This window comes from Shewanella chilikensis (genome assembly GCF_037953065.1).
GTDB lineage: Bacteria > Pseudomonadota > Gammaproteobacteria > Enterobacterales > Shewanellaceae > Shewanella > Shewanella chilikensis.
Genome location: NZ_CP149966.1, coordinates 1,430,450 through 1,488,120 on the forward strand (window position 1 = coordinate 1,430,450; position 57,671 = coordinate 1,488,120).

Below are 57,671 nucleotides of genomic sequence, written 5' to 3' on the forward strand. Positions count from 1 at the left end.
TAACGGTTCGAACAGGCCGCTGGCAATCAACTCTGCCACCGCGGTTTGCCGCAGGCCTATCTGTTGATGATCCCTGAGTGGCTGATGGATCCAGCGCTGTAACATCCTGCTGCCCATGGGGGTAGCGGTTGCGTCCAGCACAGAAGCCAGAGTATTGTCCCGGCCACCGGCAAGATTCACTGTCAGTTCCAGATTCCGCCGGGTGGCGGCATCCAACACTATGCTGTCGCTCTGATTAAAGCGGGTAATGGCATTGATATGGGGCAGGGCGGTGCGCTGGGTATCTTTGACATACTGCATCAGGCAGCCGGCGGCCTGCAGTGACAGCCTGGCGTCTGTTATGCCAAAACCACGCAGATCTTTGGTGCCGAATTGATCCAGCAACAATCGCATGCTGGTATCCAAGTCAAACTCCCACTCGGGACGACGGCGTTTGCCCTTGATGCCGGCAATCAGGCTTTGTTGGGAAAAGTCTTCGCTGTAGAGCAGCTCGGCCGGTTTGGTGCGTTGCAGCTCTGCCTCCAATGATTCAAGGGTGGCCAGCTCGGCAATCACAAAACGGCCGGAGGCAACATCCAAGGTGGCGTAGCCAAAACCGTTCTTGCCTTCGTAGACGGCGGCCAGCAAGTTATCCTGACGTTCTTGCAGCAGCGCTTCATCGGTGAGGGTTCCGGGAGTCACTATGCGCACCACTTTGCGCTCGACCGGCCCTTTGGACGTGGCCGGGTCACCAATCTGCTCACAGATGGCAACCGACTCACCGAGCTGCACCAGCTTGGCGAGATAACCTTCCACCGCATGATAGGGAATACCCGCCATAGGAATAGGATCGCCGCCACTCTTGCCCCTGGCCGTCAGTGAAATACCCAAGAGCTCGGAGGCCTTTTTGGCATCATCGTAAAACAGCTCGTAAAAGTCCCCCATGCGATAAAACAGCAGCATTTCGGCATGCTGCGCCTTCATCGATAGATACTGGCGCATCATAGGGGTGTGTTTTTCCAAATCCGGGTTATCCATAGGCGTAATCACTGCATTCATGGGAGCTTTCAGATATTTCCTTGACTGTGTTTCCAAGAGCGGTTGCCCTTTTTCAATGGCGCCAATAGTATCAGTTATTCATCACTGAGCCAGTCGTGGGCGGGGAAATTTTACGCCTTCGGTTACAAGTGATTGATCAGCAAGCGGCCTTTAAATAAATTATCGCCAGCACTTGATACTGTATGATTGTACAGTATACTAGGTGGCAGATTGGTATTTAGCCCAAAGCTCTGGATAAAGGGGCGGCAACATAGATTTCAGGCGAAGCATTGCGTCGCAATTAAGAGGGAACAGGAATGAAAATAGATCCAAACAAAGAGAAGGCGTTGAACGCAGTTCTGGGACAGATAGAGAAGCAGTTCGGTAAAGGTTCTATCATGAAACTGGGTGAAGACAGAACCATGGATGTCGAAACCATCTCTACCGGTTCGCTTTCTCTGGATGTGGCTTTGGGGGCCGGTGGTCTGCCAATGGGTCGTATCGTTGAGATCTATGGTCCTGAATCTTCTGGTAAAACAACTCTGACACTGGAAGTGATTGCCGCGGCGCAGCGTGAAGGCAAAGTCTGTGCCTTTATCGATGCCGAACACGCGCTGGATCCTATCTATGCCAAGAAACTGGGTGTGGATATCGATAATCTCCTGTGTTCTCAGCCAGATACGGGTGAGCAGGCGCTGGAGATCTGTGATGCGCTGACTCGCAGTGGCGCCGTCGATGTCATCATTGTTGACTCAGTGGCGGCGCTGACGCCCAAGGCTGAAATCGAAGGTGAAATCGGTGATTCCCACATGGGTCTGGCGGCTCGTATGATGAGCCAGGCAATGCGTAAGCTTGCCGGTAACCTCAAGCAGTCCAACACTTTGCTTATCTTCATCAACCAGATCCGGATGAAGATTGGGGTCATGTTCGGTAACCCTGAAACCACCACTGGTGGTAACGCCCTTAAGTTCTACGCCTCAGTTCGTCTCGATATCCGCCGTACAGGCGCTATCAAAGAGGGTGATGAGGTTGTTGGTAACGAAACCCGGGTTAAAGTGGTTAAGAATAAGATTGCCGCCCCCTTCAAACAAGCCGATTTCCAAATTCTCTATGGTCAGGGTATCAACCGTACCGGTGAGCTGGTTGATTTAGGCGTAGCCCACAAACTGGTGGAAAAATCCGGTGCCTGGTACAGCTACAAGGGTGACAAGATAGGTCAAGGCCGCGCTAATGCAGGTAAGTACCTCAAGGAACACCCTGAAGTGGCAGCCGAAATCGAAGCGGCACTGCGTGCCAAACTGCTCAGTAAAGCAGAAGCGGCTCCTGCCAGCGCCGAGACAGGTGAAGGCAATATCGACTTGGAAACCGGAGAAGTCTTCTGAGCCAGTCGGTAATGGATGTTGCGGTCGCGCTGTTGGCGCGCCGCGACTATGGCCGCGAGCAACTCAAGAGCCGCTTACTGGGCAAGGGCTTTGAGTCGAGCGAAGTTGAACAGACTTTGGATAGTCTGGAAGCCAAAGGTTTTATCGATGATCAGCGTTTCGCTGCAGCCTTGCTGCGCAGCCATATTGCCAAGGCCCACGGACCGGGAAAAGTACGTCAGGCACTGATGCAAAAGGGCTTGAATAAACAATGTATCGAACAAGTCTTGGATGCCAGTGATTGTGACTGGTTTGCCTTGGCCCGCACGCGCGCGCTGAAGAAATTCGGCGATAGTCCCGCAGATGATATGAAAGAAAAAGCTCGCCGAATTCGTCACTTGATGGGGCAGGGCTTTAGTTATGATCAAGTGGCATACGCCCTTGAATATGACCCTTATGACTGATTTTTCTCTATCACTAAAGCTCCTTTCATAACCAAGTTTAATACTGCCTAATCTCTGTGACTGACTTCATTTTACAAGCCCAAGCTTCACTCTTATTAAGTTGTTAGTTCTTGTGCTTGTCGCCTATGGTTATATATCCCGCTAAAGCCGCTATATCTTGGTTTACTGGCGCAGGTTTTTATATCCGCTGAGTAATTCAACATCTATGGCAAATAGCATTTGCCTGCCCAGGTAATCCGGTTTCGGCTTATGCCGCTAATGCTCTCTGTACCTCGGCTGTATCAGGCATCATACCCTGCGCAATCTAATTGGTATTCTGGCGCTGCATGCTTATAATGCTTGGCAAAAGAGCGCTCGAGTGGCCGGGCCAAGCACGCCTTTAGACCACTTTTTATACATTATTCAGGCTTAAGTAACTCAGGACGATTTATGTACCAAACCACAGCAGCACTTAGAAGTGCTTTCCTGGAGTTTTTCCGCAAGAATGGCCATCAGGTAGTCGACAGCAGTTCTCTGGTGCCAGGCAATGACCCCACTTTGCTATTTACCAACGCCGGGATGAACCAGTTTAAAGACGTATTCCTCGGTATGGACAAGCGTAGCTACAGTCGCGCTACCACTTCGCAGCGTTGTGTTCGCGCCGGTGGTAAACATAACGACCTGGATAACGTGGGTTATACGGCCCGTCACCACACCTTCTTTGAGATGCTGGGTAACTTCAGCTTTGGTGATTACTTCAAAGAAGATGCCATTCGCTTCGCGTGGACCTTCTTGACTGAAGAGCTCAAGCTGCCCAAGGAGCGCCTGTGCGTTACCGTTTATCAATCCGACGATGAAGCCTTTGATATCTGGAACAAGCAGATAGGTGTTCCCGCCGAGGACATTATCCGTATCGGCGACAACAAAGGTGCACCTTATGCTTCAGACAACTTCTGGCAGATGGGTGATACAGGCCCTTGTGGTCCTTGTACTGAAATTTTCTATGACCATGGTGATCATATCCCAGGCGGCCGCCCAGGTACGCCGGAAGAGGATGGCGACAGATTTATTGAGATCTGGAACATAGTCTTCATGCAGTACAACCGTCAGGCCGATGGCGTGATGGAACCTCTGCCTAAGCCATCTGTTGATACAGGTATGGGGATAGAGCGTATTGCCGCCATTCTGCAAGGCGTGCATTCCAACTATGAAATTGACGTGTTCCGCACTCTGATTGCCAAGACGGCCGAGATCATCGGCGTGACAGATCTGGAAAATAAATCCCTTCGGGTTATTGCCGATCACATTCGCTCTTGCGCCTTCCTGATTGCTGATGGCGTAATGCCATCCAATGAAGGTCGGGGCTATGTGCTGCGGCGTATCATCCGCCGCGCCGTGCGTCATGGTAACAAGCTGGGCGCCACAGATACCTTCTTCTACAAGTTGGTGCCCGCCTTAATTGATGTGATGGGTGATGCGGCCAAGGGCCTGAAGGCGACCCAAAACATAGTGGAAAAGGCGCTGAAAGCCGAAGAAGAACAGTTTGCCCGTACACTTGAGCGTGGTCTGGGTATTTTGGATGCGGCTCTGTCTGAGCTCAAGGGCGACACTCTGGATGGTGAAACCGTATTTAAGCTCTACGATACCTATGGTTTCCCTATGGATTTGACCGCCGATGTTTGCCGCGAACGTAATATCAAGGTCGATGAAGATGGTTTTGATGCGGCGATGGCCGAGCAGCGTAGCCGGGCTCAGGCCGCCGGTCAGTTTGGTGCCGATTACAACGCCGGGCTGAAAATTGATGCCGACAGTGAGTTCTGTGGTTACAGTGAACTCAGCGGTAAGGGCAAGGTTATTGGCATCTATGTCGATGGTCTGGCGGTCGATACGCTGGATGCCGGTCAGCAAGCGGTTATTGTGCTGGACAAGACTCCATTTTATGGCGAGTCAGGCGGCCAGGTAGGCGATAAGGGCCAATTGACAGCCGAAGGTTTGCTGTTTGAGGTGAGTGACACCCAAAAGTATGCTCAGGCCACAGGTCATATCGGCCAACTGAGCCAAGGCAAACTGACTCTGGGTCAGGAGTTGCTTGCGCAAGTTGATAAGAAACTACGCCATCGCACCCAACTGAACCACTCAGTGACTCACCTGCTGCACGCCGCACTGCGTCAAGTATTGGGTGAGCATGTGACCCAGAAAGGTTCATTGGTGGAGCCTGAGCGTCTGCGTTTCGACTTCTCTCACTTTGAAGCGGTTAAGCCTGAAGAGCTCAAAGCGGTTGAAGATATGGTCAATACCCAGATCCGTCGTAACCACGAGCTGAAAACGGCTGAGATGGACATAGAGCAGGCTAAAGCCAAGGGCGCCATGGCCCTGTTTGGTGAGAAATACGACGCCCAGGTTCGGGTTGTAACCATGGGTGACTTCTCGATTGAGCTTTGTGGTGGTACCCATGTGGGCCGCACTGGTGACATAGGTTTGTTCAAGATCACATCAGAAGGCGGTATTGCCGCCGGCATTCGCCGTATTGAAGCGGTAACCGGCGCTGCAGCCATGGCCTTCGTGGCCGAGCAACAGCAAGAGTTGAGTGATGCCGCGAGCTTGCTGAAGGCAGACAGTCACTCTGTGGTCGCCAAACTCAAGGCGCAGTTGGAGCGTAGCCGCCAATTGGAAAAAGAGATTGCTCAGCTCAAAGATAAACTGGCCGCCGCTGCCAGTGCCGATATGGTTTCCGATGCTCAGGAAATCGCCGGAGTCAAGGTGTTGGTGAAACAGGTCGAAGGTATTGACCCTGGTTCTCTGCGTGGTCTGCAAGATGAGCTCAAGCAGAAGCTACAATCTGGCGTAGTGGTGCTGGGTCTGGCTCATGGCGACAAAGTAAACCTTATCGCCGGGGTGACTAAGGACTTGACCGCCAAGGTGAAGGCCGGTGAATTGGTGGCCATGGTGGCCGCGCAGGTTGGTGGCAAGGGCGGTGGCCGTCCCGATATGGCCCAAGCCGGTGGTAGTGAAGTTGCCAACTTGCCTCAGGCATTGGCATCGGTAACGCCCTGGCTGACTGAACGTCTGGCATAATTTCGCCACCAACGAGGTCTATGTGACACAAGAAGTACGTTCAGGCAGTAACGAGCGACTGTATGTCAAAAAGTTCGGTGGCACCTCGGTGGGCTCGATTGAGCGCATCGAGGTGATTGCCGAGCAGGTTGCCAAGGCGCAACTGAGCGGCGAGCATCAGGTGTTGGTGCTCTCCGCCATGGCCGGTGAAACCAACCGCCTGTTTGCGCTGGCGGGGCAGATTGACCCTGAAGCCTCGGCGCGGGAGATGGATATGCTGGTCTCCACCGGCGAGCAGGTGAGTATTGCCCTGATGGCGATGGCACTGGCAAAACGTGGCGTCAAAGCCAAGTCGCTCAACGCCGCTCAGGTGCAAATCCATACCAATAGTCAGTTTGGCCGTGCCAGTATCGAACGAGTGGATGTTCAGTACCTGCAGGAGTTGCTGGCCCAGGGAATTATCCCGATAGTGGCTGGCTTCCAGGGGCGGGATCAATTCGGGGAGGTGACCACTCTTGGCCGTGGTGGCTCGGATACCACGGCGGTGGCTTTGGCTGCGGCGCTTAAGGCGCAGGAATGTCAAATTTTTACCGATGTGGCCGGTGTTTATACCACAGATCCCAATATCGAGCCGAGCGCCCAGAAGCTCGATGCCATCAGCTTCGAAGAGATGCTGGAGATGGCTCGCTTGGGCGCCAAGGTGCTGCACCCGGATTCAGTCTCTTATGCCGAGCGCTTTCGGGTTCCCTTGCGGGTGCTTTCCAGCTTTGAGCCCGGCAGTGGCACATTGATCCGTTTCGATGCCTGTGAAGACAAGCGTAATCAAGTGGCCGGTATCGCTTGCAGTAAAGGGCAGGCGATGCTGAGTCTGAGCCGCTCTGACGATTCACCAGACCCTTTTGCGGCAGTATTTTCACTGCTGGCTGAAAACGGTGTTGAAGTGGATCTGGTGACCAAGGCGGGGATGGATGACGGCGTCAGTTTTACTATGGATGCCGACAGGCTTTCTTGGGCGCTAAAGGTCCTTGATGAGGCGGCTCTTGGCCTGTCGTTGGGGCCATTGATGTTTGAAAAATCCCTGGCCAAGGTCTCTGTGATAGGTGCCGGCGTGCATCGCAGAGCCGAGGCAACCGCCAAGGTGTTTGATATCTTGGGGAATGAAGGAATTCATGTTAAGTTGATGGCAACATCAGAGATAAAGCTGTCTTTGGTTATTGATGAAGCGGATTTATACAGGGCAGTTCGAGTTCTACATCACGCTTTTGAACTAAATAAGGTGTAATTAAACAACGGATTTAGTATTGAATACTATTAATTTGTACTAAGCTCACCTTATAATAATGGTTACGACGGATGAGCGCCGTGTGTAGAAAATATGGAAACTAGAGGAGCAATCGAATGCTGATTTTGACTCGTCGTGTTGGCGAAACACTGATGATTGGTGACGAGGTCACAGTGACAGTGCTGGGTGTGAAGGGGAATCAGGTACGTATAGGTGTGAATGCACCCAAAGAAGTTTCTGTGCACCGTGAGGAGATTTATCAGCGTATTCAGTCTGAGAAAACCGGAACCCCTTCTGAAGGTGGTAACTTCTGAGACAACACAAAGTGAACCTCCGTCAGGAATAGAAGAGTCAGTTTTTAAACTGGCTTTTTTATTTTCTGGCGCCGGAAAACCCTTGATAGCACAGGATTTGCGCGTTATTTAGGTCAGGTGATTAAAAACAGGACAAACGGAAAAGGTTTAGGAAAAAGGGTTTGACTTATTTTCTTCAAACAGTAATATGTGCGCCAAGAAAACGGAGAGGTGGCCGAGTGGCCGAAGGCGCTCCCCTGCTAAGGGAGTATGGGCTTTATCTCCCATCGAGGGTTCGAATCCCTCCTTCTCCGCCATTTCTTAACGTAAAATATGCGCATGTAGCTCAGCTGGATAGAGTACCTGGCTACGAACCAGGCGGTCGGAGGTTCGACTCCTTCCATGCGCACCATTTTCCGTTTTAGCAGTAAAGAATACAATTCGCGCATGTAGCTCAGCTGGATAGAGTACCTGGCTACGAACCAGGCGGTCGGAGGTTCGACTCCTTCCATGCGCGCCACTTCTGCTTTAGTTTTCCAAGATGATCAAGCGCATGTAGCTCAGCTGGATAGAGTACCTGGCTACGAACCAGGCGGTCGGAGGTTCGACTCCTTCCATGCGCACCATCTGGAACTCTAAAGACTGTTAAGAAAAATTGATTATCTGAAAGCGCATGTAGCTCAGCTGGATAGAGTACCTGGCTACGAACCAGGCGGTCGGAGGTTCGACTCCTTCCATGCGCACCAGATATCAAGTAAAGTACGCAATGAATTAAGCGCATGTAGCTCAGCTGGATAGAGTACCTGGCTACGAACCAGGCGGTCGGAGGTTCGACTCCTTCCATGCGCACCAATTTACGCGGAGAGGTGGCCGAGTGGCCGAAGGCGCTCCCCTGCTAAGGGAGTATGGGCTTTATCTCCCATCGAGGGTTCGAATCCCTCCTTCTCCGCCATTCTTTACTATACTCTGAGAGCCAAGCTTTCTGAGTTCCGGATTAAGCGCATGTAGCTCAGCTGGATAGAGTACCTGGCTACGAACCAGGCGGTCGGAGGTTCGACTCCTTCCATGCGCGCCAAATAGCAAAGAAGTAAGACGCCCCGCAATCGCGGGGCGTTTTGCTATCTGACTCTTACCCGCTTGTAATTACTTTCCTGTGGCGTCTTATCCGAAAACTTGTCCGCGGAAATACAGATTCGCTTGAGTCTTGTGATAAAGCCCGCCTCTATAGTTCAACATCTGCCTTGCTTATTGTATCGCTGTCGCTTCAGGCTGTGGCTGTGAGCCGGGGTCTATTGATTTTTAAGGGGAGCCATCACGGACAACTTAATCGCTGGAAGCGAACTTATCGGATCAAACTGACGGCTTTCCATTTATATTCATGATACCTCTATGCTGAAACTCTTTCGCCTTACAGACATTCTCTATATCAGTTTTACTTCATGTTGACCGGGTTGTTGTCTTTTCCTAAAAAAATCAAGATGAATATTTATGAATCATCATCCTCATTGAGATTTTATTGATTTATTTTGGTATGACCAATTTACATGGGTGGGGGTTATTTGTTATAGATTGGTTATTGCTTTTGACCTAAGTCACATAGTCTGGCAGAGGCAGGCCTGCTAGGCTAAAACATCTAATGACTGAAAATCACATTTTTTAGCATATTTATTATTGGTGTACGCTCCCGAGATTGTGAGCGTTATCGCCCTAAGCAAGTCATAGACAGGAAAATGCCTGCCAATCTGTTAACAAAATGAGGAAGAGATGATGTCGCTTTCTGAGCAACTCTTGGAAGCAGTGGGGATTATGCTGCTCGGTATGGGGCTGGTTTATCTGTTTTTGGGGCTGCTGATCTTGGGGCTCAGAATATCGGCCCGCTATTTGGCACCCAGACCCAATTTGGAACAGAGTCAGCCACAAACTCAGGGCATGGGAGGCGCGCAACCCACAGTTGTGCCCCAGACCGGTGCGCCTACGCCGCAACAGTTGGCAGCTATTAGCTGTGCCATTCACCAATATCGCAAACAGGCTTAACTGCCGTAATCTGATGGATAAGAAAGATGAGTAAAGCTTTAGCATTAACCGACGTTGTCCTGCGGGATGCTCACCAATCATTATTGGCAACCAGAATGCGTATCGACGATATGTTGCCAATCGCCGCCAAGTTGGACAGTGTTGGCTTTTGGTCCCTGGAGTCTTGGGGCGGTGCTACCTTCGATGCCTGTATCCGTTATTTGGGGGAGGATCCCTGGGAGCGGATCCGGGCGCTGAAACAAGCCATGCCCAACACCCCGCAGCAGATGTTATTGAGAGGGCAGAACTTGCTGGGTTATCGCCATTATAGTGACGACCTGGTGACTCGGTTTGTGGAGCGCGCCCATGAGAGCGGGGTCGATGTATTCCGGGTGTTCGATGCCATGAATGATGTGCGCAACTTGCAAGCCGCGCTGAAAGCCGTGATTGATGTCGGTGCCCATGCCCAGGGCACAATTTCTTACACCACAAGCCCAGTACATACACTGCAAACCTGGCTGACCATGGCCAAACAGCTGGAAGATATGGGCTGCCATTCACTCTGTATCAAGGATATGGCCGGTTTGCTCAAGCCGATGGAGGCATTTGAGCTAATAAGCCGCTTGAAGTCGGAAACCGATCTCTTGATCACCATGCAGTGCCATGCCACCACAGGGTTATCGACTGCCACTTATCAAAAGGCGATTGAGGCCGGGGTCGATGTGCTGGATACGGCCATCTCTTCCATGAGTCAAACCTATGGTCACAGTGCCACAGAAACTCTGGTAGCCATGGTTGAAGATACCGATAGGGCGACAGGCTATGACTTAGCGCTGCTGGAGGAGATTGCTGCCTATTTCCGTGAAGTCAGAAAAAAATATGCCCGTTTCGAAGGGGCACTAAAGGGCATAGATTCACGCATTCTGCGGGCTCAGGTGCCGGGGGGCATGCTGACCAATATGGAAAACCAGCTCAGAGAGCAGGGCGCCGAGGATAAGCTGGATCTGGTGCTCGAGGAGATCCCAAGAGTGCGGGAAGATCTGGGTTTTATTCCACTTGTGACCCCCACCTCCCAGATTGTCGGTACTCAGGCAGTAATCAATGTGCTGATGGGCGAGCGCTATAAGTCGCTCACCAAGGAGACGGAAGGCGTGCTCAAGGGCGAATATGGCGCCACCCCGGCCAAGGTAAACAGTGAATTGCAACAGCGGGTGTTGCAGGGGGCCGAGCCTGTCAGTTGCCGCCCGGCCGATCTGCTCGCGCCTGAGCTTGAACATCTGCGGGCCGAACTGGCCGAAAAAGCGTTGGCACAAGGCCTGAGCCTCAGCGAAGAGCGCGACGATGATGTGCTGACTTATGCACTGTTCCCGCAAATTGGCCTGCAGTTTATTAAGAACCGTGGCAATCCTGCGGCATTTGAACCCAAGCCAGAGTTGGAAGCTCCTCAGCCACAAGCAACTCAAACCAAGGCAGGTGGTCGTCAGCCGGAGGTTTATACCGTGGATGTACAGGGGCAGCGCTTTGTGGTGCAGGTCAGTGAAGGCGGTGATATCAATCAGATAGCGCCTTTGCCGGTGGCAGAGCCCCAGGCCTCCCCTGTGCAGGCTCCTGCTGTCTCTGGCCCGGAACTGGAGATGAGCGCGCCGCTTTCCGGCAATATCTTTAAGGTACAGGTGGTCGCCGGAGACAGCGTTCGCGCCGGTGATGTCGTTATCATCCTCGAGGCGATGAAGATGGAAACTGAGATCCGGGCTCAGGCCGATGGTGTGGTCAGTCGTATTCTGGTCAAGGAAGGCGATGCCGTCAGCGTTGGTACCAAGTTGTTGGCGCTGGCCTAAGGAGCGATTATGGATGGTTTACTCGCTTTTTGGTCCGCGACGGGAATAGCGCATTTTACCTGGCCACAGGCCTTGATGATGTTGGTTGGCGCCTTGCTGTTGTATCTGGCAATAGTACGCAAGTTTGAGCCATTGTTACTGCTGCCCATCGGCTTCGGCGCCATTTTGGCCAATATCCCCAACGCAGGTTTTACCGAGGAAAATGGGCTGCTCTACTATGTTTATCACGTGGGCATAGATACCGGCATTTTTCCGCTGCTGATCTTTATGGGGGTCGGAGCTATGACAGATTTCGGTGCCCTGATAGCCAACCCCAAGACGCTATTGCTGGGCGCGGCCGCTCAGTTCGGGATCTTCGCCACCCTGATTGGTGCGATAGCCCTGAACCTGGTACCCGGGTTTGAGTTCAGTATGCAGGATGCCGGTGCCATTGCCATTATAGGCGGCGCCGATGGTCCTACGGCCATTTTCCTCGCCTCCAAACTGGCACCTGATTTGCTGGGAGCCATTGCGGTGGCAGCGTACTCCTACATGGCCTTGGTGCCGCTTATTCAGCCTCCCATCATGCGGGCCTTGACCACGGAAGCCGAGCGGCAGATCAAGATGGAACAGCTGCGGGAAGTCAGCAAGAAGGAGAAGATTATCTTCCCCCTTATGGTGCTGGGAATGACTATATTGTTTTTGCCGACAGCGACTCCCCTGGTGGGCATGTTCTGTCTCGGAAACCTGATGCGCGAATCCGGAGTGGTGGATAGACTTTCCAACACGGCGCAAAACGAACTTATCAATATCGTCACTATTTTCCTCGGATTGGCGGTGGGTTCCAAGCTCTCGGCCGAGCAGTTTCTTCGGGTCGAAACGCTGGGGATCTTGCTGCTCGGGGCGGTGGCTTTCAGCATTGGCACCGCTGCCGGGGTCTTGATGGCCAAGCTTATGTGTAAACTCAGTGGCGGCAAGGTCAACCCCTTGATTGGTGCCGCCGGGGTCTCGGCTGTTCCCATGGCCGCCAGGGTGGTGAATAAGGTTGGGCTAGAGGCCAATCAGCAAAACTTCCTGTTGATGCACGCTATGGGCCCCAATGTGGCCGGTGTGCTGGGCAGTGCGGTCGCTGCCGGTATTCTGCTGGCGGTATTGGGCAACTGAGTGCTTTAAGCGCTGAATAGCTGAGTGCCATGACGTTAAAAAATAACCGGCGTAGCCAGTGGCCGCGCCGGTTATCGGTTTTAAGGCTTGCTAGCGGGCAATCTGCAACGCGCGGGTTTTGGTGCTCTCTGGGTTAGCTCAAGCAATCATTTCAAAGGCTCATTTCAAGGGCTTATCAAAAGCTCAGGCCGTCAGCCAGATGGCCAGTGACAACAGGGCTATCAAGGTGCCACTGACGCCAATTATCCAAATAAAACCGCGTTTCCCCTGCGCCAGAGGGACTCTATTGAAGTGTAAAAATGCTATCCAGAATAGGGACAGGATAATAGGCAGAAACAAAAGACGGGCCATGATTGCTCACTATTCAAAGAGATATGGCTTAATCATAGACTGGGATGCTTACGGAGTACCAGTCAGATGCTTTAATATTGCTCGCTGCAATGCCTTTATCCGCCAGCACCTGAATTAACATCTGCCTCAGTTTCTTGGCTTGGGCAATGGATTGCTGCACTTGTGGTTGGACATCTTCGAATTTGTCTTTAAAAGGGTCAATGGGCGGCGTAGGCAGTTCCATCACGACAGACTTGCCGGAGCGTTTGATCATGAGTCCTGTGCTTGCATATGCACCGAAGGCTTGTGTGAGCATATCAAGCTGCTCGGCTGCTCCCAGAAACATGATTTTGACCAGGCTTCCTGCCAATTGATGAACGATGCGGATTTGCTTATTGGGCAGTAGCGGGTAGAAATGCAGCCAGGAATGTCCGGCGGCGCGGTTTTTGGGGGGTTCCGGGTTCAACTCCGGGTGATGTCTTTTCGCAAACTCAAGATAACTCCTGGCAAATTCTGTGACTTCGGGGCTAATGCTGGGCAGGTATCCGCGTCTTTGCTTGCTGATGCTCTCGGCCATAAGCCGTGCCCGGTACCATGCCCCTTGGGCGACAAAGTACGCCATGAGTTCCTCATAGGCGATGGTTTTATCATAGGGCTCATTGTTGGATGCCAGGTATTTTTGCGGAGCCAACAGACAGGTGCGAAAATCGACCCAATAGCCCTGTTCTATCCCATGCTCGCCACGGTAGCGATACCTTAACCCTTGTTGCTGTTGTGGCGTTGCATCTATCTTGTTTTCGATAAGAATGGCTTGATGGGAGCCGTCATTGGACTTGAAAATCACCACGAGATCCGACTCGCCGTATTGGTTGTGAATGACAGAATGCCAGGCGCCGACAAACTCTACGATGTGGTGGAATTCATATACCCGGGAAACCAACCAATTGCAGAAGGCCATTGAAGTGTGGCACTCCTCCAGCAACATCAAATCAATATCCCGCTCCTGAACAGATTGAATAAAGTTCAGCTCCTGCATTTATGACTCCTTTCCTTGTCTATCTTAGGGCTGGTTTTAACCCCTGGTTTTGTGGCTTTCTATCGCGATTGTATGATTTAAACTCTTGAGACTCAGCTGGGCAAGGGCGCCATTTTCTTATATCTTTCAGCACTAAAAAATCAGTATTTATCCATTTATCTTTAAAGTCCGCCTGGCCGGGCCTTTGATTCAAGCAGTATGCAGGAAGGTATCATATGTGGGAACTCTGGCTGATGTTCAGCGGCGCTTTTTTGGCGGCGACATTGCTGCCTGGAGGCTCGGAAGTCTTGTTGCTGGCTTTGCTGGACAAACAGCCGGAGATGGCATGGTCGCTGCTGCTTAGCGCCACTATAGGCAACACCTTGGGGGCCTTGAGCAGCTATCTACTTGGGCTCTTGGGGCGCAAGGCGGTCACGCCCGAGCAACTCGACAGCGGTCGCCACAAGCAGGCGCTGGCGTTGCTGAAGCGCTACGGCTATTGGGCCTTGTTACTTTCCTGGGTGCCGCTTATTGGCGATATTCTGTGCCTTTTAGCAGGTTGGATGAAACTTCCTCTTACAAAATCCACTCTGATGATTTTGACAGGCAAGGGCCTGCGCTATTTGATAATTGTGTTGTTGGCTTTAGAGTGGCTGCAATGAGTTTTTTGAGTTTGGTTTCCGGTTGAAGGAGTAACATTTTGAAGAAATGGTTATTGGCGGCGGCGATTTCGGCCGCATTGGCGGGTTGCTCAGTGCAAACCGACACAGGATTGGCTGAGGTTTCCTCGGTACAACTGCCGGCAGGAGTGACTCTCATCGAGTCGGTCACCCCCAAGGCCGGTGAAGTCGGTATCCCTTACAGCAAGTATCGCTTGGCCAACGGCCTGACCGTGATACTGCATCAGGACAATTCTGATCCTCTGGTGCATGTGGATGTGACCTATCATGTGGGCTCGGCCAGAGAGCAGGCGGGGCGCAGTGGTTTTGCCCATCTGTTTGAACATATGATGTTCCAGGGCTCTGAAAATGTGGCCGATGAACAGCATTTCAAGATAGTCACCGAAGCCGGCGGCACCTTGAATGGCACCACCAACACTGACCGCACCAACTATTTCGAAACTGTTCCCAGTAATCAGTTGGAAAAAATGCTTTGGCTGGAGTCGGACCGTATGGGCTATCTGCTTCCGGCCCTGACCGACAAGAAATTTGAAGTGCAGCGGGAAACCGTGAAAAACGAACGGGCCCAGCGTATCGATAACCGTCCTTACGGGCGGATGAATGAACGTTTCAATCAGGCGTTTTATCCCGCCGGTCATCCTTATTCCTGGCCTGTTATCGGTTGGCCCGAGGATCTCGACCGCGCCACACCTGATGATGTAAGACACTTCTTCCAGCGCTGGTACGGCCCCAACAATGCCACCCTGACCATAGGCGGTGATATAGATACCGCGCAGACATTAGCCTGGGTCAGCAAGTACTTTGGCGATATTCCCAAAGGGCCTGAGGTGGCGACCGATGCCAAGCCTTTGGTAACGCTGGACAAGACTCGCTATATCTCGATGGAAGATAAGGTCCATCTGCCACTCATCCGTATGGCTTTCCCAACCGTTTATGCCCGTCACCAGGATGAGGCCGCACTGGATCTGCTGGCCAATATTCTCGGCGGCGGCAAGACCTCGCTGGTTTACAAGAATCTGGTGAAAGATGGTTATGCGGTGCAGGCCGGGGTCAGTCATCCTTGCCAGGAGCTGGCCTGTCAGATGTCCATCTACGCTTTGGCCAATCCGGCCAAGGGCGGAGCACTGGCGCCGATAGAGGCCAAGATCCGCGAATCGATCGCCGAATTTGAACAGCGGGGCGTCACAGATGAAGATCTGCAGAAGGTCAAGGTGCAGTTCCGCGCCGACAGTATCTTCTCGCTGCAGAGTGTCTCGGGCAAGGTGTCCAATCTGGCCTATAACCAGACATTCGCCGGTGATCCCAATCAGATAGCCAAAGATTTGGCCCGCTATGATGCTGTGACCAAAGAAGATGTGATGCGGGTATTCAAGCGCTACATCAAGGATAAGCCCAGTGTGGTGATGAGCGTTGTGCCCATGGGCGCCAAGGCGCTGGTGGCCAAGGCCGATAACTTTACCCCGCCTGAGCCCAGGGTTGCCGCCGAAGCGGTTGCCGGGTTACAGCAGGCAGTAATCGCCAACAGCAGGTTCGATCGCAGTAAGATCCCCGCTGCCGGCAAGGCGCCCTCCATGCAGGTGCCCAAGCTTTGGTCGGCCCAGCTGAACAACGGTATCAGTGTCATGGGCACCGAAAGCCATGAAACGCCTACTACCGAGCTGGTCATCTATCTCAACGGCGGTCACAGACTGGTGCCGGTGGAAAAGGCCGGGCTCGCCGGTTTGACTGCGGCCATGCTCAATGAGTCCAGCGCCAAACGCAGCAGTGAAGAACTGGCCCAGGCGTTGGAGCTGCTGGGATCTTCCGTGGTGTTTGACAGTAGCGGCTATCAAAGCAGCATCCGGATCTCAGCCTTGACCGAAAACCTGGATAAGACCCTGGCAATAGTCGAAGAAAGGCTGTTTGAGCCAGGCTTCAAGGAAGCCGATTTCGAGCGGGTAAAACAGCAACAGTTGCAGAGTCTGCAACATCTGGCATCGGATCCAAACTATCTGGCCGAAGAGGGGTTCAGCAAGTTGCTGTATGGCAGCCAGACCAGTCTCGGTGTCAATGATAACGGCACGCTTGAGAGTGTCAGCCAGCTGACGCTCGATGATATCAAGGCTTTCTATAAGGAGCAGTATCGTGCCGGCAACGCCCAACTGGTGGCGGTAACCGATCTGCCACGCGATCAGCTAATCGGCAAGCTCATAGGATTAGAGTCTTGGGGCGGCCAGGCAGTGTCTCTGCCGGCCTTGAGTGAGCTGCCCGAGAGCAAACCCGGAGTGGTATTCCTTATCGATAAGCCGGGAGCGGCCCAGTCGGTTATCAGCATAGGCAAGCGCGCCCTGCCTTACGATGCCACGGGCGACTTCTTCAAGGCTTACCTAATGAACTATCCCTTGGGCGGCGCTTTCAACAGCCGTATCAATCTTAATCTCAGGGAAGATAAGGGCTACACCTATGGTGCCCGCAGCTTCTTCAGCGGGGGTATTGAGCAGGGCTACTTCAAGGCGGGCGCCAGCGTTCGCAGTGATGTCACCGACAAGGCGCTGGCCGAGTTTATCAAGGAGCTTAAGGCTTATCATGATAAGGGGATGACGACACAAGAGCTTAGCTTTATGCGGGCTTCTATTTCTCAGGGGAAGGCACTGGATTATGAAACGCCTTACCAAAAGGCCGGTTTTATCCGCATGATCCAGAAGTACGGCCTGAGCGATGATTTTACCGCCCGTCAGGATGAGATTATCAAGGATGCCACGCTAGACAGTCTCAATGAACTGGCCAAAGAATGGTTGGACCCTGCAAGCATGCGGATATTGGTGGTCGGGGATAAAAATCTTATCGAACCCGGGATTAAGGCAATGGGTTATTCAGTGATCAATCTGCCCTTGTAAAACGGCCACTTTGACCCCATATTGTTCTTAACCGCAGCGGGTTACGACTCGCTTGCCACTATGCAAGGCGGTGATGCTTGAAAGAGCATCACCGCCTGTGTCTTTTAAATTACACTTGCCTGAAAGGCCGCTTAGGCTTTATTTTTGGGCAACCGTCACACAGAGCAGTCCTGTGCCTTTTGGTGCTGATACCAAAAGATGAAAGCGGAGCAGGTATGCCCGGGTCTATTGGCCAGATAAAGGCTTAGGCCGCCAAGCAGAGAACAAGAATTTGAAGTCATTTACCGAATCTGTCGCAATGCTCAAAGGAGCCGAAGGTCGCGCCGCAATTAAGGATATGCGCCGTGGGATTGAGCGAGAAGCCTTGAGAATTGATGCCAGCGGGCACCTGGCTATGGATGGTCACCCCAAAACCTTGGGCTCGGCCCTGACTCACTCGAGGATCACAACCGATTACAGTGAGGCGTTGCTTGAGTTCATTACGCCTGTTACCCACAGCATAGATGAGCTGCTGACCGGTCTCACAGAAACCCATGCTTTTACCCTTAATCAGCTTAAGGGACAACAGCTTTGGCCTGTGAGCATGCCTTGTTATGTGGGTGACGAGAAAGATATTCCCATTGCTCAATATGGCAGTTCCAATGCGGGGCGGATGAAGACGCTTTATCGTAAGGGCTTGACCTACAGATACGGCGCCTTGATGCAGATCATTTCAGGGGTGCACTTTAACTTCTCGGTTTCTGATGAGCTTTGGGATCTGCTCTATGCCCAGAGCGATAAGTCGGTTTCCCGTTGTGATTTTATCTCGGAACGTTACTTCGGCCTTATCCGCAACTACCGCCGTTTGGTGTGGGTGTTGCCTTATCTGTTTGGTGCTTCGCCGGCGTTGTGCCACTCTTTCATCAAAGAGCAGCAGACAGAGCTGGATTTTGAAAAGATGGGCCGCGGCACCCTGTATCTGCCCTGGGCCACCTCACTGAGAATGAGTGACCTGGGTTACACCAACAAGGAGCAGGAGCGGCTCAGTATCAGCTATAACTCGCTGGCCGATTATCTCAAGGGGATCCGTGCCGCCATCAAGATGCCTTCGGACAACTTTGCCAACATAGGGGTGAAGGTTGATGGCGAATATCGCCAGCTCAACGCCAATGTGTTGCAGATAGAAAATGAGTTCTATGCCCCCATTCGCGCCAAGCGGGTGACCCGTAGCGGTGAAAAACCCTCCGAGGCGCTGGCGAGAGCCGGGGTGGAATATATCGAAGTGCGGGCACTGGATGTAAACCCCTTCAGTGCCATAGGTATTGAAGCCTCTCAGGTACGATTCCTGGATCTGTTCCTGCTCTACTGTCTGCTGAGTCCTTCGGCGACCACTGATGCCGCCGGTGAGCAGGAGATAGCCGCCAACCTCAAGGCCGTGGTGCTGGAAGGGCGTAAGCCCGGCTTGATGCTGAGTCAAAATGGTGTGCCAGTGGCGCGTGAGCAGTGGATGCTGGCACTGTTTGCCGAGCTGCAGCAGTTGGCCAAGCTGCTCGATGGTAAGGATGACGACCAATATCAGCAGGCGCTGGCCAAGTGGCATCAAGCCGTTATCGACCCGAATGAGACGCTGTCTGGGCAGGTGATGAAGACCCTGGCGGAAAAGGGGCTGGATCACGGCGCTTGGGTAATGGCATTGGCGAAAGAATATCAGCAGCAACTGCTGGATTATCCGCTGAGTGCCGCGGCGCTGGCTTCCTTTGAAGCTGAAGCACAGGCCTCAATCGAGAGTCAGTTGCAGCTGGAAGCCGCAGATCGTTTGAATTTTGATGATTTTCTGGTTCAGTACTTTGCCGATGAACCAGCCAAGGAAGCAGTCAGTCAGTGAAGTCTTTGTTGTTAATCTCGGCCGCAGCAGTGTTGCTGTCGGCCTGTGCCAGTGCTCCTGAGCCCGGGCGCGAATGTGGTACGGTTTCAGGTTATCTGGAGCCGGATCGGGAGCAGCAGTTTTATCGCCTGGTGGTCACCCATCTTGATGGCCAACCTGTGATCTCTAAACCCAACTATCAGTTACCACCGGGTGAACACAGTTTTACCGTCTCTGAGCTGATAGATTCACCTGAGCTCAAGGTACGGCTGTCGGCCCGCACACCCAAGGAACTTAAGTTGCAGGTGGAAGCCGGGCAACGTTATCACCTGGCGGCCAAGTTCAATACCGACAGGCGCTATACCGGCAAAGATACCGGCTACTGGGAGCCAGTGGTTTGGCAGCAGGAAGTTCATGAATGTGAACTGCCTAAGACGCAATAAAGCTCACTTTTTCAGAGGCTCAGGTTGCATTTGATGTTTGACTCGGGCGACACTGGGCCCAAGTTCAACCAAAGGCCTGGCCTTTGAAAGCCGTGAGATTCTCGTGAAGCAACAGTTGCTATCCAAATTTGCCCCGGCGCTTATTTTTGCTGCCTCCCTGTTTTTGGGCGGCTGCGCCACTTCGCCTCCCAAAGATCCCGATAATATCTGCGCCATCTTCAAAGAGCACAGATCTTGGTACAACGCCGCCAAGGATGCCCGCGAAAAGTGGGGTGTTCCCGTGCATGTGCCCTTGGCCATGATGTATCAGGAGAGCTCCTTCAAGCATAATGCGGCGCCACCTATGGAATATTTCTTGTGGATTATTCCCATAGGGCGCGCCAGTGATGCTTATGGTTATGCCCAGGCCAAGACCATGACCTGGGACGATTATGTACGTGAGACCGGCAACAGCTGGGCCAGTCGCAGCGATTTTGATGATGCAATGGATTTTATGGGCTGGTTTATCTACAAGAGCCATAAGATCAATGGCGTGTCCAAGTGGGATGCCCGCAACCAGTATCTCAATTATCACGAAGGCTGGGGCGGCTACAAACGTGGCAGTTATCGCAGCAAGGCCTGGTTGGTGCGGGTGGCAGATAAGGTAGACAATCGCTCCCGCCGTTATGCGGCGCAATATAATCAATGCAAGGAAGATTTGGACGCATCTTGGCTTTGGCGCCTGTTTTTCGGTTAACGCCCTGAGAATAAGAGACGATAATCATAGCAACGGAATTGACCGCTTATCTGGATTACTGCAAGCGAAGTGAAGTTGCTGCAATGTATGCTATAACACAAGAGAACCCAGCTTAGCTGGGTTCTCTATTTGGACAGGTTATAGCATCAAGTGTTTTCCATGTCATTTCTCAGCCTTTACTCTTGCCGAGACTTCCTTCTTTTTCAGACCTTGAAGACACTTATCTGTTTTTTCAGTGCGGCGGCCAACTCTGTCAGTTCTTTGGCTGAGGTGACTGTTTCTGTGGCACGGATATCGCCTTCACGGGCCAGATCGGTTATCTGATGCAGGTTGCGGGTCACTTCCTCGGCTACAGCACTTTGTTGTTCGGTAGCGCTGGCAATACTGCTGACAGATACGGCTAGATCGGCAATTCGCTGGGCAATGGCAGTTAACTGATTGTTGGCTTCCTCTCCCTGCTCGGCGGAGCGATTACCCAACTGATGGCTTTGATCCATACGCATAGCCGTATCTTTAACCTTGGCTTGCAGCGAAGTGATGGTCTGACCGATTTCCGAAATCGACGCCTGGGTGCGGCTTGCAAGGGTACGCACCTCATCGGCCACCACTGCGAAACCGCGTCCTTGTTCACCGGCACGGGCGGCTTCGATGGCGGCGTTCAGTGCCAGCAGGTTGGTTTGCTCGGCGATACCATTGATAACCTCTGTAATGGTGTTGATGGCTTCACTCTCTTTGGCTACACCTTCGACAGCGATATGACTTTCACTCAGTTGTATGCTGAGAGTTTCCAGTCCCTGTACTACCTGAGTCAGTTGCTGGTGACCGGCGCGGGAGGCTTCATCCACCTGTTGGCTCTGGTTGGCGCTTTCTCCGGCGTGATTGGCGACATCGCGTATCGAGGTGGACATCTCCTCGATGGCGGTAGCTATTTGATCGGTTTGAGCCATAAGCGCTTGGGCTTCATCGCCGTTGAGACGGGCGACTTCCTGGGCTTGTTCTGCCTGGTATTCCAACGTCTGTACCGAGCCTTGCAGTGCCTGAAGCAGTTGCTTGAGCCCCATGGTCATTTCGGTGACACTGTTGCTTATCCGCACTACTTCGTTTTCGCTGCGGCTGTCGAGTTTTGGCAGTGCTTGGCTGAAATCGCCTTTGCCCAGGTTTTCCATATGACGTTGCAGAGTTTGCAACGGCTTGACGGTGCGTACCAGTACAACAGAGAGCAAAATAGTGATAACCAAAATGCCAACCACGGCGACCATGGCATTGATCAGCAGCAGAGTCTGGCTCTCTTCATTCAGCTCAGCAGCCTTAACCTGACCAATAAGCTCCCAGTTCCAGCCGGGGATAGTGGCACTGTAGGCAATCATCTCCACGCCTTTGCCATTGAGGTAGCTCTTGACTCCTTCACTGTTCATTAGTTCATCAAGCGGCATGCCGTCCAGCTCGGCTTCTGTGATGGTTTGCCCCTGAGGCAAACTTGGATGAGCCACTACCACTTTGTCGGCGCGGCGCAGCAGCAGATAGGTGCCACTTTCCTCCAGGCGCAACTGTTTGACCGATTGCTGCAGCTGAACCAGGGAATCGCTAATGTCGAAACCTATGTAGAGAATACCTATCACCGAGCCCTGAACGTCCTTGACCGGACGGTAAACTGTCATATAGTCGCGGCCGAACAGCTTGGCATAGCCCTCATAGTCCTGGCCCTGAATAAGTTTTTGATAGCCTGGATGTTTTGTGCCTAGGTAAGTCCCCAGAGCGCGGCTGCCATCGGCCTTTTTCAGTGAGGTTGCTATACGAAGGAAGTCATCGCCGTCACGAACGAACACTGTGGCATTACCGCCGGTGAGGTTGGCATATCGGTCAACTTTACTGCGGGATGAGTTGAGCTGTTCCTTTTCATGCATTAATGCCGGGGTATCCATTCCGAGAACTCTAACTGTCTTGTTTTCCGGTTTATGGAATTGGCCCGGATACATGGCCCTGAATACATCGGCATTGCGATGAGCCAGGGATAGCAAGCTCTCGTATTGCAATGCCAGCAGATCATCGACCCCATGGACCTGTTGCTCCATGGCGGTTATCGCTTTCTCTTTCAGGGTAGATGAGGCTGTCAGGTAGGAGATGCTACTCAGGACGCCAAACACCAAAATTGTCAGCACAAAAGCCAGTGTGCCGATCTGTTTGGCGATAGGCCAGTTGCGGTAATTCATTATCGTTATTCCTGTTTGACCGGTTTGTTGAACTTTATCTCATTCAGGTTAAACAAGTTTTGACCTGAATCTAACTATGGACCCGACCTTTTATTTTAGAAGATGCTTTACTATAGCGGTACTGCGGGGGATAACTTTATGTTTTTTATATCATATTTAAAAAAATGTGCTTTATGACGCTTGCAGTTTTGTTCGCGCTCTTGATTAAACCATAAAGTGGGTAAATCAGATGATGGGAAATAATTTTTTATAAGTGTCTGATTATTATTGGTAAACTTGAAAAATTACGCATATTCCTCATGGGGAAACATATATTCTTGTCTGCAGAGGCTTGGGTGAGGCTCGAACAGAGTGCTGCAAAGCAGTTTGAGGAGCAAGCGGGTTGATACTAGGGCGACTCGCGCAACACCAATACCGACGATAATCCGGCCTGCGCTTGTCTTTTGGGGTCAATATTCATTTTTCAGGGGCAAGTTGCGGGAACACTCGGGCTGCGGCTTCAACCACAGGGAATAGACCACAGGCACCCAAACCAAAGACAAGAGGGTGGTCAGCGCCGTGCCTCCGGCAATGGCGATGGCAAAGGGCGGCCAAAAACCACCGCCGGCCAGGATCAGCGGCAGAAAGCCGCCTACGGTTGTGATGGTGGTCGAAGCGATATGACGGCTGCAGCGCATGACCCCGGCAAGAATAACGTTTGTGTTGTCCAGGCGCGCCAGAGGCTCGGACTCGAGCTCCGCCAGGATCACTATTGCGGCATTGATGGCAAGCCCCATCAAGCCCAGCAAACCTATTATCACGGTAAAGCCAAAGGGATAACCCAGAGCCCAGACAGCCAGCAGCCCGAGCCCCGCCGATTGCAGGGCGCTGAGCAGAATGATCCCCGTCAGCCTGAAGGAGTTGAAGGAGAGCACCAATACGCTCAGCAGCAAGGTGATTACCAAGACGATATTGGAGAGTAGATTACCCACGGCTTCATCGCGTTTGGCACTCTCACCGCCTATCTCTATTCGGTAGGAGGCGGGCAGTTTAAGCTCGGCCAGTTTGGGTTTGACTCGCTCCAGCACTTTTTGCGGCAGCACGCCGGAGGCGATATAGGCTTCGAGTATATTAACCCGTTGGCCATTATAGTGAGGAATGGCGCCGCGACTGGCATTGACATGGCTTTGACTCACGGCCGAAAGCGGAATCGACTCACCATTGGGCGACAGCAGACTTATTTGTGACAGCCTCGATTGCTGCTCGCCGACACCGGCGCCGAGCTTGACTCTCACCGGCAGCGATTCGGTTTGCTCCAGCAAACTGCCGCCGGTGATGCCTGTGGTGGACATCTGGATCTGCGAGGCAATCTCACTCAGACTCAGGCCGGCCATCAGGCTGGCATCTTCATCGAGCAGCAGCCACACCTTAGGTGCCCCCGGGCTCAGGGTCGCCCGGGTATGGATCACATCCTGGGTCTCGGCCAGCAATCGCCGCACCTCATCCCCAAGCTCGGCCAACCTATCGAGGTTGGGACCATAAAGCCGCAACTCCACCGGGGCGTTGAAAGGAGGGCCCTGCTCCAGTTTACGCACCAGGATCTGCGCATCCGGATAGTCCTTATCCAGTTGCTGTTGCAACTCGGGGATTAAGCGATTGGCGGTGCGAAAGTCGCGGGTTCTTATCATCGCCTGGGCGTATTGGCTGGCGCCTTGCTGCTTTTGAGTCAGGTTGTAGTAGAAGGAGGGCACGTTCCCGCCTATGACCCAATTGACACTTTCTATGCCGTCAGTACTGCGCAGCTCTTTATCGAGCTGTTTGACTCTTTGTTCTGTCCTCGCCAGGCTGGCATGGGGCGAAAGGTAGAGTTCCAGCTGGAACATGTTTCTGTCCGATGGCGGGAAAAACTGCTCTGTCATCTGCCCGGAGGCCACAAAGCCTGCCAGCGGCAAGATACCGATCAGCAGCGCGGCAGTTTTCGGGTAGTTGAGCGCCAGTTGCAGAGTCTGGCGATAGGTTCTGGCAAGCCTTGGCAGATTCACTCCGTGGTGATACCAGCGGTTGTCGTCCTTGGCGCGGCTGAAACGCCCGGCGAGACCGGCTATCAGGGTGTGGGAGATGAGGTAGGAGCCGAGCAGGGCAAAGATCACTGAAATGGCGATACCGCTGACAAACTCTCCGGCGGCGCCCGGCATCAGCACTATCGGTGCGAATGCTAGCATGGTGGTGACAGTAGAGCCGGCAAGCGGCAGCCAAAGGTGCCTGATGGTGGTATTGACCGCCTGCAGCTTACTCATGCCCTCGCGGCGGCGCTGGGCAATGGCATCGACAATCACAATAGCGTTATCCACCATGATCCCCAGCGCCACTACCAGACCTGTGACTGACATCTGATGAATAGGCAGGCCGGTAAACTTCATGCAGGCCAGAGTAAATAGTGCCGTTAGTGGCAAAGATAAGGCGACGATAAGTGCATTGCGCATGCCGACAGTCACCAGCAGCACCAATAGAATCAGTACAAACCCCTGCAGCAGGTTGACGAGCAACTCCTGCAGACGCTCATTGGTATACCCCTCTTGCTCAAACAGCCATTGCATGCGGATATTGGCAGGGAAGTCTTGTTTCAGCTCGGTAGCAACCCGGCGCACTTGTTCACTCCAGATATCTACTCGAGTGTTGTTGAGCATGCGGGCGGCCACCATAATACCTGGCTCACCGTCAAGCAGCGCCAGATTATCCGGCGGATCCTTGGGCTGGCGATTGATTGTTGCGATATCGCCAAGGCGGATCAGTTGCCCGAAACGGTCGGTCTTAAGCGGCACTTGACGGATACGCTCCAGCGAGTCCAGCTCGCCGGAAACCTCCACCAATGCCCGGAAGCTCTGGTTGTTGATTTCACCGGCCGACACCTTGGTATCGGCCTGATTGAGAATGTTGGCGACGGCTCCCGGTGTCAGTTCGAGCCGATTGATACGCTCGCCATCCAGCGTGACCAGAATTTCCTCCGTCGGCGCGCCATAGAGTTTGACAAAGTCTGTGCCGCTCAAGAGTCGCAGTTTGCTTTGCAACTCTTTGGCGTAACGGCTGAGAATGTCAGGTCGCGCTTCACCGCCGCCGTGCCATCCCAGGCCTATGATGGCGGTATAGGCGTAACCCAGCTGATCGTCGAGCACCGGCGGATTGACACTCTGTGGCAAGCGGCCGACGCTATCGGCCAGCAGATCTCTGGCTCTCGACCAGACTGGTTCGGTTGCTGTTACGGTATCTTTGAGCTCGAGTTGAATCACCGAGACCCCGGGTCTTGAGGTGGACTGGACAAGCTTGAGCTCTTCCAGTCGTCTCAACTCATTTTCCAGTACTTCAGTTACCAGAGCCTCGACCCGTTCGGCGGAAGCCCCAGGATAGTTGGTGATCACAGAGGCAAAGCGGTTGGTGATATGAGGGTCTTCGGTGCGTGGCAGGCTGGAAATGGCACCGAGCCCGGCAACCAGCAACAGGGCTATCAATAGGCTGGCGAGACGACCATTCTCGACGAAAGCCTTGATGAGAGGGTTCATTGCCCACCTCTAACCGCCAATGCGGCGCCTGGCACGACTCTTTGCCCGGCAACCAGTTTATGCAGGCCCGTGGTAACAAACTGCTCTCCAGGGCTGATGGCGCCGCTGATAAAGGCGTTGTCGCCCTCGGTATAGACAATTTCCACATCGCGGCGCTGCAGTTTAAACTCATCGGCATCTTGCTTGAGCACATACAGATTCCACAGACCGCGAATACCGTCGGTGAGCGCCGACACCGGGACCCAGTAGCCTTCACGGGGAACTTCACGGCGGTATTGCAAATAAGCCAGTTCGCCATTGATTGGTGTCGTTTCCGATGTGGGGGTGATGCTGAACCTGAGCTGCACTGTGCGGGTGACGGGATTTATTTGGCCGCTGATCCCTTTTAATTTGGCTTGGTAATAGTTTTCGGCGACTCTGAGCTTGAGAATGACACCGGGTTGCAACTGCTCGGCAATATTCAGCGGCACCCCTATCAGAGCCTGCAGATTGTCGCTCTGCACCAGGGTAAATATCGGGCTGCCCAGGGCGATGACCTCGCCGAGGTTGTGCTCTCTTGCGGCTACCACCCCGGCAAAGGGGGCGATGAGAAGCGATTTCTGCCGCTTAAGTTCATTGGCCTTCAGTGAGGCTTCCAGCCTGGCGTGCCCGGCTTCCAGGCTGGCCAGCTTGCCTTTGAGCTCGTCGAGTTGCTGCTCGGAAAGATATTGTTTGGCACTGAGCTCCAGTGAGCGTTTTAATGTTGCTCGGGCCAGCGAGATATCGGCTTGATTCTGATCCAGCGCTGCCAGTAACTCGGTTTGCTCGGCTTCCAGTAAGCTGCTATCCAACTGTGCCAACAATTGTCCGGGTTTGACCCTGTCACCAGTATCTACCAGAAGTTTTTGCAGTTTGCCCGGGAGCTCGAAACCTATGCCCGTGGTATTACCGGCTCTGATACTGCCACTGAATTGCTGTAACTTGGTATAACTAGGCTTAAGCACAAGATTGGCACTGTTGACCACTGCGGGCTTGATTTCACTTTGCTCAACGGGCTGTGGATGGCAGGCGGATAGGCATAACATCAAGGTAAGGGCTGCCAACAGCGCGCTGCGGCCCGAACCTTGGGGCTGGGTGAATTTGATTTTCGGCCCTGAAGCGTTTGGTTTTTTAACTTCCTTGATGCGCTGTTGCAATGACTTCTCCCTATGCCGATCGCCGCTTGTTAGCAATAAGTTAAACTGGACTTGCTAGTCTAATTTGGCTGAACTGGACTGTCTAGTCTATTTTGTGCTCTAATGCCTTTCAAGACGTTGCCGAACAAGGTGTAAGTCATAAGGTTATGAATAATCAGCAATTAACGCGTAGCGAACAGAAGAGGGCTCAGATACTGGAGGCCGCTATCGAACTCTTCTGCGCCCAGGGATTTCCTCATACCAGCATGGATGAAGTGGCTAAGACTGCCGGGGTATCGAAACAAACGGTTTACGCTCATTTTGGCTGTAAGGATGAGCTGTTTGTGGCGGCTATCGAGTCCAAATGTGTGGTGCGTCAGGTTGCCGAAGAACTATTGGCCGACGCTGCCCGGCCCGAGCAGGCGCTGGCGGTGTTTGCCGAGTACTTCGGCGAGCTGATCGTCAGTGAGGATGCCATTACGGTTTATCGCGCCTGTGTTTCCCAGGTCGATACCCATCCGGAACCTGCACAGCTCTATTTTGATGCCGGTCCTGAGTATATGTTGGGGTTGCTGGTGGACTTCTTTACTCAGGTTGAGCGTCATGGCGGGTACCACTTCGGCAACAAGCGTCAGGCCGCGGTGAGGCTGAGCCTAATGTTGTTTGGTGAGCTGCGGCTCAGAAAAGAGTTGGGGCTGAACACAGGGCAACTCGAGGCGCAGCACAGGGATTATTGCGTTGAGACGGCCGGATTGTTTCTTAAAGCGCATAGGTTGGGGTAGCGTACGGTTATAATTGAGTTTTTATTTGAACGGCAAAAGGACATGAGATGAACAAAACGGCTACAGTTATCTTGCTGAGCACTTTGAGTGCCAGTGCAGGGTTGCTTGCCGCAGAGGCTTCGACATCCCGCTATAGCCTGAGTTTGGCCACTTTTGAAAATGCTGACTCGGATATTGATGGTGGCGGGGAACTGGGGCGTCGCAGTTATCTTCTGGGAGCGCGGGCTGACTGGCAACTGGATAAACGTTGGGGGCTGGGTGTCAGCCTGGGGTATGACAAACTGGACTGGGATTTTTCCGATTTACCTGGCAATAGTGTTGCCGATAGAGTTTTTGCTGCCAGCCAGTTTGACTCGGCCCAGCGTTATTCGGCTTCCATCAGCCTGAGATATAATCTGAATAGACACTGGAGCTTGATGCTAACGCCTCAGTTACAGTATGCCTACAGTGATGAAGTCTCCTCTTCGGATGCCGAAAGTTATGGTGTGATAGCCGGTGCCATTCACAGGTTCAACTCGGGTAATATGTTGGGCTTTGGTATTGCATATCTTAATGATATCAGTGAGGTGCGTACGGTTCCTTATCTGCTTATCGATTGGCAACTCAGTGATAGATGGCGGGTGGGTAACCCGTTTCAGGCGGGTTTTACCGGTCCGGCAGGGATAGAGTTCAGTTATCGGATCTCACCGGATATGGAGTTGGGGCTGGGAGCATCCCATCGCACCGAGCGGATCTTGGTTGGGGAAAATGAGCAAACGCTGGAACTGACCGAAGTCAGCAGTTTTGCCCGTTTGGGCTGGCAGTTGGGACAAGGATTCAATCTCAACGCCTATGTGGGTTACTTCATCAACCCGGAACTTGAGTTGAGTGAACCTGAGATCAAGCGCGAGTTGGATAACTATCTGGCAGGCGCTGTTCATCTTAGCTATCGTTTTTGATTGACTTGCCCGCCGTGGCGGGCAACTTCTCCCTTTCGATTGAGCGATTCTCTGGCTGAGGAATTCAGTCGGCCAGCATCGCTTTTTTCAGGCTGCTCTGCGCCGGTTCATCGCCGAGCCAGATATTCAGCAGCGCGCGGCGAAAGTTCTCTCCGGTGATGGTGTCTTGCAACTCACCGTTCTTGTAGGCACTGACACCGTTTTCCTGGCTGGTATACAGGAGGAAGCTGTCGCCTTGTTTGATTTCTTCCTGAAACAGGCTCATAAATCGGTCGATATCGGCCTGTATGGCTTCGGTTTTGCCGCCTGTAGCGTCATCGAAACCTTCAGTTATCGCCGAGCGCATCTTATCTGCGGTGATAAGACCCGAGACTATTTTCAAGCTGACCGCCGCTTGAGGCTGCGCCAATACCTCGGCTGCTGTGGTCGCTTGTGTTGGCAGATAGAGACTGCCGATGTAGAGATCCATAAAGAACTTGCTGCGTACCCCGGCTCCATTGAGTTTAAGCGGCGTTGCCGCCTGAATGCTGAGGGTCTCTGGAATATTTTCACCGGCAATTTCACGGGCATCCACAGTGGCAGACAGCGATAAGCCCAACAATAGAGCGGTTAAGGTTATTTTTTTCATCTTGTTCTCTTGATATTGGTCGTTCTGAGTGGCTGAACCGGCAAGGTTTTTCTTGTTCACTGAATGTTTGCCAAAAACCTTCCTTAGCCCCGTAGACCCATTTTGAAGTTGCCATCTTGACTAAACCAAACGGCTTGCTTGTGTTTGGGGCTTATCAGTAAGGGACCATCGTCGAAAAACAGAAAGCATTTCCAGTTACGGGCAAAGATTTCCCAGCGAGTTTGGATCACCTGATACTTTTCATAACAGAAATATACAGGGGCATCCGCGGGCCAATCGATGAAGTCGGCCAAAGGTTCCGGTAGGCTGTTGTCTTCGCTGTCCCAATGGCTTTGCCAGTGTTCGGTCTGGTGCCAGGTGGAGCTGCGGCTGGCCCAATCGCCCTTGGTAAAGTCTTCAGCGCAGCTGCTTTTGTTGCTTATCCAGCGATTCCACACTTCCATGGCGCTCTTTTGATCCAGCGGCAATATAGCCGTCTTATCCAGGTCACTGACCGGCAGATCCTTATGGTTGAAGATCCATTTACGGCGATACTGATCGAGTGGAATATAGCTGTGATTCAAGTTTTATTCTCCGGAACTGCGCTTATTTGCCGGGGCATTATAACGGTGGCGAAAGGGGAAAAGAAAGGCCGCATGAAACGGCCTGGGGAAGGCGCACCACTTGCAAAGGGCTTGGGCCATTTGCTGCGAATCATGCCTTGCACCCTATCCTGTAAGCCGACGCAGAGCACATATGGGGCTTGATTGTATCTTCGCTAATTCTGGGTTTGCAGTTCGGTTAATCCCTGCTTGGCGCTGAGATTATTCGGGTCGAGCTCCAGGACTCTGGAAAATGCGGTGATGGCGGCTTCATTTTGTTGCACCGCGCGCATAAATAACGCCAGTTTCAACCATACCTGCAAGTCTTGCGGATATTTGCCGAGGTAATCCAGATAGGTTTCAAGCGCCTGCTGTCCTTTACCACCGAGGCGTAAGACATGGGCATACTGCGGCAGAAAACTGTCGTTCAAGCGGCTCAACTCAGCTAGGGTGGTTTCGGCCAACGGCAGCATATTGAGCTGTAGCGCCAGTATGGAAATCATTCTGAGCTCGGTTTCGGTTGTTTGTTCCTGATTGTCATAGCTTTCTGTCGTTTAGGATGGTTACTTTTGTTGGGTTTATTTGTGATTTGAGTCAAAAGGTTGATTTGATGTGATTGTTATCATTGCGCGCCGTGAGGCTCGGCACCGAACCACACCTCTTTATTTGGGCTGACTGTTTCGGCTCAAGTGCATTCCAAAGGAAATGACATGCGACTTAAATTCAGATTTATCAAGTTGTTATTATGCTCTGTGCTGGCGGTTCCTGCTGTTGGCATGGCGTCTGAGCTCGATCGCTTTGAAAACTTGTCCGGTACCTTGAACATTGCCGGTGGTACCGCGCATATCCCTGTGATGAAGCAGGCGGCAAAAACCATTATGTCTGCCAATAACGACATTCGCATTACTATTGCCGGTGGCGGCAGTGGCGTGGGTGCTCAGCAGGTTGCCAAGGGACTGGTTGAAATCGGTAATACCGGCCGCCCTCTGAAGCCGGGTGAATTGAAATACGGTCTGCTTTCTTTCCCATTTGCCATCGATGGCGTTGCGGTTATCGTCAACCCGGCCAACCCCATTCAACAGCTGAGCTCGCAACAGGTGATGGATATCTATTCCGGTAAAATAACCAACTGGAAGAGCCTGGGCGGTGAAGATCGGCAGATCAATATTTTCACCCGTGATGAAGCCAGCGGTACCCGCTCGGTATTCGTTAAAAAGTTGCTGAATAAGTCGCCGGTTTCGGCTCAGGCCAATGTTGTGCCTTCCAATGGTGCGATGAAAACTGCGATTGCCCGCGATCCCGGTGCCATAGGTTACAGCAGTGTCGGTTATATCGATCAGACAGTGAAAGCGCCAATATTGGATAATGTGCTGCCCACCAATGAAGCCTGTGCTTCCGGCGAATACCCTGTAGTGCGTAAGTTGTATATGAATACCAAGGGACAACCTCAGGGGCTGACCCAGGCGTTTATTGACTATATCTATGGTCCAGACGGCGCTGAATTTATCCGTGAAGCCGGATATATTCCTGTCGGACATTAATGACTCATGACCACACAGATCTCCGCTGAGCGGATACTGCAACTTCTGGCCGCATCAGTATTGTTGCTGATAGTGCTGCTGTTTGGGTTTCTGATGTGGTTTGCATTGCCGGTGTTTTTCAACCCGCAAACCAGCGTGTTGTCGTTACACTGGCAACCGGAGCAGGGGCAATTTGGCATAGTTGCCATGATTGCCGGCTCCGGTTTGTTGGGCCTGCTGGCCTTACTGTTGGCATTTCCTATCGCCCTTGGCATCACAGGGTTTTGTTTATTACCTCGCTATCGAAGGCCAGCGCGTTTTATCCGGGCGCTGATCCGCTTGATGGCCGGGATCCCGACCGTGGTGTATGGGTTGGCCGCTGTGTTTTTGCTGGTGCCGCTGATCCGGGAAACCTTTCGAACCGGTTCGGGGTTCAGCCTCATCAGTGCCACTCTGGTAATAGTGTTGTTGATATTGCCTGTGATGGTGATGATGTTGGACAGCCAATGTCGCCCTTTGGCCAAAGAACTCAGAATGGTGTCTGCTTCTCTGGGGTTCAGCGATCTCCAAACCTTGTATCATCTGGTATTACCCAATGCCCGCCGCGCCATGGCCAGCGCCGCTTTACTCGGCTTTGGCAGGGCCATAGGCGATACCTTGCTGCCTTTGATGCTGGCCGGCAATGCGCCGCAGCTTCCGGACAGTGTATTTGATTCGGTTCGCACCCTGACGGCGCATATTGGCTTGGTGCTGGCCACGGAAAATGACAGCGCCATGTACAACTCACTGTTTGCCGCCGGTTTGTTGCTGCTCACTATCAGTGTGCTGGTGACTCTGTTGATCCGCTATATGACTTCGTCTGCCAAGGCCACCACCGAGGGTTCTGGGTCTTGAAAGCCAAGTGTTTCCATTATTGGTGTTTATTCTGCAGCGCCATGCTGTTGCTGTGTCTCTTGTCACTGCTGGGATTTATTCTATATCGAGGCGTTCCCACGCTCAGCCTGTCGCTCTATTTTGGTGATACTGAACCCTTAAAAGGTTTCTTGGGACAGGCGCCTATCTGGGATGGTATTTGGCCTGCCTGTGTCGGAACCCTGGCGGTGGTTGCCAGTGCTTTGATGATCGCCTTGCTGCCCGGACTGGCAACCGGAATTTGGCTGGCAACGGCGAAAACATCCAAGGCAAAGGCGCTATTGGAGCTGGCGGTCGATATCCTGGCAGGCGTTCCCTCTATATTGATGGGCTTGTTTGGCTTTACCCTTATTCTGTTACTGCGCAACACCTTGCTGCCTTCTGCCAACACCTGTCTTGCACTGTCGGCATTTTGCCTGGCGATGTTGATCATTCCCTATCTGGCCGTTTCTACCCGCACGGCTCTGCAGGCGCTGCCTGTGTCTTTGAGTTTAACCGCACTCTCGCTCGGCATGACACAGTGGCAAGCTTTGCGCTTTGTATTGTTGCCCCAGGCCGAGCGGGGGATCCGCGGCGGCATCATGTTGGCCATCGGCCGGGCCGCAGAAGATACCGCGGTGATCATGCTGACCGGCGCCGTTGCCAATGCGGGGTTACCTGGCGGGATCTTTGAACGGTTTGAAGCCCTGCCTTTTACGATTTTTTATTACAGTGCCCAGTATCAGAGCGAGGCCGAATTGCAGATGGCGTTTGGTGCCGCGCTGACACTCCTGTGTTTAACTGCCACGGTATTTTCCATGGCCAACTGGGTGACACGTTTTCCCGGAAGGAATCATTAGTATGGCGTTATCAAAGGCTGCGGATGTCGCGGGCACAGTGTCTAACCTCAGTGTGTATTTTGGTCAACAAGCGGCACTCGAAAACATCAACATGCAGATCCATCGGCGGCGGATCAATGTGCTCAGCGGGCCGTCAGGCTCGGGAAAAACCACCCTGTTACGGGCGCTCAATCGCCTCAATGACGAATATCAACATGGTCGCACCCGGGGTGAGATAACGCTTTGTGTGGCAGATAAGCCGCTTTCGGTCAATCAACTGAAAACCACAGAGTTACCCTATTTGCGCCGCAAAGTCGGCATGGTGTTTCAACATCCGCAATTGCTTCCCGGCAGTGTGGCGCAAAACCTGTTACTTCCCTTGAAAGTGGTCGGTAACCTGCAGGGGGAGGCCGCGCTGAAACAGATGCAGCAAGCCTTTGAGCAGGCGGCATTGTGGGATGAGGTCAAAGATCGCCTGTCGGCACCGGCCTCAACCTTATCCGGCGGGCAACAGCAGCGCCTTTGCCTGGCCCGCACCCTGGTTTTTGAGCCGGATATCTTATTGCTCGATGAGCCTACCTCTTCACTCGATCCCGAAGCTACTGCACAAATTGAAGCCTTGATAAAACGCCTCGCAGGTCATTGTACCCTGGTGATGGTATCCCACTGCGAACATCAAACGGCCAGATTGGCCGATCATCTTTATCGTTTTGAGTACGGGAGATTACGACCCGAGTCGGCATGAGTGCGCCGAATCACTCTTTGCCTGGCTTAATCAAAGAGTGATTCGGACACGCTTTTGCAATTGCTCGGCTTAATCGTCGAGATACTTGGTCTGCTCGGTGTAATTCGGGGTCAGCAAGTTTTGATACAACTTGGGGTTCATGTTGAAACCGCCGAATTTGCTTATGGTGTAACAAAGGACTTTCAGCTTGAGCTTTCTGAAGCTGGGAGGGATAGGTTTAAGGAATTTGCAGCAATCGATACTCAAGCGTTCCAGTTTCTCAAGCGCCAACATGGACTCGGGCAGAGACTCAGTGACAAAGTCCTCCAGAGATAAGGTATCCAACTCGGTAAACTCACCGATAAAATCAGGGATAACCTTGATATCGCCGCCTCTCAGAGAAAGCCGCTTTAACGGTAGTGCGTGCTTTCAGCTCCATGGGGAAATGATCCAGGCTCTTGTGCATTCCCATCAGTTTAAGGTGATGCAAGCGGGTATATTTCACCAGGGCTTTGGTGGCCTCCAGACCAAACTCATAACACAGGGCCAGTTTCAAGGTTTCCAATGCCGGCGCCTCGAGTGAAACCAGGGTTTTAAGATCACTGCGTGAAATCAACAGGGTTTTCAGCCGTGGCAGTGAAACATTGGCGGGGAAATCGTCGAATTTGTTGAGTTTAACTGTCTCAAGCTTGGGGCTACTCGTTAGCAATGGGCCAAGGGTAACGACGTCTGTATTGTGCAGCTCCAGCGAGGTCAACTGGGTAACGGCGGGGCAATTCAAGCCAGGTAAAGTCTCCCTTTGGTCTGCGTATCCATCCCTATCCTCAAGCTCAGTCTCAACTTGGGCCGGGTCAATATTGAGCGACGCTAGATTGTGACAATGCATTAATAGATCGGCGATTTTAGCTGTCGCCAGTCTAGTGGTGAAGGAGGTGAGTCGCTCTGGCTGAGGCAGGTATTGAGACAGCTCTTCCCCCGTGTTTGGCGTGCCATCGTCAGGGTAGTATTTCATCACAGCTGTAGAAATATTGCTGAACAGCTGCCGTTCATTGTCCACCGGGCAATGGTTTAGAATGAGTTCATCCAGGGTTAGTCTCTCGGTTGGTGCAATAAGGCGATGACAGCGGTCGATTTCCAACTTTTTGATGTTTCGTGGCAACAATGACGCATCTATGGTGAGTTTTTGGCCGTTTATTATGCTGAGGCTGTCCAGCGCCGCTATCTCTTTAAACGACTCGGGGATGGTTTCTGAATTGGTAGAATTAAAACTAAGATTTTTAAGGCTTTGACATAGAGGTAGTTCATCCCAGAAGCCGTCGTCGACGAAATCTGCCCCCCAGATGCTCTCCAGTTGCGAAAACGCCCCAAAAGGGAAGCGAATGCCGGTTAAGTCTCTGGCATAACCCAGGTGCAACTCTTTTAGATTAGGAAAACATGCAGCATGCTCACAGACCAATGCCAGCAGTTTCTTTTCTTGGATTTTAAGCCGGGTTATATCTTCATATACCTTTGGGGCAAAGCGGATATCTATGCCATTAGTGAAAGATGTTTTTTGATTGCCAAGCACCGTATTGGCATGGATTGAACTCAATAACGGGTTTTTCCATAGTGTCAGCTTATTGAGGTTGGCTAAGGTCAGTTGCTCATCAATAGATGCAAGTTGGGGACAGCATGAGATTTTTAAGTGTTGCAGCTGTGGCAGCTTATCCAAGTTAGTGCCAAGGCGTTGTAAATCCGGGACTAACGCCAAATCAATCTTGGTCAATCCGGCCGGTAAATCAAACAGCTCGGCGCCGCAGATAGGGGTATCGTACCAGGTTAGGCTGCTGAGGCTTGTCAGTTGGCGAAAATCAAGATCCAGACTTTCCAGTGGCACAGAGTCAATTTTAAACTCTTGTAGTTTCTTTAGCTTTTCAATGCTCTTGGGCAGTGTCTTGTAATCGCCTTCAATGTTGAGCTTTTCAAGCAATGGCAGACTACCGATACTTTCCGGCAACCGTTGTCCACAAAAGGGCACCTCTTCGATGGCCAGAAAAGTCACCGAGGGGAAACGCGCCAATAGCTCGGGGCGCTCGCAGAGAGCCTCCAGCGGCTGACCGGCTCGAATATCTATAATGGTATGTCCAAGCCTGGCATAGAGGTAATCGACATCCAGCTCGGCCGACAGGCTGGCATATTCGCAAAGGACACAGAAGACATCTCTCATATCCGGCTCTTTCTCGCCTTTAATCAGTTTCTTGCGGCACTTGAAGGCATTCTGAATATCCTGGCTCGCATGCAGTTTCAGCAGTTGGCGGATCTCTTTCACGCAGTCGGTATCGGCGCTGCATTTACCAATCAGGAAAAGGTCGTTGATGAATTTCTCAGGAAAGCCGTCACTGTTTTTAACAGTATTAAAGTAGTCGGGAAGGGATTCTATAAACTGGGACATAATATAAACAACTTATTGTAGGGTATGGTTATTAGCCTGTTGGCCACTGCAGATGCTTAACGCTGTAGTTTTATCCTTCTGATTACGTTGGGCTTAGGGGGGACACAGGCCCTGGATTTGGCTAGATTCGCTGTCGATAGTGCGCCGGAAGGTGTGGAACTAGATGGATTGCAAGATGCCCGGTAAAGTGCATCGAAAAGTGTACCGAATATGACATCGACAATTACAGATGGAGTAGCAGCATAAGATGCTGCGCAATGCGAAGAGCTGACTAATTCCATTTACCGATTTTCCTTCCAGTGACCACAAAAGTGGCCCGCACTCAAGCTTGCTACCGTATTTTACAAGAGTTGAAGGTCCCGTACAATCAATGGGATAGATATCTGCAGCGAGCTCATTGGACTTGTTGTAATAGTGGCAGCCACAATCCACTTTGGGCTGCTCGCTAAAGATGGGGGGGAGCGTGTCTTTGCACTGACGTGATAAATCGACCGCCAGGATACAGCAGGCTCAGTGAATATTGTCAAAATCACTTCGCGCTCAAATACGAATTGGAAGACTTCAGCGAAGGATGACTACTCTGCCTTTTTAACTGTAATACAGACTGTAATACAGGACAGCCATATCTTTTTGATGTTTCGCCCAGGCTTGACTAGGCTTTGAAATACTCATCAAAGCTCAGTCGAGGTTGGTTACAATAGTAATACAGGACAGCCATATCTTTTGATGTTTCGCCCAGCCTTGACTAGGCTTTGAAATACCCATCAAAGCTCAGTCGAGGTTGGTTATGACCACCGCCCGTCGCCAGTTGATAGATGCTGAAAGTACGCCCTTTTACCACGTGATTAACCGTTGCGTGAGAAGGGCATTTTTGTGTGGTGAAGATGCACTGTCGGGGCGCAGTTACGAGCATAGACGTGGCTGGATCGTGTAATACAGGACAGCCATATCTTTTTGATGTTTCGCCCAGGCTTGACTAGGCTTTGAAATACTCATCAAAGCTCAGTCGAGGTTGGTTACAATAGTAATACAGGACAGCCATATCTTTTGATGTTTCGCCCAGCCTTGACTAGGCTTTGAAATACCCATCAAAGCTCAGTCGAGGTTGGTTATGACCACCGCCCGTCGCCAGTTGATAGATGCTGAAAGTACACCCTTTTACCACGTGATTAACCGTTGCGTGAGAAGGGCATTTTTGTGTGGTGAAGATGCACTGTCGGGGCGCAGTTACCAGCATAGACGTGGCTGGATAGTGGATAGAATCAGGCAGTTGTCGTCAATATTCTGCATCGACGTTTGCGCTTATGCGGTCATGAGTAATCACTACCATTTGGTGCTCAAAATCGACCTTGCAGCGCAACAATCGTTGTCGCCATTTGAAGTCATCGAGCGTTGGGCAGGGCTCTTTAGTGGCAATCCCGTGGCGGCAAAGTTCCTCAAGGGCGATAGTCTCTCAGAAGGTGAGCGAATACTGTTGGATACGCTGATTAGCGATTGGCAGGAACGCCTTGGCAGTATCAGTTGGTTTATGCGCTGTTTAAACGAAAATATTGCCCGCAAGGCCAATCGAGAAGATGGCTGCAAGGGCGTATTCTGGGAAGGGCGCTTTAAGTCGCAGGCGCTGCTCGATGAACAGGCGCTGCTGGCCTGCATGATGTACGTGGATTTAAATCCCATTCGCGCAGGTATTGCAGATTCACTGCAAACTTCTGATTACACATCCATTCAGGAGCGCATAGAAGAAGTTGCTGAGCCTAGAATACAGGACAGCCATATCTTTTGATGTTTCGCCCAGCCTTGACTAGGCTTTGAAATACCCATCAAAGCTCAGTCGAGGTTGGTTATGACCACCGCCCGTCGCCAGTTGATAGATGCTGAAAGTACACCCTTTTACCACGTGATTAACCGTTGCGTGAGAAGGGCATTTTTGTGTGGTGAAGATGCACTGTCGGGGCGCAGTTACCAGCATAGACGTGGCTGGATAGTGGATAGAATCAGGCAGTTGTCGTCAATATTCTGCATCGACGTTTGCGCTTATGCGGTTATGAGTAATCACTACCATTTGGTGCTCAAAATCGACCTTGCTGCGCAACAAGCGTTGTCGCCATTTGAAGTCATCGAGCGTTGGACAGAGCTCTTTAGTGGCAATCCTGTGGCGGCAAAGTTCCTCAAGGGCGATAGTCTCTCGGAAGGCGAGCGAATACAGTTGGATACGCTGATTAGCGATTGGCAGGAACGCCTTGGCAGTATCAGTTGGTTTATGCGCTGTTTAAACGAAGATATCGCCCGCAAGGCCAATCGAGAAGATGGTTGCAAGGGCGTATTCTGGGAAGGACGCTTTAAGTCGCAGGCGCTGCTCGATGAACAGGCGCTGCTGGCCTGCATGATGTACGTGGATTTAAATCCCATTCGCGCAGGTATTGCAGATTCGCTGCAAACTTCTGATTATACATCCATTCAGGAGCGCATAGAGGAAGTTGCTGAGCCAGCAACTGCCAACATTTCACTTAAGCCACTGTTGCAATTTGATGGTGCAGCCACTGCCGCCGAACAAAGCGGTATCCCGTTTCATTTTGCCGACTATCTGGAACTGATTGATTGGACAGGCCGGGCGGTGCGGGAAGACAAGCATGGCTTTATTGCCTGTTCCAGGCCCAAACTACTGCTTGAGCTTGGTATCAGTGACGATGCCTGGATAACTTCCGCCAAGGAGTTTCGCCGTCAGTACAGTGGCATGAGTGGCCGATGGGATGCCATGTGTGCGATGAAGGCCAAATATGGTGGTAAATGGTGCCGGGGTAAGCAATAAAGCCAAGCAATACATCCCCATTAACCTTAAACCCTTGGTGATTTTACAGCAACAGGCTTAAGCCTGCCGCAGGCATGCCTGACTATCACAGTTTTTGTATGAACCTCGCAGATTTCTCGTCTCAGAGAGTCTACTTCCAAAAATCCGTCGTTATTTATCAGAGACTGACCCCTGCAACGAGCTTCTTTGCAGCTCAGAAAGTGTTTAGGATGTCCTGAGGTTACAGAAAGTGGTTTGGATGTTCTGTCTATTTAGATGGCCAAATTCACTATGCCACTACAGTTTCCTTTTGATGGCTAACGCCAAGATCAGGTACGCCGTAGGCGGCACCTGTATTTTTTGTTATGTGTCATTTGCACGTTACTAAAAGAATGACTTAACTTTTGATGCAAATTGCTTTGCTTTCTCAGCAACAATGTCTGACTCATCTTCTGGCCTTGAAGCTTGTTCACCAAACATTTTTCCAGCCTCTGAACCAATAGCTGCTCCAATAGCAGTACCAACTACTGGAAATATCATTGAGCCAAGCGCTGCTCCTGCAATAGCACCAGTGCCTCCACCTACAGCTCTACCAGTTTTAGCTGTAACGCTATCAATTGAACCATCTATAACTCCAGTATCGACAAGGTATAAGATTGACTCCTCTAACTCTTCTCCTTCTTCTGGATGAAACTCTTCAAGAAGATTGAGTATTTTTTCAGGTGTGGCACCACGATTCATCATTTCAGAAAATGCTCCCAGAACTATATCTAAACCATGGAGCCTCAATGTTGATCTTATAACCCTGTACTCATTACTCTCGAGTTCTAGCATATTTTTTGCTAAAGCCCGTACTGGATTTAGACCAAAACTTGCACCTTTAGCGATGTTTGAAAATAACGAGCCTTCTAAAACCTCATCAAAAAAACAAATACTTTTTTCTAATGCCTCATCTGAAAAAGGAATCTCTTCAAATACGCCTGTTTCTAACTCTTCATCTACCGAAAAAATAATATTTAATGGAAGACATGCTAGCCCCGATGAATTTTTTTCATAAATCAGTTCTTTTGAATGTTCAAGCATTAAATCAAGTGTGATTATTTCAATCCTTTTATAAATATCCATATTGCTATCCAAAAATGCCTTTCGAGAAACTGCCGAGAGAAGCAATATTTTCAATTATGTCGTCAGAATTTCCATATGTATTAGAGAAATTCCCCCACGCATCAACTGTAGTTGCACCAAAAGTATTACCATAAGTAATACTTTCGAAATATCCTCGTGAATCAAACTTATGAATATTACCAAGCTGATCAATTCTTGATGTGCCCTGTAGCGCCCCATTCGCATCAAAGCTCCTTACAACACCATCAGCACCTACAAAATTTCTTCCTTCGCGTAAACCCGTTGTTACATCATGAATATCAATTACACCTGCAAATGGATTACTAAATGTTTTTACAGCAATCCCATCAACAAACAATGCAGGCCTATTCCCCCAGTGGCCATTGGTAATAAAGCTCATTTACTTACCTCTATCAAATTTAATTGCGGATTAAAAGGAGTAGACTTCCGACTTCAGTGAGACACAACGCCCGGCTCACCAGCGCCCAAGCCGGAGAGGTGTTTGTGGTAAGGTGTAGCGCAGCGGAACCCACGAAAACAGCGTAGGTTTGGGCGTCTGCTTGCAGCCGATTTTTACACTTATGCTATTGATATCCTTAGCTTTGCAATTTCAAATGAAAAGATAAACACAAAAGAGGCCAAAGCACCAATGCATACGCCTCTGTCATCGTTGCAGTCTTTGTATTTCTTATGGAGATCAGGTCGCCTTTGCTTTATGTAGGAAATCACTTGATTGATATCTTTACTCGTAAACAGGGGCGATTTGATGTCATGAGCCAGCGTATTGCGAACCGATTTAATCTGTGACAGAGGCTGTATCAGTAAATTATAAACTTCCATATCGTCATCTTCGCTCGGTTCATAGGCCTTAAGGAAATCTTTGAATACGTCGACTTTTTGCCCGAACATTTTAGATTCTATATCCGGATCAAACCTAAGCAGAAGATTGACTAGCTTATGTTCAACCATTAGGACAATCGAAAAAACATCCCCAGACACTCATAATCTTCTTTTGAACGGTTACGTAAAAAGTTATTCCCTTCGGTCATCTTTTCAAGAAGTAAATCTCCACAATCGAACTCGCCCTCGAACTGCCTATATTCAATAGGCCGGTAAGTGTCCGAACGCTTGGGCTTTTTGTAATACCCAAGCCAATTCATTAATTTCTCGATCATAGCTAGACCTGAATGTAACATTTTAATAGTGAGACCTTGCAAGGTGGTTTACCTTGCAAGCTTGACCTGCCTTCTAAGGAAGGGGGAATTTATATATCGGCGAACCAAAACGTATCAAAAGCAGGTAGCTTATTTGGTTGCTGCGCGGGCCGTTTGTCCTTCGGACACGCTTCCGATTATTCCGCACACCCTGTACTTCACCCTTCGGGACTGCTAAAGCCGTTCAAAAATGTTCCCGACATTTTTGTCGCGTGGCGGGCCAGAGGCCCTTCGGCTCCAGCTAAGTGACAGAAACTGTTCTGTCTCTTGTCCTGGGGGCACGCTACCGCCCATGGATTTAGGATTCCAGCGTTCCTTCTGTCCCCTAAGGGGCTGATTGTATGGGACAAGTGTCCCACTTAGCTCGAACGTACCACAGCACTTTTCGATCGTCTGTAGGACTTTTGCTCTTTCTTACAAAAAGTTGCGTTTGCTCAACTAACTAGGTTGCGGATATCTCTTTGTCCGATTACCACCTTGCCAAATAGTCCTTTTCTGTTACTTTGCCTCAGCGCAGATTTTATCTCGGCGTTTAGCCAATTCAGGGCTGCTGTCCTGCATCGCTTTTAGTATGAGCTGATTACATTCCTTCTCTTTAAGCTGCTGCTCTGTTTGCCGTACGGGCTTGCCTGCGGTGCCGGTCTTTGGATTGAACAGAAATGATGTCCAAGTCTTTGGGGTCGGTTCGCCTATTTTGGCTATCACGGGTTTGTAATTAAGGGATGCACTGCAATACATCCGCGATAAGCTGCGGCCTTTTGGGTTCAGGTTTTTCATGCTGGATAGCTGATTGCACAAATCCGTGAACATGGCTTTGGCTTGCAGTGTGCACTTGGAGTAGGTGGTTGCTTGCTGCTTAATGTCAGCGCAAACACTTTCTTGCTTTACCTGCCAGAGAAAGTGCTGGAATCGAATGTTGGTGCCCTTGTAGGTGAGTGTTTGGGCTGTGACATTAGTGTTTGCCGCATCAATGTAGGCGTTAGTGATGTTATTGCTCACCATCTCCAGATAGGCGGCGAACAGTTGCGACAGTGGATCCATGACTCATCCTTAAGTAGCTGCTTGCATGTAAATGCTTGGCTTCCCTTTAGTTAGCTAAAGATATTACCGTCTTTCATCTAGCTTTCAAATGCTTTGTGTCATGGTTGGTTTTCGGTTTTTACATAGTCTGTACACTTATTGATAGCACTCCACGGGAAAGCGGTCTGTGCTCTCTGCCTGATACTCTTTGTAGATTTCTCGTTGAGAAATGGTCCATTGGTGGACTCGGGTGATGACTTCAACCCCAAAGCTGATAATGCCTCTTAGGCGGGTTAGGGCTTCATCGCCGTAGCGGTTGGTTTTGACTGCCGGAATACCCGAAGCACAACTGAGTTGCTGAGTTGCTAAAGATATACACCTAATTCCCAGGCACAGGCGGAACTGTGACCTTCCGAGGCATGGATGCCGAGGCAGAGCTTACAAGGATGTACTTGCAGCGAGTCACAGGATCGCCTGTGCGAAAAGGACTGTTCTCGGACGTCCTGTCCTTCACGACATTCGAGCTTCCTGCCCATCCGCATCGCAGGTGAAGGGTTGTTGCTTAGCGGGAAGCTAAATCCAAGTTGGTTGGCTATTTAAGGCTTTAAAGCCACGATGGCCACATTGCTAACTCAATGTTTTCCTAAGAGAAAACTATCAGAGAACAAAATCACTAATTTGAAGCGCCTGGATCGGCAGGTGGATGGTTCTAAAAGAAGCTTGAGACTTGTGCAATCAGGCACAAGAAGAAAATGCTGGTCTCCCCACAGGGACTCGAACCCCGATCGGTCGCTTAGGAGGCGACTGCTCTATCCTGTTGAGCTATAGGGAGACGCCAGTGATTATACTGGTTTTCACCCGGATGAAAAGGCTTTAGATTTAATTGCTTAAATCTTAATCGCGATGTCATTCACTTGAATGTTGAGGGCGGCATTTTCACCGCTGAGCACTGCGATGGCACTTTCCTCAGTGACTTGATCTATGGTGATTTTCGCCCGGGTTTCTCCGGCCACGGCGCGCATCTGGTTCATGCGGTCGGGCAGGTTTTGTTGCAGCACGATTTGGAACTGATCGCCAACGCGGATGCCGTTGCGTCGCCCCAAGTTGAGTATCACTCTATCTTGTTGGCGCACGACTATCTGTGCCAGCAGAGGTCTGCATGCCAGCGCCATATCGATATCTTTACTGGCATTGGCCAGCACCTTGTCTATGGCCTGCCCGTAACTGGCACGCCAGAATCTGTCGCTGTTGGGGGCGACGGATTCATTTTTGGCAAACTCCCAGGGTGCAGAAATGCTGTAGTTCTGATACCAGATCTGCTCGCCGCTGATCCCATGATAGAGGCTGAGCTGCAACTGAAACAGTCGCTGAGGCTCGCTGTCCCACAGGCCCATAAAGCCGGACTCGGCCGGTTCGGTGGAGATATCTATGATTTGCGGCAGCAACAGATACTGGCTGTCGGTAATTTCACTTATCCAGGTTGGCAGGCGGTAACCACGGATATTGATAAGCTCCTCTTTGATATCCAGCCGCTCGTTGGCGTGCAGGTGGGCGAAGCTGATGGAGGATTGTTTATCCAGCGTTGCCGCTATCCGTTCGGACAGGCTTCGCTGGAAGTTTTCCAACTGACCATAACGCAGTTGGCTTCTGTCCTTAATACTGGCCTGTGGCACCAGGATAGCGGCCTTGATGGCTGAGCTTTGGCACTTGTTATCCGGGCCATCGAGAATATCGAGCCGCATAACCACCTTGAGCTTGTCTCCCTGGCGCATTTCGCTGACCAGTTCGACACTGCTTATCTGCGCCTGACTGGAAAGGCTGAAATCGTTTTGGGTCAAGCGCCCCTGGCTGACACTCTGGGTTGATTGAAAACTGCCGCCACGGGAGAGCAAGGCCATGTTGATGGCATTGTCCATTGCCGCTTCCCGTGCCTGGGTTAAATTGCCATTGATTATTTTGGCTTCACCTCGGGCCTCGGTCCACTCTGCCATGGCGTTGAGGCTGATACTCAGCAACGGCAGCAAGAGCAAGGGGCGCAATCTCATAAGACGGTTCCTCAAAATAGGAGTCAGGGTGACGGAATTTTGCCGCCACTTAAACTGGTATCGCTTGCTATTCAAATTTTATGCCAGCGCCATCCATTCACAGCTGATGTAGCGCAGTTTGCGACCATAACTAAAGAGCGGCAAGAGTTTGCCGATAAGGGAACAGAGAATATAAGTTCCCATTGCCCGCCAGTGGGTAAATTGAAGGGGCAAATGAAGGTGTGGGTAATGAAAAGGCGTAGATAAGCCCCTTAAACATCTTCGTAAAAGCCTGTAATAAGCTGCCAGGCAACAGGGTTTGTTCGCCGGTGTCATCTGTTTGCACTTGGTCTGCAGGCCTAAGGAAGGTGCGAATAAGTCCTCGTGGCACTCTGGCTTGCACAGCAATTGGCGTTCAAGGCATCTGACTGAAGGCATGCCGGGGCCTGTCGAAGTCGGATAACGCAGAGAGCCGGTTGCTGTGAAAGCCCCAAAGGGCGTGGCTTACAAACCTGTCTGCTATGTTGTGCTTCTTGCAAAGGACTAGGGCCATTTGCTGCGAACCACGCCTTGCATCCAAGCCCGTAAGCCGACGCAGAGCACACATGGGACTTGCTTGCACCTTCCCTAACTTAGGTTGGTATTTTATTTGCATAGCCTTACCCCAGTGAAAGGAACTTGGCGCTAATCGAGTTAGCCGTGGTGCGAAATGACAACCTCGGAGAAAGTGCGGCATAAGTCAGGTAGGCCAAGGTTCACGCCAGGTCCATGAGTCGCCAGGTTCCTCAATAAAGCAAGTGCCCGCTAGGGTACCAGAGAGACGGATATTATGTATAAAGCCCTGTGTATATTGCCTTTACTCTTGCTGCCTGCTTGCAGTACGACAGCACAGCAACCGCAGGCTGAGTTCAAGCCCCAACAAGCACCAGTCAATCTATTGGCGCATCAGTTGGTGGATGAATTGGTAACCCATAACGATGCTCTTAAACCGACTCAGCCGCTATTGGTGATGACGCCTGCGATGGTGGAAGATATGCAAGGCAGTAATGCACTGGCCTCACAACTACAGCAGAGCTTAATGACGGCTTTTCATCAGCGCGGCTTTAACCTGGTGGATTTGAACCTGGCCGAAGCGGTGCGGGTAACGCCACAGGGGGATTTTATTCTTACCCGCGACTGGCAACAATTGCCGACGGATATTGCGGTGGATCATGTACTGGTCACCAGCATGAGCCAGGCTAAAGGTGAAATCTTGTTCAACAGTCGGATTGTCAATGTCAATAACAATCGGGTGCTTTCGACGGCCGGGGCGCGGGTGCTTGAGGCGCAACTACCGGGTTATCTGGCGCCATCCCATAGGGTGGTGTCAAAAGAAGGCTTGCTTTATCGCTATGAAAATCGCGGAGAAGACAAGAGCCGGATAGTGGGAGACAAGTAATGAAGTATTGGAACAACACACTGACATTGGTCACGCTGGCGCTCGCGTTAGTTCTGGGTGGCTGCGCCGATAAGGACAGATATGTGCAGTGGGAGACAGAGGCGCCAAGCAGTTTCCCCAAGTTGACGGCAATAGGCTATGCTCCGCTGGCCAGCCAACCGGGCAAGGAACAGTCGCAAAAGGTGCTGATGGCGATGCAAGCATCCAAGATTGCCGCTTATCGGGAATTGGCCGAACAAGTCTATGGTCAACGTTTGTCGGCCGACAGCAAGGTCAGTGACTGGATGCTGAAAGGCGATAATATCCAGGCCTCGGTTTCCGGGGTGATCCGCGGCGCCAAGGTGGTGCGCAGTTATCCGGCCGGAGATCATTATGTGACCGAACTGGAGCTGGATTTCGCCCGAGTGTGGGATCTGTATCAGCAGCAAAATCGCCCCCAGCGAATCAAAGAGATCACTTATTTTTAGGGGAATGGGTATAAGTCCAAAGCAGCCTTGTTTGGCTGCTTTTTTTGTGGCTTAAGAATCTTTGCTGAATTGAGAGCAGGGTATACGTTCTGTTCTGGAGGACAGGAGCTTGGGGCGCACCAATAAGCCGAACTTACTGAATTAGCTTAAGCAATGGGACAGGAGCAGGGCTTTAAATCAAGCCTTGAGATCGTTGCCCAGGGTGGCGATGGTTGAAGTCTTGCCTTTGCCGTCATAAGTCAGGCTGGAGGCATTGCGGCTTACCTGCAGCGCCTGTGCCAGACGATTGATACTGGCCATGCTCAGCTCTATCAGGCCGGCATTTTCCTGATTGCGCAGTTGGCAAGTAGCCAATAGTTCGCGGGCTTCACTGACCTGTTCGGCCAATGGCGATTGACTGAGTTTGGCTTGTTCAGGATGAGAGGAGAGCGCCTCATCTACTGCCTTGACCTCATTGAGCAGATCGCTCTTGTTTTGGGCCAGTTGCAGCAGATTATCGGCATTGCGATCGAGCAGGGCGTTTTTTTCCTGCTCAATCAAGTTCAGCAGACGCTCGAGTTGAGTCATCTGCTGTGCTATCAGGCTGGTTATATCCGGGGTATCAGGCATCAGGATCCTTTATTGAGTGCGCTCAGTTCTGATTCAAATTGAGATATGTTGGCTGCCAGTTTTTCCGGGTCAACCTTGTATCTGCCTTCGGCGATTGCCAATTTGATTTCGCTGATCTTCTTTTGATCTATTTCCGGCAGGGAGGCCATTTTACTCTGAACTCCTTGCAGCTGCTGCGCTTGCTGCGACACCACAACCGAGTCGGTTTTCTGCGGAGCAGCCCCTTGCTGAGCTGTTTGATTGCTCTGAGCCGTGTTCTTGGGGAGTGAACCTGTATTCACCCTGGGTTGATTTTGCAGTTGTTTAATATCCATAGCCATCGCGGCTCCAGCCTTTTCTCTGATTACCTTGCTGTCTTATCGGCATAGCCAAGGAGAACTTTAGCATTTTTTACATTCGAACTTCCACTTCGCCCACATTGGTGACGGTAGCCTCCAACACTTTGTCTGAGCGAGTGTTTTTTACCCTAATCTGTTCTCCAAGGTTACCATCATGCAGGGCTTCACCAACAGTTTTTATGTGAAACTTCTCGTTACCTGCATAAATAGAGACTCTGTCGCCTTTGCAAACAAAACAGAGATTGGCGGCAAATAACGGATAGTCTTTGGCTATGCGCCGCTTGAGGCGGGTACCCGTCACTGTGGCAATATCCTCGAACTGCTGGCCGCGCAGACTGGTTTCATCTATGTAACGCAGCGCCAGATTTTCCGGCCCCAGCACAGTGCCCGGAGCCAGAGTTTGAGTGGCCACCACCACAGGATAACTGATATCTACCCGTACCGAGACATAGATTTGCCACGGGTAGCTTAGCTCGGGGCTGTTACAACCTATGCGCACCGTATTGTTGCGGCTTATCTCTCTGTCGCTGGCAAGTTCGGCCGTCAAAGGTGAATTGCATCTAGGGGGCGTGAGCCTGGAATCCAGTCGTTGCGGGGTGATGGTAATTTGCGCATCTGTGCCCGCCAGCACTTTTTTGGCCACTGCCTCTTTAGCCAGGCTTTCCATGGCCGATATACTGGGAACAAAGCTGCTCTCTGCCGCCATTGTTGCGATGGGCATTAAAATTGTAGCCAAAAGGTATGCAATATTTACTTTCATAATGAACAGGCTAGCTTGTCTCGCCAGATTACACCTATACTTTCAATGATTCGCGGTTCCCAGTACTGGCTTCACCTTAGGTTTAGTCAGAAATTTGACTGGGCATCAGTGTCTTGGATAAAGCAAATAGTATGCCTGTCTGTGGGACAGCGGGTATTTCTCAATATAAAGACAACAAGGCAGCCTTATGTCGAGCATTCTTGAATCAGTCAATAAACGCACTCAACTGGTTGGACAAAATCGCCTCGAACTTCTGTTGTTCAAACTTAACGGCAGACAAAGATTCGGTATCAATGTATTCAAAGTCAAAGAGGTTTTGCAGTGCCCACCACTGACGATATTGCCCAAGTTGAACTCCTTTGTTAAGGGCGTGGCCCATATTCGTGGTACGACTGTGTCTGTTATCGACCTCAGTGCGGCGACCGGCGGTAAACCCATAGATGATGTCAAGGATTGCTTCATCATTATTTCCGAATACAACCGCAGCGTGCAGGGTTTTCTGGTTCGTTCAGTTGAGCGGATCATTAACATGAATTGGGAGTCTATCATGCCGCCGCCGGAAGGAGCGGGACGATACTCTTACCTGACCGCTGTGACGGAAATCGAAGGTGAACTGGTTGAAATCCTCGATGTGGAGAAAATTCTTGATGAAATTTCACCGGTCAAGACAGATATCAGCCAAGAAATGGATGAATCTCTCACAATCGACAGGGAGCAGCATTATCATATTATGGTGATTGACGACTCCTCTGTGGCGCGCAAGCAGATCATTCGTGCATTGTCTTCGTTGAATCTGCAGATAGATACCGCTAAAGATGGTCGGGAAGCATTGGAAAAACTGAAGAATATAGCGTCTGGTATGGACAATGTTGCCGATGAAATCCCGTTGATTATTTCGGATATCGAAATGCCGGAAATGGATGGTTATACTCTGACCGCCGAGATCCGTGATGATCCCAAGCTGAAAAATATCAAGGTAGTGCTGCATACCTCGTTGAGCGGGGTATTCAATCAAGCCATGGTACAGAAAGTGGGCGCCAATGATTTTATTGCCAAGTTCAACCCCGACGAACTGGCTTCTGCTGTTAACAAGCATCTGAGTCTATAGCCTTTGTCTGCTGTGACTTTTTATGGCTATAGTGAGTTGGTCTGCTTGTGTTGCAAAGGGGGCTGGGGTATAACGCAGCCCCAGTTTTTAAATGTTGCTGCCTCAATTCGCAGTGACGTTTTTACGGATAGTTAGGACACTAAGGTGCCAGATAAATCTCTCGCGGAAACTGAGTACAATCAATTCAGGCTGTTTCTTGAGCAGCACAGTGGCATTGTATTGGGTGAGAACAAACAGTATTTGGTTCGCAGCCGTTTGGCGCCTTTGATGGGGAAATATGGTTTGCCATCCCTGTCGGACGTTGTTAAGCAATCGATGCGACCCACAGAGCGCCAATTACGGGCTGAAGTCATTGATGCCATGACGACCAACGAAACTCTTTGGTTTCGGGACAAGTATCCTTTTGAATTACTTGGCAATACATTATTGCCCGGTTTTGCCAAGTTGGGTCGGCCGTTGAAGATTTGGTCGGCAGCCTGTTCATCCGGCCAGGAGCCCTATTCACTGGCGATGACAGTGCTCGAATATCAACAGCGTAAGCCGGGAGCTCTGCCGGGTGGGGCGATAATCCAGGCCACCGATCTATCGCCGTCCATGCTCGAGCGTTGTAAAAATGCCGAGTACGATAAGCTGGCATTGGCTCGGGGCCTGTCTGAAGAGCGCAAGCGTCAGTTTTTTGAAGCCCTGCCCAATGGCAATATGCGGGTAAAGGACAATGTTCGTCGTTTGGTCAGTTTTCGGGCTCACAACCTGCTTGAAAGTTACACCTTGCTTGGCAAGTTCGACATCATTTTTTGCCGTAACGTACTTATCTATTTTGCCCCGGAGGCAAAGGCAAAAATACTGCGGCAATTTGCTGCCGCTCTCAATCCCAAGGGGATATTGTTTTTAGGGGCCAGTGAGTCGATTGCCGGTTTGACCGATGAATTCGATATGATTCGCTGCAATCCCGGTATTTATTATCAAAAGAAAAATTAGTTATCTAATCCCTTGATTTTCAATGTTTTTCAATGACCGCCTGTCAAGTTTGATGGGCTCTTTCTTTTTTATCTCTCAAGTCAATCGCAATCCATTTCTCATCTGTTGCTATAGCCATCATTCCTGGCACAAAGCTTGCTTTGTTTTTGTCGAGTCATTGGAGGAGGCGGTTTTATGGCGATCAGTTTTGATAAGGCCCTTGGCATACATCAATATACTCTGGGTATTCGCGCCCAGCGTGCCGAAGTGCTTGCCAGCAATATAGCCAATGCCGATACCCCGCACTACAAGGCTCGGGATGTGGACTTTTCTTCGGCGTTGCAGGCGGCCAAAGGGCGGCAACAGGGAATGAATATGGCGGCAACGTCTGAAAAGCATTTCGACCTCAAGGCGCTGACAGCCCAACATGTGCAATATCGGGTGCCGGATCAACCGGACACTGGGGATGGCAACACAGTCGATATGCAAAAAGAGCAGCAGGCCTTTATGCAAAATGCGCTTGAATATCAGATGTCGCTTGGGTTCCTCGACGGTAAGTTCGCCGGCATGAAAAAGGCATTGAAAGGAGATTAATCATGAGTTTGTACAATATTTTCAATGTTGCGGGTTCGGGAATGTCGGCGCAGTCGGTACGTTTGAATACTACCGCCAGTAACATAGCCAACGCAGATTCTGTTTCTTCCAGTATCGATAAGACCTACAAGGCACGGCATCCCATTTTTGAGGCCGAGCTGGCCAAGGCCAATGGTCAACAGCAGCAAGGCGCTGCGGTAAAGGTTAAGGGCATAGTGGAAAGCGATAAACCCTTGCTGAAAGAGTATTCGCCGGATCATCCCATGGCAGATGCCGACGGTTTTATCTACAAACCCAATGTCAATGTAGTGGAAGAGATGGCCGATATGATTTCCGCCTCCCGTTCCTATCAGATGAATGTTCAGGTAGCCGATGCAGCCAAGTCCATGCTGCAACAAACCCTGAGAATGGGCAAATAACGGAGGCATAGCCCATGAGCGTCAATTCAGTTAACCCTTTTCTCGACAGTATCCAGGTGCAATCGGGTACTGAAACCAAGAAAAGCAATAATCAACAACTGACCCAGGAAGACTTCTTCTCGCTCCTCAGTCAGCAGTTGTCTATGCAGGATCCTTTCAAGCCGGTGGATAACGATCAGATGATCGCCCAGATGGCGTCGTTTGCCACAGTGGATGGTATCTCTAACCTGAATGAAGAAATAGTTAACCTCAATTCGTTAATGACTTCGAGTCAGGCATTGCAGGCATCAGGCTTGGTGGGGCAGAAAGTGCTGATCCCGGCGGGCACCGGCTATGTTTCCGAGGAAGACCCAACACTCAAAGGGGTAATCACATCACCGGAAAAGATCCCTTCAATTAAAGTAACGATTGAAGATGAAGCCGGTCAGGTGATCAAAACCTTCGAGGTTGATGGTAGTGCCGGCGGCAATATAGATGTGGAATGGGATGGCCTGGATAAGGACGGAAATCCTGTCGATAAAGGTATCTATACCATGAAGGCCAGCGGGGTTGTTGATGGTAAGTCCCAGGATCTTATCGTTAGTTCCTATGCCCACGTGACCAGTGTATCACTCAACTCTGCCACCGGCGCCGTGTTGAATCTAAGAGGTATTGGCGGGATCAGATTGGCCGATGTGCTGGCTGTTTCCGAAGTTTAAATCTGTTTCTGCCCCGGCTGCGCCGGACAGTATCTGAAAATCATGAGGTGAATTATGTCTTTTAACATTGCTCTGAGTGGGATTGCTGCGGCGCAGAAAGATCTCAATACCACGGCCAACAATATTGCCAACGTCAATACGATAGGCTTTAAAGAATCCCGGGCCGAGTTTGCCGATGTGTACGCCAGCTCGATTTTCTCCAACGGCAGAACCACAGTGGGCGGCGGTGTCACTACCACTCAGGTGGCGCAGCAGTTCCATCAGGGTAACCTGAACTCCACCAACAACGCGCTGGATATGGCGATCAACGGTGGTGGTTTCTTCGTGACATCATCCAGTGTCGGCAGTCAGGATTACTCTTTCACCCGCGCCGGAGCCTTCAAACGTGATGACAACGGCTTTTTGGTCGATGCTGCCGGTAATTATCTGCAGAGCTTCCCGGTCGATAAAGATGGTAACTCCACTTCTGTAAGTCTGACTACCACCAAGCCGGTGCAGATCCCGGATACTGCCGGTAGCCCGCAGAAAACCAACAATGTTGGCATCAGCATGAACCTGGACTCCACTCAAGAAACTAAAGATCCGGCGCTGTTTGACCCATCCAAGTCAGACACTTTCAACAACTCCACTGCAGTGACCATTTATGACTCTCTGGGTAACTCCCACACCTTGACCACTTATTTTGTGCGTCCGGAAAATGGTGCTCATACCGGTGAGAGTAACTGGGTGGCCTACTACGCCATTGACGACAAGCCGGTCAATCTGGGTGGCGGCGCCGGAACCTACAACACGGACACTAACGGTGACGGTACTGCGGATAGTACAGGCACAGCACAAACTGCAGGTGGCTGGACTGGTGCTGTGCTCAAGTTCAACGATGTCGGCGGTTATATTGGTTCAGATCCTGCGGTGATCACCACAGAGCAGTTGGGAGTTGGCGGGGCCAACGTTCTTGGTCCGGCTGCTGACGGCACTCAAGCGATAACCATAGATTTCAATAATCCGACCCAGTTCTCGGAAAAGTTCAACGCCACGGAATTGACGCAGGATGGTGTGACAGTGGGCCGTTTGACCAATGTTGAAGTGGGTACTGATGGTTTGATCTCTGCCAAGTACAGCAATGGCTCAACAGTACCTCTGGCACGGGTGGCGTTGGCACGATTCTCCAATGAGCAGGGACTGAGCCAGGTGGGTAATACCTCCTGGAAAGCCAGCCTGGATTCAGGCGCGGCGCTGGCCGGTGAGGCCAACAGCGGTGTGTTTGGCAGTATCCGCTCATCAACACTGGAGCAATCCAACGTCGACCTGACCACTGAGCTGGTGGATTTGATTTCGGCCCAACGTAACTTCCAGGCCAACTCCCGTACTCTGGAAGTGAACAACACACTGCAGCAAACCGTATTGCAGATCCGCTAAGCCTTCCTATGCAAGACATTGCCGCCCCGGCAATGTCTTGCCGCACCTTCGCCTATTAACTCCCAAGTTACTGAAGTTCTTCTGCTGTCCTAGTGCTCAACTGCTCATTTTATTGGCACGATGTTTGCTTTTACCTGAATAGGTAAAAAGATTGACGGAGCAGCAGGTGGACAAACTTCTCTATGTCGCCATGACTGGCGCCAAACAAAACATGAATGCGCTGGCGGTTCGGGGTAACAACCTGGCCAATGCCAACACAGATGGTTTCAAGGCCGACATGGCTCAGGCCCGTGCGATGCAAGCCTTCGGCGAAGGCTTGCCGACCCGGGTGTTCGCCATGACAGAGTCGCCCTCGGCCAACTTTCAGTCCGGCCCTATCAAATCGACCGGGCGGGATCTGGATATTGCCATCAAAGATCAAGGCTGGATTGCGGTGCAGGCCGCCGATGGCAGTGAGGCCTATACCCGCTCCGGTAGTCTGAGTTTTGACACCACAGGTTTGCTGCGTAACGACAGGGGCAACCCTGTGATGGGTGATAACGGCCCGATAGTGCTGCCGCTGCCGATAGACAAAATCCAGATTGCCACCGACGGCACTATCTCCATTCGTCCCCAGGGCGCAACCGCCGAGGTGATAGAAGAGGTGGGGCGCATCAAGCTGGTCAACCCGGGCAATGAGAACCTGATGCGCGGTGAAGATGGCTTGTTCCGCACTCTGGATGGCAATCCGGCCGCCGCCGATCCCTTTGTCAACGTGGAAAGCGGCGCCGTGGAAGGCAGCAATGTCAATGCCGTGGATGAGATGGTCAACCTGATTGAGTTGCAACGTCAGTTTGAGCTGCAGGTAAAAATGATGAAAACCGCAGAAGAGAACGACAAGTCGTCCGCTTCACTGATGCGCATTAGCTAGGAGTAATTGATATGCATCCCGCGTTATGGATAAGTAAGACTGGGTTAGATGCCCAGCAAACGGACATCTCGGTGATTTCAAATAACGTCGCTAATGCCAGCACCATAGGCTACAAGAAGGGCCGGGCGGTATTTGAAGACTTACTGTATCAGACGGTCAATCAGGCCGGTGGTATCAGTGCCTCCAACACCAAGTTGCCCAACGGCCTTAACCTGGGCGCAGGCACTAAAGTGGTGGCCACCCAGAAAATTTTTTCCCAGGGTAATTTGCAAACCACAGATAACGCGCTGGATATGATGATTGAGGGCCCGGGCTTCTTTGAAATTCAACTGCCTGATGGCACCACTGCCTACACTCGTAATGGCCAGTTCAGTTTGGATGACACCGGCCAGATAGTGACTTCCGGCGCCGGCTATGTGTTGCAGCCTGCTATTACCATTCCGGACGATGCCACCAGTATTACGGTTTCCGCCGAAGGTGAAGTGTCGGTTAAAACTCCTGGAGCCGCCGAAAACCAGGTGGTGGGCCAGCTGACTATTTCTGATTTCATCAATCCATCCGGCCTGGATCCCATAGGGCAAAACCTCTATCTGGAGACGGGCGCCAGCGGCACCCCAATTCAGGGGACTGCCTCACTGGACGGTTTGGGCTCTATTCGTCAGGGGTCGCTGGAAACTTCCAACGTTAACGTGACCGAAGAACTGGTTAACCTGATTGAAAGTCAGCGGATCTATGAAATGAACTCCAAAGTCATTTCAGCCGTAGACCAGATGCTGGCCTACGTGAACCAGAATCTGTGATGAGGTGATGTGATGAAACCCTTGTTCCTTATCATTCCGGCTTTACTTCTGGGGGCTTGCAGCTCTACCCAGAATAAACCCATAGCCGATGATCCCTATTTTGCGCCTGTGTATCCTGAAGCGCCGCCGACCCGAATAGCACCGACCGGCTCTATCTATCAGGACAGCCAGGCATCTTCACTGTATTCGGATTTGCGGGCGCACAGGGTAGGGGACATTATCACTGTGGTATTGGTGGAGTCGACCCAGGCGAAAAAGAGCGTCGGCAACAAGATCAAAAAAGGCTCGGACATGTCAGTGAACCCGCTCTACATGGGCGGCAACAATGTCACTATTAAGGGCAACCCGTTGGATTTTCGCTACGGTGACAGCATGGATACCAATCGTGAAGCCGATGCCGATCAGAGCAACAGTCTCTCCGGGCAAATTTCGGCCAACGTGATGCAGGTGCTGGGCAATGGCAACCTGGTTATTCGCGGTGAAAAGTGGATCACCATCAATAATGGCGACGAATTTATTCGGGTGACCGGCATTATTCGGCCGCAGGATATTACCCCCGAGAACACCATAGATTCGCCCAAAGTCGCCAATGCCCGTATTCAGTACAGCGGTACCGGCACTTTTGCCGAGTCGCAAAAGGTGGGCTGGCTGAGCCAGTTCTTCCTCTCTGACTGGTGGCCTTTCTGAGGATAAGCTCATGAAAATCAAATTAATCATGGCACTTGCCTGTTTGCTGGTTTCTCTGCCGGGGCAGGCCGAGCGCATCAAGGATATCGCCGATATCCAAGGGGTCAGGGATAACCAGTTGATAGGCTATGGCCTAGTGGTGGGTTTGCCGGGAACCGGGGAGAAGACCCGTTACACGGAGCAGACTTTCAAGACTATGCTGAAGAATTTTGGCATCAATCTGCCGGATAACTTCAGGCCCAAGATCAAGAATATTGCTGTGGTGGCAGTGCATGCCGATATGCCGCCCTTTATCAAGCCGGGACAAACCCTGGATGTGACGGTATCGAGCTTGGGTGAAGCCAAGAGCCTGCGCGGCGGCACTCTGCTGCAAACCTTCCTTAAAGGGGTGGACGGCAATGTTTACGCCATCGCTCAGGGGAGTCTGGTGGTCAGTGGTTTCAGTGCCGAGGGCCTTGATGGCTCCAAGGTTATCCAGAACACCCCAACTGTGGGCCGCATTCCCAACGGCGGCATAGTCGAGCGTGAAGTGGCCAGCCCCTTCGGTAATGGCGATCACCTGACTTTTAACCTGCACCGAGCCGATTTCTCCACCGCAAAGCGTACCGCAGATGCCATTAACGGCTTGCTCGGCCCTGGTATGGCACGGGCTCTCGATGCTTCTTCCATTCAGGTCAGTGCCCCCAGAGATGTGTCGCAGCGGGTATCGTTTCTGGCCACCCTGGAAAATATCCAAGTTGAGCCTGCCGATGAATCGGCCAAGGTGATAGTCAACTCCCGCACCGGCACCATAGTGGTGGGTAAGGACGTCAAACTCTTGCCGGCGGCTGTGACCCATGGCGGCCTTACCGTCACCATTGCCGAAGCGACTCAGGTTTCTCAGCCCAATGCCCTGGCCGGCGGCCAGACTGCGGTGACCAGCAACAGCACCATAGATGTGGCTCAGGATAATAGACGTATGTTTATGTTCAACCCGGGCACTTCCCTCGATGAGTTGGTGCGGGCGGTGAATATGGTGGGCGCGGCGCCATCGGATGTGTTGGCAATCCTCGAAGCCTTAAAGATGGCAGGGGCTTTGCATGGTGAACTCATCATCATCTGATTAATGGCACATTGGTTTATCGACTATGAACAAAATGGCTGACGCGGCGCAATTTCTGGATCTCGGTGGGCTGGACAAGCTCAGAGCCCAGGCGCAGCAGGATCAAAAAGCAGCGCTTAAGGAAGTCGCGCAGCAGTTTGAAGGCATCTTTGTGCAGATGTTGATGAAAAGCATGCGAGATGCCAACGCGATATTTGAATCCGACAGCCCGATGAACAGCCAGTACACCAAGTTCTACGAGCAGATGCACGATCAGCAGATGTCGGTGGAGCTGTCCTCCAAAGGCATGCTGGGGCTGGCGGATCTCATGGTGCAGCAGTTGTCACCGGAAAACTCCGGCATTACCCCGGCCTCAGTGCTCCGCGGCGATGTTGATAACCGCAGTGTCGCGGCCTTGAGCGGCGGCCAGGCAGAGAAGATATCCGGTGTTGAAGCGACTGCGGCCAAAGCATCCGCGCTGCCAAGCAGTGACAGTCTGCAGCAGGTATTGAGCGGCAAAGTATTGCCGTCATGGCGGCAGGCGCGGCCGGCAATCGGCAGTCAGGAAGAGTTTGTCAGACAGCTTTATCCTCATGCCAAGGTTGCCGCCGATGCCT

Annotated in this window: 52 protein-coding genes, 9 tRNA genes and 2 pseudogenes (2 of these 63 running past the window's edge); 43 read left to right on the forward strand and 20 right to left on the reverse strand. The window is 51.5% G+C overall.

The window, feature by feature from the left end:
* Positions 1-1,017, reverse strand: partial view of a DNA mismatch repair protein MutS gene (gene mutS, locus WKR14_RS06550; RefSeq protein ID WP_404830129.1) — the beginning only. 1,542 nt of this gene lie to the left of the window's left edge; 1,017 of the gene's 2,559 nt are visible here — the first part of the coding sequence; the start codon lies at positions 1,015-1,017; its stop codon lies off the left edge, out of view.
* 317 nt (positions 1,018-1,334) lie between these two features.
* On the opposite strand from mutS, the gene recA reads away from it, so the two are divergent.
* The 16 genes from recA (at position 1,335) to WKR14_RS06630 (ending at position 12,444) form a co-directional block, all read left to right on the forward strand.
* Positions 1,335-2,399, forward strand: a complete 1,065-nt coding sequence (recA, locus tag WKR14_RS06555; protein WP_039034396.1) for a recombinase RecA — start codon at positions 1,335-1,337, stop codon at positions 2,397-2,399.
* Between the two features lie 11 nt (positions 2,400-2,410).
* Positions 2,411-2,842: a regulatory protein RecX gene (locus WKR14_RS06560; protein WP_101056576.1), complete on the forward strand. Its 432-nt coding sequence runs from the start codon at positions 2,411-2,413 to the stop codon at positions 2,840-2,842.
* Between the two features lie 429 nt (positions 2,843-3,271).
* Entirely contained in the window at positions 3,272-5,896 is a 2,625-nt protein-coding gene (gene alaS / locus WKR14_RS06565) for an alanine--tRNA ligase (RefSeq protein ID WP_224868000.1), read from the forward strand.
* A gap of 22 nt (positions 5,897-5,918) precedes the next feature.
* Positions 5,919-7,157 carry an aspartate kinase gene (locus WKR14_RS06570; RefSeq protein ID WP_101056578.1) on the forward strand — a complete coding sequence of 413 codons (1,239 nt, stop codon included), beginning with the start codon at positions 5,919-5,921 and terminating at the stop codon, positions 7,155-7,157.
* Between the two features lie 116 nt (positions 7,158-7,273).
* Positions 7,274-7,471, forward strand: coding sequence for a carbon storage regulator CsrA (gene csrA, locus WKR14_RS06575; protein WP_025011666.1), 198 nt, complete (start codon positions 7,274-7,276; stop codon positions 7,469-7,471).
* A gap of 204 nt (positions 7,472-7,675) precedes the next feature.
* Positions 7,676-7,767, forward strand: a tRNA-Ser gene (locus WKR14_RS06580).
* 18 nt (positions 7,768-7,785) lie between these two features.
* Positions 7,786-7,862, forward strand: a tRNA-Arg gene (locus WKR14_RS06585).
* Positions 7,863-7,893: 31 nt separating this feature from the next.
* Positions 7,894-7,970: transfer RNA gene (locus WKR14_RS06590), tRNA-Arg, on the forward strand.
* 29 nt (positions 7,971-7,999) lie between these two features.
* A tRNA-Arg gene (locus WKR14_RS06595) sits at positions 8,000-8,076 on the forward strand.
* Positions 8,077-8,119: 43 nt separating this feature from the next.
* A tRNA-Arg gene (locus tag WKR14_RS06600) sits at positions 8,120-8,196 on the forward strand.
* A 29-nt stretch (positions 8,197-8,225) separates the two neighbouring features.
* Positions 8,226-8,302 (forward strand) — tRNA-Arg (locus WKR14_RS06605).
* 8 nt (positions 8,303-8,310) lie between these two features.
* Positions 8,311-8,402 (forward strand) — tRNA-Ser (locus WKR14_RS06610).
* A gap of 46 nt (positions 8,403-8,448) precedes the next feature.
* Positions 8,449-8,525, forward strand: a tRNA-Arg gene (locus WKR14_RS06615).
* Between the two features lie 689 nt (positions 8,526-9,214).
* On the forward strand, positions 9,215-9,484 hold the full coding sequence (locus WKR14_RS06620; protein WP_101056579.1) for an OadG family transporter subunit: 270 nt from the start codon (positions 9,215-9,217) through the stop codon (positions 9,482-9,484).
* Positions 9,485-9,510: 26 nt separating this feature from the next.
* Positions 9,511-11,301: a sodium-extruding oxaloacetate decarboxylase subunit alpha gene (oadA, locus tag WKR14_RS06625; protein ID WP_101056580.1), complete on the forward strand. Its 1,791-nt coding sequence runs from the start codon at positions 9,511-9,513 to the stop codon at positions 11,299-11,301.
* A gap of 9 nt (positions 11,302-11,310) precedes the next feature.
* Positions 11,311-12,444 carry a sodium ion-translocating decarboxylase subunit beta gene (locus WKR14_RS06630; protein WP_101056581.1) on the forward strand — a complete coding sequence of 378 codons (1,134 nt, stop codon included), beginning with the start codon at positions 11,311-11,313 and terminating at the stop codon, positions 12,442-12,444.
* Positions 12,445-12,627: 183 nt separating this feature from the next.
* On the opposite strand, the gene WKR14_RS06635 is transcribed toward WKR14_RS06630, so the two are convergent.
* Both WKR14_RS06635 and WKR14_RS06640 read right to left on the reverse strand, forming a co-directional pair.
* Positions 12,628-12,795 (reverse strand): hypothetical protein, encoded by a 168-nt coding sequence (locus tag WKR14_RS06635; RefSeq protein ID WP_167388646.1) that lies wholly within the window; start codon positions 12,793-12,795, stop codon positions 12,628-12,630.
* A gap of 28 nt (positions 12,796-12,823) precedes the next feature.
* Positions 12,824-13,810: a PD-(D/E)XK nuclease superfamily protein gene (locus WKR14_RS06640; RefSeq protein ID WP_189484313.1), complete on the reverse strand. Its 987-nt coding sequence runs from the start codon at positions 13,808-13,810 to the stop codon at positions 12,824-12,826.
* A 215-nt stretch (positions 13,811-14,025) separates the two neighbouring features.
* Between WKR14_RS06640 and WKR14_RS06645 the strand changes: the two genes are divergently transcribed.
* The 5 genes from WKR14_RS06645 to WKR14_RS06665 all read left to right on the forward strand — a co-directional run bounded on the left by WKR14_RS06645 (position 14,026) and on the right by WKR14_RS06665 (position 20,367).
* Complete coding sequence (locus WKR14_RS06645) at positions 14,026-14,451, forward strand: YqaA family protein (protein ID WP_071477249.1); 426 nt, start codon at positions 14,026-14,028, stop codon at positions 14,449-14,451.
* Between the two features lie 38 nt (positions 14,452-14,489).
* Positions 14,490-17,345 (forward strand): M16 family metallopeptidase, encoded by a 2,856-nt coding sequence (locus WKR14_RS06650; protein WP_339087532.1) that lies wholly within the window; start codon positions 14,490-14,492, stop codon positions 17,343-17,345.
* Positions 17,346-17,643: 298 nt separating this feature from the next.
* Positions 17,644-19,209: a glutamate--cysteine ligase gene (gshA, locus tag WKR14_RS06655; RefSeq protein WP_101056584.1), complete on the forward strand. Its 1,566-nt coding sequence runs from the start codon at positions 17,644-17,646 to the stop codon at positions 19,207-19,209.
* Positions 19,206-19,631 (forward strand): hypothetical protein, encoded by a 426-nt coding sequence (locus WKR14_RS06660; RefSeq protein WP_101056585.1) that lies wholly within the window; start codon positions 19,206-19,208, stop codon positions 19,629-19,631. Before gshA ends, WKR14_RS06660 begins: the two co-directional genes overlap by 4 nt.
* Before the next feature lie 103 nt (positions 19,632-19,734).
* Positions 19,735-20,367, forward strand: a complete 633-nt coding sequence (locus WKR14_RS06665; protein ID WP_224868004.1) for a hypothetical protein — start codon at positions 19,735-19,737, stop codon at positions 20,365-20,367.
* A gap of 203 nt (positions 20,368-20,570) precedes the next feature.
* Here WKR14_RS06665 and WKR14_RS06670 read toward each other — a convergent pair whose 3' ends face one another.
* The 3 genes from WKR14_RS06670 to WKR14_RS06680 form a co-directional block, all read right to left on the reverse strand.
* Positions 20,571-22,577, reverse strand: coding sequence for a methyl-accepting chemotaxis protein (locus WKR14_RS06670; RefSeq protein WP_101056586.1), 2,007 nt, complete (start codon positions 22,575-22,577; stop codon positions 20,571-20,573).
* A 449-nt stretch (positions 22,578-23,026) separates the two neighbouring features.
* Complete coding sequence (locus tag WKR14_RS06675; protein ID WP_224868007.1) at positions 23,027-26,113, reverse strand: efflux RND transporter permease subunit; 3,087 nt, start codon at positions 26,111-26,113, stop codon at positions 23,027-23,029.
* The gene (locus tag WKR14_RS06680) at positions 26,110-27,177 is read right to left on the reverse strand and encodes an efflux RND transporter periplasmic adaptor subunit (protein WP_404829500.1); all 1,068 of its coding nucleotides are present in this window, start codon (positions 27,175-27,177) and stop codon (positions 26,110-26,112) included. The genes WKR14_RS06675 and WKR14_RS06680 overlap by 4 nt, the downstream gene beginning before the upstream one ends.
* A gap of 257 nt (positions 27,178-27,434) precedes the next feature.
* On the opposite strand from WKR14_RS06680, the gene WKR14_RS06685 reads away from it, so the two are divergent.
* Positions 27,435-28,049: a TetR/AcrR family transcriptional regulator gene (locus WKR14_RS06685; RefSeq protein ID WP_101056588.1), complete on the forward strand. Its 615-nt coding sequence runs from the start codon at positions 27,435-27,437 to the stop codon at positions 28,047-28,049.
* Between the two features lie 47 nt (positions 28,050-28,096).
* A complete protein-coding gene (locus tag WKR14_RS06690; RefSeq protein WP_101056589.1) occupies positions 28,097-28,987 on the forward strand; it encodes a DUF6268 family outer membrane beta-barrel protein in 891 nt (296 codons plus the stop codon).
* 64 nt (positions 28,988-29,051) lie between these two features.
* Here the strand turns inward: WKR14_RS06690 and WKR14_RS06695 are convergent, their stop codons facing one another.
* The 3 genes from WKR14_RS06695 to WKR14_RS06705 form a co-directional block, all read right to left on the reverse strand.
* Positions 29,052-29,615: a chalcone isomerase family protein gene (locus WKR14_RS06695; protein WP_101056599.1), complete on the reverse strand. Its 564-nt coding sequence runs from the start codon at positions 29,613-29,615 to the stop codon at positions 29,052-29,054.
* Between the two features lie 83 nt (positions 29,616-29,698).
* Positions 29,699-30,178, reverse strand: a complete 480-nt coding sequence (locus tag WKR14_RS06700; RefSeq protein ID WP_101056590.1) for a DUF2947 domain-containing protein — start codon at positions 30,176-30,178, stop codon at positions 29,699-29,701.
* 194 nt (positions 30,179-30,372) lie between these two features.
* Positions 30,373-30,699: a tetratricopeptide repeat protein gene (locus WKR14_RS06705; protein ID WP_101056591.1), complete on the reverse strand. Its 327-nt coding sequence runs from the start codon at positions 30,697-30,699 to the stop codon at positions 30,373-30,375.
* 207 nt (positions 30,700-30,906) lie between these two features.
* On the opposite strand from WKR14_RS06705, the gene WKR14_RS06710 reads away from it, so the two are divergent.
* Genes WKR14_RS06710 through WKR14_RS06725 form a run of 4 tightly spaced genes read left to right on the forward strand, consistent with a single transcriptional unit; the run spans position 30,907 to position 34,191 of the window.
* Positions 30,907-31,737, forward strand: coding sequence for a phosphate ABC transporter substrate-binding protein (locus tag WKR14_RS06710; RefSeq protein WP_101056592.1), 831 nt, complete (start codon positions 30,907-30,909; stop codon positions 31,735-31,737).
* A gap of 6 nt (positions 31,738-31,743) precedes the next feature.
* Positions 31,744-32,610, forward strand: coding sequence for a PstC family ABC transporter permease (locus WKR14_RS06715; protein WP_039034380.1), 867 nt, complete (start codon positions 31,744-31,746; stop codon positions 32,608-32,610).
* The gene (locus tag WKR14_RS06720) at positions 32,607-33,467 is read left to right on the forward strand and encodes a PstA family ABC transporter permease (RefSeq protein WP_224868013.1); all 861 of its coding nucleotides are present in this window, start codon (positions 32,607-32,609) and stop codon (positions 33,465-33,467) included. Before WKR14_RS06715 ends, WKR14_RS06720 begins: the two co-directional genes overlap by 4 nt.
* Before the next feature lies 1 nt (position 33,468).
* Positions 33,469-34,191 carry a phosphate ABC transporter ATP-binding protein gene (locus tag WKR14_RS06725; RefSeq protein ID WP_224868015.1) on the forward strand — a complete coding sequence of 241 codons (723 nt, stop codon included), beginning with the start codon at positions 33,469-33,471 and terminating at the stop codon, positions 34,189-34,191.
* A gap of 69 nt (positions 34,192-34,260) precedes the next feature.
* Here the strand turns inward: WKR14_RS06725 and WKR14_RS06730 are convergent, their stop codons facing one another.
* Positions 34,261-34,515, reverse strand: a complete 255-nt coding sequence (locus WKR14_RS06730; RefSeq protein WP_339087534.1) for a hypothetical protein — start codon at positions 34,513-34,515, stop codon at positions 34,261-34,263.
* Between the two features lie 22 nt (positions 34,516-34,537).
* Positions 34,538-36,601, reverse strand: a complete 2,064-nt coding sequence (locus WKR14_RS06735) for a hypothetical protein (RefSeq protein WP_339087535.1) — start codon at positions 36,599-36,601, stop codon at positions 34,538-34,540.
* A gap of 787 nt (positions 36,602-37,388) precedes the next feature.
* On the opposite strand from WKR14_RS06735, the pseudogene WKR14_RS06740 reads away from it, so the two are divergent.
* The 3 genes and pseudogenes from WKR14_RS06740 to WKR14_RS06750 form a co-directional block, all read left to right on the forward strand.
* A pseudogene (locus tag WKR14_RS06740) lies at positions 37,389-37,532 on the forward strand (alpha-amylase family glycosyl hydrolase); the annotation flags it as partial.
* Between the two features lie 180 nt (positions 37,533-37,712).
* Positions 37,713-38,348: pseudogene (locus tag WKR14_RS06745) on the forward strand (transposase); the annotation flags it as partial.
* 96 nt (positions 38,349-38,444) lie between these two features.
* Positions 38,445-39,410, forward strand: coding sequence for a transposase (locus tag WKR14_RS06750; protein WP_224868019.1), 966 nt, complete (start codon positions 38,445-38,447; stop codon positions 39,408-39,410).
* A 363-nt stretch (positions 39,411-39,773) separates the two neighbouring features.
* Here the strand turns inward: WKR14_RS06750 and WKR14_RS06755 are convergent, their stop codons facing one another.
* The 6 genes from WKR14_RS06755 to WKR14_RS06780 form a co-directional block, all read right to left on the reverse strand.
* The gene (locus tag WKR14_RS06755) at positions 39,774-40,514 is read right to left on the reverse strand and encodes a glycine zipper domain-containing protein (RefSeq protein ID WP_146226001.1); all 741 of its coding nucleotides are present in this window, start codon (positions 40,512-40,514) and stop codon (positions 39,774-39,776) included.
* A gap of 4 nt (positions 40,515-40,518) precedes the next feature.
* Positions 40,519-40,914 (reverse strand): hypothetical protein, encoded by a 396-nt coding sequence (locus tag WKR14_RS06760; protein ID WP_146226002.1) that lies wholly within the window; start codon positions 40,912-40,914, stop codon positions 40,519-40,521.
* 179 nt (positions 40,915-41,093) lie between these two features.
* The gene (locus WKR14_RS06765) at positions 41,094-41,513 is read right to left on the reverse strand and encodes a hypothetical protein (protein ID WP_224866629.1); all 420 of its coding nucleotides are present in this window, start codon (positions 41,511-41,513) and stop codon (positions 41,094-41,096) included.
* Positions 41,514-42,226: 713 nt separating this feature from the next.
* The gene (locus tag WKR14_RS06770) at positions 42,227-42,769 is read right to left on the reverse strand and encodes a hypothetical protein (RefSeq protein WP_224866631.1); all 543 of its coding nucleotides are present in this window, start codon (positions 42,767-42,769) and stop codon (positions 42,227-42,229) included.
* 735 nt (positions 42,770-43,504) lie between these two features.
* A tRNA-Arg gene (locus WKR14_RS06775) sits at positions 43,505-43,580 on the reverse strand.
* Positions 43,581-43,635: 55 nt separating this feature from the next.
* Positions 43,636-44,793 (reverse strand): flagellar assembly protein FlgT, encoded by a 1,158-nt coding sequence (locus WKR14_RS06780; RefSeq protein WP_224866633.1) that lies wholly within the window; start codon positions 44,791-44,793, stop codon positions 43,636-43,638.
* Positions 44,794-45,601: 808 nt separating this feature from the next.
* On the opposite strand from WKR14_RS06780, the gene WKR14_RS06785 reads away from it, so the two are divergent.
* Together WKR14_RS06785 and WKR14_RS06790 are read left to right on the forward strand one after the other, a co-directional pair.
* Positions 45,602-46,210 (forward strand): FlgO family outer membrane protein, encoded by a 609-nt coding sequence (locus WKR14_RS06785; protein WP_101056046.1) that lies wholly within the window; start codon positions 45,602-45,604, stop codon positions 46,208-46,210.
* Complete coding sequence (locus WKR14_RS06790) at positions 46,210-46,677, forward strand: LPP20 family lipoprotein (RefSeq protein WP_101056047.1); 468 nt, start codon at positions 46,210-46,212, stop codon at positions 46,675-46,677. The genes WKR14_RS06785 and WKR14_RS06790 overlap by 1 nt, the downstream gene beginning before the upstream one ends.
* 177 nt (positions 46,678-46,854) lie before the next feature.
* Here WKR14_RS06790 and WKR14_RS06795 read toward each other — a convergent pair whose 3' ends face one another.
* From WKR14_RS06795 to flgA, 3 genes are all read right to left on the reverse strand, one after another.
* Positions 46,855-47,286, reverse strand: coding sequence for a flagella synthesis protein FlgN (locus tag WKR14_RS06795; protein ID WP_165564778.1), 432 nt, complete (start codon positions 47,284-47,286; stop codon positions 46,855-46,857).
* A complete protein-coding gene (flgM, locus tag WKR14_RS06800) occupies positions 47,286-47,606 on the reverse strand; it encodes a flagellar biosynthesis anti-sigma factor FlgM (protein ID WP_101056049.1) in 321 nt (106 codons plus the stop codon). Before flgM ends, WKR14_RS06795 begins: the two co-directional genes overlap by 1 nt.
* 70 nt (positions 47,607-47,676) lie before the next feature.
* On the reverse strand, positions 47,677-48,384 hold the full coding sequence (flgA, locus tag WKR14_RS06805; protein WP_224866635.1) for a flagellar basal body P-ring formation chaperone FlgA: 708 nt from the start codon (positions 48,382-48,384) through the stop codon (positions 47,677-47,679).
* Positions 48,385-48,571: 187 nt separating this feature from the next.
* Between flgA and WKR14_RS06810 the strand changes: the two genes are divergently transcribed.
* From WKR14_RS06810 to flgJ, 11 genes are all read left to right on the forward strand, one after another.
* Positions 48,572-49,492: a chemotaxis protein CheV gene (locus WKR14_RS06810; protein WP_101096071.1), complete on the forward strand. Its 921-nt coding sequence runs from the start codon at positions 48,572-48,574 to the stop codon at positions 49,490-49,492.
* Between the two features lie 144 nt (positions 49,493-49,636).
* Complete coding sequence (locus WKR14_RS06815; protein WP_101096072.1) at positions 49,637-50,470, forward strand: CheR family methyltransferase; 834 nt, start codon at positions 49,637-49,639, stop codon at positions 50,468-50,470.
* Positions 50,471-50,644: 174 nt separating this feature from the next.
* On the forward strand, positions 50,645-51,043 hold the full coding sequence (gene flgB, locus WKR14_RS06820) for a flagellar basal body rod protein FlgB (RefSeq protein ID WP_039034362.1): 399 nt from the start codon (positions 50,645-50,647) through the stop codon (positions 51,041-51,043).
* 2 nt (positions 51,044-51,045) lie between these two features.
* Positions 51,046-51,462: a flagellar basal body rod protein FlgC gene (flgC, locus tag WKR14_RS06825; protein ID WP_025011047.1), complete on the forward strand. Its 417-nt coding sequence runs from the start codon at positions 51,046-51,048 to the stop codon at positions 51,460-51,462.
* A 14-nt stretch (positions 51,463-51,476) separates the two neighbouring features.
* Positions 51,477-52,160 carry a flagellar hook assembly protein FlgD gene (gene flgD, locus WKR14_RS06830; RefSeq protein ID WP_039034361.1) on the forward strand — a complete coding sequence of 228 codons (684 nt, stop codon included), beginning with the start codon at positions 51,477-51,479 and terminating at the stop codon, positions 52,158-52,160.
* A gap of 54 nt (positions 52,161-52,214) precedes the next feature.
* The gene (flgE, locus tag WKR14_RS06835) at positions 52,215-53,576 is read left to right on the forward strand and encodes a flagellar hook protein FlgE (protein ID WP_224866638.1); all 1,362 of its coding nucleotides are present in this window, start codon (positions 52,215-52,217) and stop codon (positions 53,574-53,576) included.
* 166 nt (positions 53,577-53,742) lie between these two features.
* Complete coding sequence (flgF, locus tag WKR14_RS06840) at positions 53,743-54,486, forward strand: flagellar basal-body rod protein FlgF (protein ID WP_224866640.1); 744 nt, start codon at positions 53,743-53,745, stop codon at positions 54,484-54,486.
* Positions 54,487-54,497: 11 nt separating this feature from the next.
* The gene (gene flgG / locus WKR14_RS06845; protein ID WP_101056055.1) at positions 54,498-55,286 is read left to right on the forward strand and encodes a flagellar basal-body rod protein FlgG; all 789 of its coding nucleotides are present in this window, start codon (positions 54,498-54,500) and stop codon (positions 55,284-55,286) included.
* Between the two features lie 12 nt (positions 55,287-55,298).
* Positions 55,299-55,973, forward strand: coding sequence for a flagellar basal body L-ring protein FlgH (flgH, locus tag WKR14_RS06850; protein ID WP_101056056.1), 675 nt, complete (start codon positions 55,299-55,301; stop codon positions 55,971-55,973).
* 10 nt (positions 55,974-55,983) lie between these two features.
* Complete coding sequence (locus WKR14_RS06855; protein ID WP_025011052.1) at positions 55,984-57,075, forward strand: flagellar basal body P-ring protein FlgI; 1,092 nt, start codon at positions 55,984-55,986, stop codon at positions 57,073-57,075.
* Positions 57,076-57,100: 25 nt separating this feature from the next.
* Positions 57,101-57,671 carry the 5' portion of a flagellar assembly peptidoglycan hydrolase FlgJ gene (gene flgJ / locus WKR14_RS06860; RefSeq protein ID WP_224866642.1) on the forward strand. It continues 440 nt past the right edge of the window, so 571 of the gene's 1,011 nt are visible here — the first part of the coding sequence; it begins with the start codon at positions 57,101-57,103; the stop codon falls past the right edge of the window.

Coding starts and splice junctions, on each gene's coding strand:
- recA (WP_039034396.1), top strand. CDS start 1,335: ATGAAAATAGATCCAAACAAAGAGAAGGCGTTGAACGCAGTTCTGGGA.
- WKR14_RS06560 (WP_101056576.1), top strand. CDS start 2,411: ATGGATGTTGCGGTCGCGCTGTTGGCGCGCCGCGACTATGGCCGCGAG.
- alaS (WP_224868000.1), top strand. CDS start 3,272: ATGTACCAAACCACAGCAGCACTTAGAAGTGCTTTCCTGGAGTTTTTC.
- csrA (WP_025011666.1), top strand. CDS start 7,274: ATGCTGATTTTGACTCGTCGTGTTGGCGAAACACTGATGATTGGTGAC.
- WKR14_RS06620 (WP_101056579.1), top strand. CDS start 9,215: ATGATGTCGCTTTCTGAGCAACTCTTGGAAGCAGTGGGGATTATGCTG.
- oadA (WP_101056580.1), top strand. CDS start 9,511: ATGAGTAAAGCTTTAGCATTAACCGACGTTGTCCTGCGGGATGCTCAC.
- WKR14_RS06630 (WP_101056581.1), top strand. CDS start 11,311: ATGGATGGTTTACTCGCTTTTTGGTCCGCGACGGGAATAGCGCATTTT.
- WKR14_RS06635 (WP_167388646.1), bottom strand. CDS start 12,795: ATGGCCCGTCTTTTGTTTCTGCCTATTATCCTGTCCCTATTCTGGATA.
- WKR14_RS06640 (WP_189484313.1), bottom strand. CDS start 13,810: ATGCAGGAGCTGAACTTTATTCAATCTGTTCAGGAGCGGGATATTGAT.
- WKR14_RS06645 (WP_071477249.1), top strand. CDS start 14,026: ATGTGGGAACTCTGGCTGATGTTCAGCGGCGCTTTTTTGGCGGCGACA.
- gshA (WP_101056584.1), top strand. CDS start 17,644: ATGCTCAAAGGAGCCGAAGGTCGCGCCGCAATTAAGGATATGCGCCGT.
- WKR14_RS06670 (WP_101056586.1), bottom strand. CDS start 22,577: ATGAATTACCGCAACTGGCCTATCGCCAAACAGATCGGCACACTGGCT.
- WKR14_RS06675 (WP_224868007.1), bottom strand. CDS start 26,113: ATGAACCCTCTCATCAAGGCTTTCGTCGAGAATGGTCGTCTCGCCAGC.
- WKR14_RS06680 (WP_404829500.1), bottom strand. CDS start 27,177: ATGTTATGCCTATCCGCCTGCCATCCACAGCCCGTTGAGCAAAGTGAA.
- WKR14_RS06685 (WP_101056588.1), top strand. CDS start 27,435: ATGAATAATCAGCAATTAACGCGTAGCGAACAGAAGAGGGCTCAGATA.
- WKR14_RS06690 (WP_101056589.1), top strand. CDS start 28,097: ATGAACAAAACGGCTACAGTTATCTTGCTGAGCACTTTGAGTGCCAGT.
- WKR14_RS06695 (WP_101056599.1), bottom strand. CDS start 29,615: ATGAAAAAAATAACCTTAACCGCTCTATTGTTGGGCTTATCGCTGTCT.
- WKR14_RS06705 (WP_101056591.1), bottom strand. CDS start 30,699: ATGATTTCCATACTGGCGCTACAGCTCAATATGCTGCCGTTGGCCGAA.
- WKR14_RS06710 (WP_101056592.1), top strand. CDS start 30,907: ATGCGACTTAAATTCAGATTTATCAAGTTGTTATTATGCTCTGTGCTG.
- WKR14_RS06715 (WP_039034380.1), top strand. CDS start 31,744: ATGACCACACAGATCTCCGCTGAGCGGATACTGCAACTTCTGGCCGCA.
- WKR14_RS06725 (WP_224868015.1), top strand. CDS start 33,469: ATGGCGTTATCAAAGGCTGCGGATGTCGCGGGCACAGTGTCTAACCTC.
- WKR14_RS06735 (WP_339087535.1), bottom strand. CDS start 36,601: ATGTCCCAGTTTATAGAATCCCTTCCCGACTACTTTAATACTGTTAAA.
- WKR14_RS06750 (WP_224868019.1), top strand. CDS start 38,445: ATGACCACCGCCCGTCGCCAGTTGATAGATGCTGAAAGTACACCCTTT.
- WKR14_RS06755 (WP_146226001.1), bottom strand. CDS start 40,514: ATGGATATTTATAAAAGGATTGAAATAATCACACTTGATTTAATGCTT.
- WKR14_RS06760 (WP_146226002.1), bottom strand. CDS start 40,914: ATGAGCTTTATTACCAATGGCCACTGGGGGAATAGGCCTGCATTGTTT.
- WKR14_RS06770 (WP_224866631.1), bottom strand. CDS start 42,769: ATGGATCCACTGTCGCAACTGTTCGCCGCCTATCTGGAGATGGTGAGC.
- WKR14_RS06780 (WP_224866633.1), bottom strand. CDS start 44,793: ATGAGATTGCGCCCCTTGCTCTTGCTGCCGTTGCTGAGTATCAGCCTC.
- WKR14_RS06785 (WP_101056046.1), top strand. CDS start 45,602: ATGTATAAAGCCCTGTGTATATTGCCTTTACTCTTGCTGCCTGCTTGC.
- WKR14_RS06790 (WP_101056047.1), top strand. CDS start 46,210: ATGAAGTATTGGAACAACACACTGACATTGGTCACGCTGGCGCTCGCG.
- WKR14_RS06795 (WP_165564778.1), bottom strand. CDS start 47,286: ATGCCTGATACCCCGGATATAACCAGCCTGATAGCACAGCAGATGACT.
- flgM (WP_101056049.1), bottom strand. CDS start 47,606: ATGGCTATGGATATTAAACAACTGCAAAATCAACCCAGGGTGAATACA.
- flgA (WP_224866635.1), bottom strand. CDS start 48,384: ATGAAAGTAAATATTGCATACCTTTTGGCTACAATTTTAATGCCCATC.
- WKR14_RS06810 (WP_101096071.1), top strand. CDS start 48,572: ATGTCGAGCATTCTTGAATCAGTCAATAAACGCACTCAACTGGTTGGA.
- flgB (WP_039034362.1), top strand. CDS start 50,645: ATGGCGATCAGTTTTGATAAGGCCCTTGGCATACATCAATATACTCTG.
- flgC (WP_025011047.1), top strand. CDS start 51,046: ATGAGTTTGTACAATATTTTCAATGTTGCGGGTTCGGGAATGTCGGCG.
- flgD (WP_039034361.1), top strand. CDS start 51,477: ATGAGCGTCAATTCAGTTAACCCTTTTCTCGACAGTATCCAGGTGCAA.
- flgE (WP_224866638.1), top strand. CDS start 52,215: ATGTCTTTTAACATTGCTCTGAGTGGGATTGCTGCGGCGCAGAAAGAT.
- flgG (WP_101056055.1), top strand. CDS start 54,498: ATGCATCCCGCGTTATGGATAAGTAAGACTGGGTTAGATGCCCAGCAA.
- flgH (WP_101056056.1), top strand. CDS start 55,299: ATGAAACCCTTGTTCCTTATCATTCCGGCTTTACTTCTGGGGGCTTGC.
- WKR14_RS06855 (WP_025011052.1), top strand. CDS start 55,984: ATGAAAATCAAATTAATCATGGCACTTGCCTGTTTGCTGGTTTCTCTG.